The organism is Nonomuraea gerenzanensis (assembly GCF_020215645.1).
Taxonomy (GTDB): domain Bacteria; phylum Actinomycetota; class Actinomycetes; order Streptosporangiales; family Streptosporangiaceae; genus Nonomuraea; species Nonomuraea gerenzanensis.
Window position 1 is genome coordinate 10,075,933 of record NZ_CP084058.1, and the last position, 54,054, is coordinate 10,129,986.

The window sequence follows — 54,054 nt, forward strand, 5'->3', positions numbered from 1 at the left end:
GTGGACCAGGTCCGTACCGCCTGCTCCAGCACCGCCTCGCGGCCCTGGGCCGGCCTGCCCATCAGGATCGCCGCGGCGGCCTCCGTGGGCGGGGCCACCGACGGGCCGGGCGTGGACATGATCGAGGTCAGGGTCAGCACCCGCTCGGGGTGCCGGATGGCCAGCGTCTGGGCGATCATCCCGCCCATGGAGGCGCCCACGATGTGCGCCGCCGTCCAGCCGAGCACGTCCATGAGGGCCGCGGTGTCGTCGGCCAGGTCGTCCAGCAGGTACGGCGGTGCCGCGCCCGTCGCGGGCACGCCGTGGTCGTGGAAGTGGGTGGACAGGCCCGCGTCGCGGTTGTCGAACCGTACGACGTGGTGTCCCTGCTCGGCGAGGAGCTCGCAGAGCCCCTCGTCCCACTGGATGAGCTGGGCGCCGAGTCCCATGATGAGGAGCAGGGGACGGCCCGTGGGTGAGCCGAAGCTCTCGTAGGCGATTTCGATGCCGTTCGCGGCTGCGCGGGTGGTCACGCCGACCAGAATGACATTCTGGTCGGCTCCTCGTAAAGCGCCGGCGCTTGAGAAGCGCCGGGGTCAGCGCACGAGGAGGGCGCGCAGGCGCTCGCCGCCGAGCACCACGCCGCCGCCCGCCATCGACAGGACGCCCGCCGTCAGCGCGCCGCCGACCACGCCCGACTCCTTCGCCTCGCCCACGGGGGCGTCGAGGAGCTGGTCGTTCGCGGCGGCGGACTCCTCCTCAGACTGCGGCGGGGTCGCGGGGTTCGGGTCGCGCCGGGACCAGGCGCCGGTGGAGAACGGCACGGGGTGGTTCTTCTTGCCCACCCCGGCACCCCACTTGGTGATGACGTAGTCGACCTCGATGTGCCCCTGGCCGCCGACGCCGTCCACGCCCAGCGTGCTGGGGTTGAACTCGCCGCCGGTCAGCTCGGCGAACGTCTTGGCGTCGAGGTCCAGCATGATGCCGCGGTTGGAGGGCGCGCCCGGCCCGCGGTCACCCACGAAGAAGGGCATCTTCTTGCCCTTGTACACCACGTAACCCTCGGTCAGCAGCGGCCAGCTCGGGCTCGCCGCCAGCCCCTTCTGCATCGGCTTGCCGCTGGCCGGCAGGCCCGTGTCACCGGCGCGGCCGGAGGCGTCGTCCCAGAAGTACGAAGCCGTGGTCGAGCCCTTGAGCAAAATCTTCTGGCCGGTGTCGGTGTCGGAGTCGGCATGGGCGGCCGTGCCGGCGATGGTCAGCGCTCCGACGGTGGAGGCGGTGAGCACGGCGAGGGAACGCAGGCCAAAACGGGCAGACATGAAGCAGCAAAACCCTTCACTGGGGGACAGGGAGGTTGCACTCACGGAAAAAAGGGCGCGGCGGAGCAGAACTCCGCGATATCGCTACGCGAAGCGCAAGATACGAGTCTTCGGGGAAGGGGGCCGCTCAGCAGGCGGCCGGCAGGTAGCGGTCCGGGGGTACGACGCGCTGGTGCATGGGGTAGCTTGTCCTCTCCATCACGCCTACCGGGTTAGCTGACGGGTTCGGGCGTGGAGATGCCCTACCGGCACAGCGCCGGATTCACCCCAACAAAGGTGGTTCCCCGGTTCCCGAGGGTTCGGGATTCGGCGCCAACCGGTCGTCCCTCTGGGGTAAGGACTAGGTCACCGGCTGGTAATGGCGATTACCTTAGCCACGGAATCGGACATCTGCAAACGATTCGCCATGAATCACCATAAAGATCTACCTGCGTTCGGGAAGAAAAAAGGGGGCACGGCATGCCGTACCCCCGCCAGAATGTCAGCCTCAGCCGCCGCTCTTGCGCCTGAACGATCTTTTACTCGCAGCCGGACCGTGCGCCCCGTGGATCTTCGATGGGTCGCCGCCCCTGCCACCGGCGCCCGATCCCGCGTGCTGGTTGCGCTTGCGCTCCAGTGCCTCGCGGAACTTGCGCTTCAGCTCGTCCTCGGGAGTTTCGCTGACTTCCGGCTCCGGTGTATCCGCCATGAGGACCTCCATGGTGTTGGGGACAGTTCACAGCTTCGCACGGGACCGCTTATGACGCGAAACCGGGCCTGCGCGCAAGTGAAGGCCCGCAACCGGAAGCCCGGGCCGGGACCGGGCGGGCGACGTCGATCACGGTCCCCGTACACACCGGGTAAAGGGGATCCGCTCCGTTCGTGGTGTTGGGTTGGGACAGGTGCGGATATGGATCCCACGATGAGACTCCTCGGTCGTGACCTGGCGATGGATCTTGGGGCGGCGAGCACGCGGATCTACGTCAAACGCAAGGGAATCGTGCTCGACGAGCCCTCCGTCGTCATGTGCGACGACCGCACGGGCAAGATCGTCGGATACGGCGCGGAGGCCGCCGACGAGACCGGCGGGCGCACGCACTGGCCGGTCAGCGGCGGGCTGCCGGCCGACGCCGAGCTGGCCCGGCGCATGATCCGGCACTTCCTGCGCAAGGTGCACTGGCACCCGTACGCCAGGCCGCGCCTGGTCATGGCGCTGCCGCCCGACTCCACGGCGATCGACCGCGAGGCGCTGCAGGACATCGCGTACGAGGCGGACGCCAGGATCGTGCACCTGGTCCCGCACGCGCTGGCGGCCGCGCTCGGCGCGGGCATGTCGCGCGGCGGGCACACCGGCCACATGGTGATCGACATCGGCCGCGACGCCGCGCGGATCGCCGTGCTGTCGGGCGAGTCCGTGGTGGCGACCGGCTCGGTGCCGTACGGCGGGCAGGCCGTGAACCGGGCGATCGTGCGCTTCGTGGAGCGGGAGCACGGGCTGCAGCTCGACGACCGCGAGGCCGAGGCGGCCAAGCGGCACGCGCACGACGGCGAGGTCATGGTGCGGGCCCGCGACCCGGAAACGGGCCGCGAGCGGCAGCTCACGCTGCCCGTCCAGCACATCTTCGAGGCCACCGGGCAGCCGGTGGAGTCGATCGCGCGGGCGGCGATGGAGACCGTGGAGCGCTGCCCCGCCGAGCTGGCCGCCGATCTCGGGGAGTGCGGCGCGGTGCTGATCGGCGGCGGGGCGCTGCTGCGCGGGATCGGGCGGCGGCTGCGGGAGACGTTGTGCATGCCGGTGCGCAGGGCCGAGCGTCCGCTGGAGTGCGTGGCGCTGGGGCTTGGCCGGTGCGTGGACGAGCTGGGATTGATCGGCAGGCTCCGTGGCGGGCGGACGTGACCCGCGTACCCGGCTCGACGCCCTGGCCAGAAGGAGGCAGCGCATGACCGTCCGCGGCATCGACCACGTCGGGGTGACCGTGCCCGACCTCGACGCGGCCACGGAGTTCTTCGCCCGCGCGTTCGGGGCCGAGGTGCTCTACGACACCCTCCCCCGCGCCCACGGCCCCAAGGGCGGCTGGGCGACCGAGCGGCGGCTCGGGGTGCCGCAGGGCACGGCGGAGGTCGCGGTGCGCATGCTGCGCCTGCCCAACGGGCCGGGGATCGAGCTGTTCGAGTTCAGCGGGCCGCGGCAGGGCGGGGCCGCGTTGCCGTGCGATCTGGGGTGGCAGCACGTCGCCCTGTACGTGGACGACCTGGACGAGGCGCTGCGGATGGTCATGGAGGCCGGCGGGGTGTGGCTGTCGGAGCCGGTGCCGCTGCCGGGGCCCGAGGCGGGTGAGCGCAATCGGTTCGCCTACTGCCGGACGCCGTGGGGCGGGACGGTGGAGCTGCTGACGTATCCGGACGCGCAGCCGTACGAGAAGGAGACGGACCAGCGTCGCTGGCGTCCATGACGGCGCCGAGGCTGCCGTGAGAAGGCGAGACGGCCGTGGGATGGCTGTCTCTACCGGCACACGCGCAGGCCGGGGGCCTCTGCCCAGCCGGTCAGCGCGAGGACGCGGCGGACCGCGGGCGAGATCGGATCGAGGACCAGTTCGCGGTCCCCGGGTAATCGGGCCGCGACGACGACGATGAGGCGCATGCCCGCCACGTCGATGAAGGTCAGCCCCGACAGGTCGAGCCGGATGTCGTGGCTGCCCGCGAGCAGGGCCCAGCCGAGCGCGCCGGTGAGCAGGTGACGGTTGCCGCGGTCGATCTCGCCGCTGATCCGCAGGCCGAAGGGATGCGCAACGAGGGTGACGCGTGCTCGGTCATCGGGTTGGACGGTCATCCGGCTCCGTGGGGCAAACTGCCGTACATCTCGGCATCTGCCCTGAGGGGCCTGATGTATGCCGCAACCGGCCTCGCCGCGCCGTGCTTTTTGCGTGATTCACTCGTTAGCCGACGGTGATCTTCGATAGAGTCCCCGTGTGCGCGCCCGCCGTCACGCCCTGCCCGCGGTGCTTGTCTGTGTCGCGGCGGTCACGGCGTGCGCGGCCGCGTCCGAGCTGCCCACCTTCGAGGCGGCCACCAGGCGGCTGGACGCCGACGCCGGCGAGCTGATCAGGGCCACCGAGCTGCATCTTTCGGCGGTGCGGCGGGCCGACGACGCCACCTGCGTGCCGGGGCAGATGCGGCATTTCGTGCAGGCGGAGAGCGATCGAGCCGGTGCGACCGACGGGCTGGTCTCACGGTTGCGGGCGCTGGGCTACGACCAGGTGGTCGACGATCTCGACCTGCGCGACGACGACCAGGACGTGGCGGTGCTGCGCCATCCGCGCACCCGGCTGGAGTTCGAGCTGACCGTGCTGTCCGGCGAGCGGGGCGGAGTCCGGGTCGTGGGCAGGACGACCTGCTACGCGACCGAGTAGGCCGCCCGGGCTGACCCGGACGGCCTACGACGGACAGCCTGCAGTGGACGGCCCGCGACGGACGGCCCGCGATGGACGGCCTGCAGTGGACGGCCCGCGACGGACGGCCCGCGACGGACGGCCCGCGATGGACGGCTACGGCGTGGAGAGTGCCTCGGTCGGGGAGAGCCGTGAGGCGCGGATGGCCGGGTAGAGGCCGGCGATGGCGCCGATGAGCAGCGTCGCGGCCAGACCGCCGATCGTGGCCCAGGCCGGAACGACCGAGGGCCAGCCGCTGTAGAGCGCGTACCCCATCGTCACCCCCGTCCCCAGCAGCACCCCGCCGGTTCCCCCCAGCGCCGACAGCAGCAGCGACTCGGCCAGGAACTGCGTCCTGATCTGCCCCCGGGTGGCCCCCAGCGAGCGGCGCAGGCCGATCTCCGAGCGGCGCTCCAGGACCGAGATGACCATCGTGTTGGCCACGCCGACCCCGCCCACGAGCAGGGCCACCGCGCCCACGCCCAGCAGCAGGTTGGCGAACGCCTGGCTGGTGGCCTGCTTGGCGGCCAGCGCGTCGGACGGGCGGGAGATGTCCACCTCGTTCGGCGCCTGCGGGTTGGCCGTGCCCGCCAGCACCTGCCGCACCGACTCCAGCCTGGCCTCCTGCGAACGGGTGTAGAGGGTGGTCGGATGGCCGTCGAAGCCCAGCCGTTCCTCGGCCACCGGCCAGCCGATCAGCACCCCGCTGTCCAGATCCGTGGCCAGCGCCACGGGCTCCAGGATGCCGACGACCGTGAACCGGATGCCGCCGACGACGATCTGCGTGTCCGGGCCCGCCGCGCCGATGCCGAGCCGCTGCGCGGTGGCCGAGCCGATCACGGCGGCCGGATAACGCTCGGTGGCCGCGTTCAGCCAGGTGCCGCTGCGCAGGCTCGCGCCCACCGTGGCGGGCAGATCGAGCCGGGCCGCGTAGGCGTGCAACCCGCCCGTCTGCGCCTGCGGGATCTGCTCGGAGCGGTAGACCTTGGCCTCGGCGACCTTGCCGATCGACGAGACCGCCTCGACCGGGCCGATCCGCTCGATCATCGCCTCGGCGTCCTGCGGCATCCGGGCCGCCTCGCCGGTGAGGGTCGTACCGGAGGACAGCGTGAGCAGGTTCGTGCCCAGCGCCGACAGCTGGCGATCCAGCTCCGCCCCCGACGACGAGGAGAGCCCGACCACGCCGACCATGGCCGCGATGCCGATGGCGATGCCGAGCGCCGACAGGAACGCCCGCAGCGGGCGCGTGCGCAGACCGACCGCGCCCACCCGCATCACGTCGGCCGCCCGCATCCGGGCCGGCAACAGCCGAGGCCGCCCGCCGGGCCGCCCGCCGGGCCGCCCGCCGGGCCGCTCGATGACCGTCATCACGCCACCCCGGATTCCGCGTGCTCCGCGGGCCCTACCGGCTCTCGCGCCGAGTCGGAGATGATCTGGCCGTCACGCATCCGCACCTGCCGGGGCAGGCCGGCCGCGATCTCCCGGTCGTGCGTGATGATCACGATGGTGGTGCCGGCCGCGTTCAGCTCGTGCAGCAGCTCCATCACCCCGCTGCCCGAGACCGAGTCCAGGGCGCCGGTAGGCTCGTCGGCCAGCAGCAGCGGCGGGTCGCCCGCCACCGCCCTGGCGATGGCCACGCGCTGCCGCTCCCCGCCCGACAGCTCGTGCGGCTCATGATCCATGCGATGCTCCAAACCCACCCGCTTGAGCGCGGCGGCGGCCCGGCGGCGCCGCTCGGCCCTGCTCAGCCCGGTGTAGACCAGGCCGTCGGCCACGTTGTCCAGCGCCGGCACCTTGGCCGCCAGGTGGAAGGACTGGAAGACGAACCCGATCGTGGTCGCCCGCAGCGCCGAGAGCTGGTTGTCCGACAGCGTCGACACGTCGTACCCGTCGATCTCGATCGTCCCGGCCGACGGCCGGTCCAGCGTGCCGACCACGTTCAGCATGGTCGACTTGCCCGACCCCGACGGGCCCACGATCGCGACCAGCTCACCGTGGCCGACCCGCAGCGACACCCCCTTCAGCGCCGCCACCCCGCCCGGATACGTCCGCGACACCTCCGCCAGCGCGATCATGGGATAGCCGGTCATTTCGGCATCCCCACGGTCATGCCCTCACGCAGCCCGTCCCCGGACACCTCGACCCTGCCCCCGGCGAATAGCCCCGTCCTGACCGCGACGTACCGGGACATGCCGCCCTCGACGACCTCCAGGCCGAACCCGCCCTCCTGCAGCGCCACCAGCGCGGCCACCGGCACCGTCAGCACGTTCTTGCGCTGCGAGGCGGTGAACGTCACATCCACCGACGCCTTGTCCAGCCCCTTGGCCGACTTGGCGTCACCGATGGAGACCAGCGCCTCCACCCGCGTGTCCGGCTCCTCCTGGCCCTGCCCGGGCACGATGACCGTGGCCACCTCGGTCACCTTGCCGCCGACCTCCTCACCGTCCGGCAGCGTGACCTCGACCTTGGCGCCCTTCCTGGCCATCCGCTGGTCCTCGGCCTCCAGCTGCACGGTGATCACCTTCGCGGTGCCCGTGTACGTCAGCACCTTCACACCCGGCTGGGCCGGCTGGCCCTCCTCGGCCTCGACACTCTCCACCCGCACCGTGCCATCGGCGAAGACGACCTGCCCCAGCTTGACCACACCGGTCTCCTCCAGGCCACGGTCCTCCTGCCACTCCAGCACCGCCTCGTAGGTGTCGTAGGTGAACTCCTCATCCACCGTGAACCCGTCGTAGCCGAGCTTGTCCAGGTTGCGCTCCAGGTTCTCGACGTCCCTGCCCTCCACACCGATCCTCAGGTCACGGTAGGCGGGCACGTCGCCGTACATGAGCGTGACGGGGTCGTTGTCCAGCCGGTACAGCGACTTGCCGCGGGTGATGGTCGCGCCGCTGTCCGGCAGCCAGGTGATCGTGCCGGGCGCGCGGCTCACGGCCGTGGTCACCGGGCCGTAACCGAGTTCACCGTCGGCGTCCCTGGTGTCGTTCAGCGTCTGCCTGGTCACCGTGGCGGTGGCCGGGGGCAGCGCACTGGCCGACCGGGCAGGGCCGGCACCTTCGAGCACGCCCGTGCTGTTGAGCGCGACGAACCCGCCGCCCGCCGCCGCCACCGCGATCAGGAGCCCGGCCACCAGCTTGCCTCTGCCGCGGCGGCGGCGCTGCCGGGCAGGCGTGGCCGCCGGCTCCGCCTTGCCGTCGATGGTGGCCTCGCCCATCGTTGGGCCCATCAAGAACCTCCCAGCCCGGCCTCAGCGGACTCCTTCTGGCACTTCTCCTGCGCGGACTTGAAGTCGGGGTCCTCACCGACCTCGGGGGTGATGCGCATCATGCCGCCCTCGGGGTCGGGGTAGGCCTCCACGCCGTTGTCACGCATGCACTGGGCGAGCTTGCGCATGTTCTCGGCCATCTTGGGGTCGCCGCCGCCCTGGCGGGTGCCGCTCGGGGCGTACTGCTGGCACGCCTCCTGGGCGGCCTGGACCTTCTCCTGCGGAACGGTCTTGTCGAACTTCATCATCACCCTGCCGCTGGAGTCGGGGTCGGGCATGTCGATGCCGTTCTCGCGCATGCACTGGGCGAACTTGAGCGACTGCTCCTGCGGGTTCACGCTCGGCTTGGCGCTGGCGGCGGCCTGGTTGCCGGTGCCGCTCACCGAGGCCACGTCGGAGCCGCCGCCGTCGCCGGAGCCGCAGCCGGTCAGGAGCAGGCCGAGCGCGAACGGTGCCGTGACCAGCGCGCTGATGACTCGTCGTCGCATGAATGCTCTCCTCGTCGAAGGAACCTTCCAATGAAGGCCGTTCGATGGGAGATGCAATAGGGGGCGGTGTTTCCTCAGCGTTTCCACTTTCCGCGCCGTCGCGGGCTTATTCGGAGCAAATGCCCCCTCCGCCACACTCGGCTCTGTAAGCGGATGGAAAGGCCTGGGGTGCGCCATGCGGGTGCTGGTGGTGGAGGACGAGCCGATGCTCGCCGACGCGATTGCCGAGTGGCTGCGTGAGGAGACGCACGCGGTCGATCTGGCACACGACGGCGAGGCGGCGCTGGAGCGGATCGCGGTCAACGACTACGACGTGGTCGTGCTGGACCGGGACCTGCCGCGGGTGCACGGCGACGAGGTGTGCCGGGAGCTGGTGGCCTCCGAGTGCGAGGCGCGGGTGCTGATGCTCACCGCCGCCGCCCAGCTCGACGACCGGGTGACCGGCCTGTCCATGGGCGCCGACGACTACCTGACCAAGCCGTTCGCCTTCCCCGAGCTGGCCGCCAGGGTGCTGGCGCTGGGGCGGCGCTCGCGGCCCGCCGCGCCGCCCGTGCTGCGCCGGGCCGGGATCACGCTCGACCCCGCGCGGCGGGAGGTGTTCAGAAACGGGCGGTTCGTCCCGCTGTCGAAGAAGGAGTTCGCCGTCCTGGCCGAGCTGCTGCGGGCGGGCGGCAACGTCGTCTCCGCCGAGCAGCTCCTGGAGAAGGCGTGGGACGAGAACGCCGACCCGTTCACCGGCGCGGTCCGCCTCACCATTCTCAAGCTGCGCCGCAAGCTCGCCGACCCGCCGGTCGTGGAGACCGTGGCGGGAGTGGGGTACCGGATCGCATGAAGGCGGTCCCGCGAGCGCTGCGCGGCCTGCTGCGGCCCACGCTGCGGATGCGGCTCACGCTGGTGTACGGTGCCGTGTTCATGCTGGCCGGGCTGGTGCTGCTCGGGGTCACGTACGTGCTGTTCAACCAGCAGCTCGTCCAGACCTTCGACGACCGGTACGCCGCCCCCGCCGAGCCCGGCCGCCACAAGCAGTTCTTCATCAAGCAGGACGACGTCCTGCTCACCGGCGACGCCGCGATCGAGTGGCTGTGGCGGCAGCAGCAGGAGCTGCGCGACCTCGCCGTCACCTCGCTGCTCACCCAGGGCGCGATCGCGCTCGTCGTGGTCGGCGGCGCGGCCGTGGGGCTGGGCTGGTGGGTGGCCGGCCGGGTGCTGGCGCCGCTGCACCTGGTCACCGCCACCGCCCGCAAGATCGCCGCCGCGCCCATGGCCGAGCGCGGCCTGCACGAGCGCATCGCGCTGGACGGGCCGGACGACGAGGTCAAGGACCTGGCCGACACGTTCGACACCATGGTGGAGCGGCTCGACCACTCCTTCGACGGGCAGCGCCGGTTCGTCGCCAACGCCTCCCACGAGCTGCGCACCCCGCTGACGCTCAACCGGGCGCTGGTCGAGCTGGCCATGCACCGGCGTACGGCCTCCGACGACGTCAAGGAGCTGGGCGAGAGCCTGCTGGAGATCAACGCCCGCCACGAACGCCTCATCGGCGGCCTGCTCCTGCTCGCCAGGTCCGAGCAGGAGATCGCCGACCGCTCGCCCGTGGACCTGGCCGACATCGTCACCCACGTGGCCGCCCAGAGCGCCGACCAGGCCGCCGACGCCAAGGTCACCGTGTACGAGGCCGTCGCCCCCGCCCCGACCACCGGCGACGCGCTGCTGCTCGAACGGCTGGTGCACAACCTGGTGGAGAACGGCATCCGCTACAACCTCGACGACGGCACCGGCTGGGTGCGGATCGTCAGCCGTACCGTGTCGGGGGACAGGGTCGAGGTGGAGGTCGGCAACACCGGCCCGGCCGTGCCGCCGTACGACGTGCCGCTGCTGTTCAAGCCGTTCCACCGGCAGGCGGGCGAGCGCGCCGTGACCGGCACCAGCGCCGGGCTGGGATTGTCGATCGTGCGGTCGGTGGCGATCGCCCACGGCGGCGACGTGCGGGCGCGCCCCAGGGAGGGCGGCGGCCTCATCGTGGCCGTGGCGCTGCCGCGCGCTACCGGCCGCTCCTGGTGAGCAGCTCGCGCAGGTCCTCGTGCAGGCGCCCGGGGTCCACGGTGACGATCTCGTACGCCGCCACGCCCGCGACCGCGAACGGATCCTCGGCCGCCACCCGCTCCACCCGCTCCCTCGGCCCGGTCGCCAGGATGACGCCGCCCAGCTCGTCGGGGACGGTCTGACCCGACAGCAGGAACGTGCCGTCGGCGTGGTGCCGCTCCAGGTAGGCCACGTGCCCTGGCACGTGCGGGGTCACCTCGCCGGCGGGGGCGGTGTAGCGGACGAGGAGCACGTGGAGCATGGCGGCATTCTTCCTTATATAGAGGTACGTTCCCCGCCCGCCGGAGGATTTCCGGAAGTCACTTCTCCCATGGCGCACGCCGAACCGCTCCGGGAGGAGCCTCACGGTGCGGATCTGCGACTTCGACGACGGCTGGTGAGCGGACGGGCCGCGTACGGGCGCGACCTCGCGGGTACTCCTCCGATCACCTGACAGGAAGGACCCAGCATGGAACTCCCCCGCTTCCACCTCGCCGTCCCCGTGGACGACCTGGACGCCGCCCGCCACTTCTACGGCGAGCTGATCGGCTGCGCCCAGGGCCGCAGCTCCGACCGCTGGATCGACTGGAACCTGCACGGCCACCAGTTCGTCACCCACCTGGCCCCCGCGCGCACCGAGCGGGTGCACAACCCGGTGGACGGCCACGACGTGCCGGTCCCGCACTTCGGGCTGATCCTCACCGTCCCGGAGTTCCACAAGCTGGCCGACCGGTTCAGGGAGGCTGACACGGCGTTCGTCATCGAGCCGTACCTGCGTTTCGAGGGGCTGCCCGGCGAGCAGTGGACGATGTTCCTGCTGGATCCGGCGGGCAACGCGCTGGAGTTCAAGGCGTTCGCGGACGACTCGCAGGTGTTCGCCGTCTAGGGGTCCCGCGTCATTCGGAGAACGACTCCAAGGCGAGCAGTTCCGCCAGGCTGGTGGCCGGATGGCCGGTGAGCGAGGGAATGTCGTCGGTGACCCTTTCAAGCTCTCCTGCCGCGATCGCCAGGTACGTCGTCACCCACGCCTCCACCTGCCACCCGGGCGCGCCGTAGATCTCGCGGGACGCGTACGCCTCCGGCACCGTCTCGGCGTGGTAGGTGATCTCCCGCCCCGTCGCCGCGCCGATCACGGCGGCGACCTCGTCCAGCGTCAGCGCCTGCGGCCCGGTCAGCTCGTACGTGGCCCCCTCGTGCTCCTTGGGCCCCAGCAGCACGTTGGCCGCGGCCTCGGCGATGTCGTCCTGGGTCACGGCCGCCACCCGCCCCCGCCCGGCCGGCCCTCTGATCACGCCGTCGCTGCCCGCCATGCCGGGCAGGAAGTCGGCGTACAGGTTGTCGCGCAGGAAGGTGAAGGTGAGGCCGCTGTCGCGGATGTGCTGCTCGGTGGCCCAGTGGTCGCGTGCCAGCGTGAACGTCGCCTCGGGGGCCGCGCCGTAGAACGAGATGTACACCAGGTGGGAGACGCGGGCGTCGCGGGCGGCGTCCACGAACGTGCGGTGCTGGTCGAGGCGGTCGGCGCTCTCCGACGCGGACACGAACAACACGGTGGAGGCGCCGTCGAGCGCCTGCCGCATGGCCGCGCGATCACCGTACGCGGCGTCCACCGCCGTGGCCCGGTCGAGGCGCGGGGCGCGGTCGGCGGCGTGCCGGGAGACGAGCCGCTGCTCGGCACCGGCGGCGGCGAGCAGTGTGGCGACCCGGCCGCCCAGGCGCCCCGTGGCCCCGGTGGTGACGATGAACGACATACCGGCACCCTAGCCGGAGCACCACGCGAAGCCCCCGAATGCCACGCAGAGCGTCCCTACGGCCCGAAGGCCGCGCGAGTCCAGCGGTACTGGGCGTCCAGCAGCTCGCCCAGCAGGTCGTACAACGTGCCCTCCGGATACTCGCCCACCCGCTCCGGCTGGGTGTGCGCGCCCGCCGGCCCGCGCTCGGCCAGCAGGATCACCCGGGCGTCGGCCCGGTCCACCCCCAGCCCGACCAGCGCCTCGCGCGCACCCGCGCACGCCTCCGCGTCGCCGTCGCGGTAGTAGCCCTCCACGAGGTTCTGCCACAGGGCGCGGGCGGGCGGGCTGTGCTCGGGGCTGAAGGCCCGCCCGGGGAAGACGACCACCATGGCGTCCACCCGCATCACGGCCGCGCTGCGCCGGTGGCCGTCGTCGAACGCCCCCTCCGGAGGCACGGGCTGGGCCCGGAAGGACTCGGTGAGCAGCCGGAGCACCGAGCCGAGGTCGTACTCCGCCGTCCGCGGGTCCATCTCGTACTCGATGAACCCGGCCAGGGGGAACGGCGGGTCGGGCAGGGTGTTGTACCCGAGGAAGAGCCTGGCCCCCCGGAGCGTCTCGCCGGGGTCGAGCGGTGCCGTCAGCGCTCCGTGCGCCACCCGGCCCAGCGCGCCACACCCGTGATCGGGCAGGCCTTCAGCCGACCGAAACATACTCATGAGCAAATTGTGGCAGCCGCATTACTCTTCGTATAGATCCGAACAGGCACTCTTTGGCTGCTCACGGGGGCGGCGCAGGCGGGTCACGAGCCCGCGATCACCGCCACCGCCTCCACCTCCACGAGCTGGTCGGTGTACCCCAGCACGGTGACGCCGAGCAGCGTGCTCGGGACGTCGTGCTCCCCCATGTACTCCCGGTACACCTCCCACGCCTGCACCAGGTCGGCCTGCCGGGTGGCGGCCACGTACACGGTGGTCTTGACGACGTCGGTCAGCGACGCCCCCGCGCTGTCGAGCGCCGTGACGAGGTTGCGCATCACCTGGTGGGCCTGCCCGGCGTAGTCGCCGGCGGCCACCGTCTTGCCGTCGGCGTCGAGGGGGCAGGCGCCCGCCACCCAGATCGAGCGCACGGGGGCGTCCACGGTGGCGGCGTAGGCGTACTCGACCTGCGCGAGCTGGTCGTTGCGGATGAGTCGAACTCCTGATGTCATGGCTGTTCTTCCTATCATTCGGCAAGCTGGGAATCTTCCGGATTTTTCGCCTCTGCCACCGGCGCCGATACCATCCTTCGTGCACCGTCAGCTCAAGGGAGAGTCGCCGTGCGTGTCCATCTGGCCGTCTTAGCCGCCGCCACGCTGCTCCCCTGGGCTGCCTTACCCGCCACGGCGGCTGCCGCCGCCACGGTGGTCTACGAGTGCACCACCGCCGCCACGAACGAGCGGCAGGAGATCAGCCTCGACGTGGAGCTGACCGTGCCCGCCCAGGCCACCGTGAACCAGCAGCTGACGATCGGCTGGAGCGGCGTGTTCGTCACGGGCAAGGAGCTGGTGGCCCCCGCCACGGGCATGGAGGGCGAGCTCAACATGTACGTGTACGCCGGCATCAGCGGCATCGAGAGCTTCACCTCGGCCACCGGCGTCGCCGAGCTCGGCACGGTCATCCCCGGCGAGCCCGTCGCGATCCCCGCCACGGCGTCGATGACGACCACCCCGCGCAACTCCGGCACCGGCACGGTGCACGCGGGCGCGATCAACTTCGGCGTGACCCCGCAGGACGTGCTCGTCGAGTGCGAGGTGAAGGACAAGGGCGCGCTGACGGAGTACCCGATCACCGTCACCGGCGGCGCGAACGACCCCACCCCCGACCCCACGGACACCGGCACCCCTGCGGCCGACGACGACGGCACGGGCCAGGACCCGGACGGCGCCGGCGGCGAGCCGGACACCACCACCACGACCACCCCCACCGACACCCCGTCCGGCGGCGTGGACACCGGCGCCGGCGGGATGGCGGGCCCCGACGGACGGGCGCTGATGCTGGCCGGGCTCGTCATCATGCTGGCGGCGCTGACCGGCCTGCGCCTCCGCAGACCGCGCAGCCGCGCGTAGGACCGACCGCCCTGCCTCTCCTGGAGGTTCGGTCGAACCATTCCGCCTCCCCACCCACCAAGACCATCGTGTACGTCGCCGAGACCGGCGACGACGACGCGGCCGGAACGATGAAAGCCCCGTTCGCCACGATCGAACGTGCCCGCGACGCCCTCTCCGGCCGGACGGGCGCCAGCAACCCCGGCCTCGTCTACATCCGGGAAGGCGTGTACCAGACGTCCAAGACGATCGAGATCACCGGCGAGGCCCAGTCGCACGTCACCTACACCGCCTACCCGGGCGAACAGGTCGAGCCGGCCGGCGTCACCATCCTGGCACCGGACCGCTTCCGCAGGCTGAGCGACGTCCCGGCGGGCGAGGCCAAGTGGTCGTCGAAGTCCCGCGTCCCGGCCGCCGCCGCGCCCCACGTCTTCGTCTCGACTTGGGCGCGGAGGGCATCCCCGCCGGAACGCTCGACAAGAACGGCCTCAACTGGAAGCCGCAGCCCTACGCCCCCGCGCTGATCACCGCCACGTCGCCTTCGACTCCGGCGACCGGAGAGTTCGACGCGCGGGCCACGCCGCCGAACGGGGCGGAGGGCTTCGGGCGCGCGTGGGTGCAGGAGTGGAACAGGAGCTTCACGCGGGAGGGCATCGGCCCTCGGAAGTGAGACGCGATCGGCAGGGTGCGGCTTCATCGGGCGAGCCGCACTCTCCTCACGAACGACGACGGGCACCCTCGCCGAGGATGCCCGTTTCGTGAAGTGCGCCGCCAGGGACTCGAACCCCGGACCCGCTGATTAAGAGTCAGCTGCTCTGACCAACTGAGCTAGCGGCGCGCCGACAGAGAGGAATATACCGGTGATCCGCATCCTGGTCGAATCGGTATCCGCGGCACATCACCGGCTAGAATAAAGTTCGGCTCAGGCTTACAGGCTCAACGGCCCCGGCAGACAGGATCATGCATGTTCGACTCGCCCGCCGACGTGACGGAGCGGCTCGCCGCCGTGGACTACCTCTCCGACGACGCCATCTCCACCTCGGTGTTCCTGGCCGCGGCGCTGGGCAAGCCGCTGCTGGTCGAAGGACCGGCGGGAGTCGGGAAGACGCAGCTCGCCAAGGCGGTGGCGCTGACGACCGGCGCCGAGCTGGTCAGGCTGCAGTGTTACGAGGGGCTCGACGAGGCCAGGGCCCTGTACGAGTGGAACTACAAGAAGCAGCTGCTGCGGATCCAGGCCACCAGTGCCGACGACGACATCTTCAGCGAGGAGTTCCTGCTGGAGCGGCCGCTGCTCAAGGCCATCAGGTCCGACCGGCCGACCGTGCTGCTGATCGACGAGACCGACAAGGCCGACGTCGAGGTGGAGGGGCTGCTGCTGGAGCTGCTGTCCGACTTTCAGGTGACGATCCCCGAGCTGGGCACGATCGCGGCCACGCGCAGGCCGTACGTGGTGCTGACCTCCAACGCGACCCGCGAGCTGTCGGAGGCGCTCAAGCGGCGCTGCCTCTACCTGCACATCGAGTACCCCACCCCGGAGCGCGAGCGGGACATCGTGCTGGCGCAGGTGCCCGGCATCCGGGCCGAGCTGGCCGAGCAGCTCGCCAGGACGGTGGCGACGATGCGGGCGCTGGAGCTGAAGAAGGCGCCGTCCGTGGCCGAGACCGTCGACTGGGCCAACACGCTGCTGGCGCTGGGGCGCGACGAGCTGGACGAGGCGACCGTGGCCGGGACGCTCGGGGTGGTGCTCAAGCACGCCTCCGATCACGAGCGGGCGGTCAAGGAGCTGGGGCTGCCCGATGCCTGAGCAGGCGCTCCCCGCGCCGGTCGCCCCCGGGTCCGGGCCAGCGTCGTCCGCGCCGGTCGCCGCAGAGCCGGGGCCGGCGTCCCTCGTCGATCGGCATGTCGGGTTCGTGCACGCGTTGCGGGCGGCCGGGGTGCCGGTGTCGGTGGCCGAGGGGCTGGACGCGGCCAACGCGATGCGGGTGATCGAGCTGGTCGACCGGGAGTCGCTGCGGGCCGCGTACGCGGCGACGCTGGTGAAGAAGCCGGCCTACCGGCCGGGCTTCGACGTGCTGTTCGACCTGTGGTTCCCGGCCTCGACCACCGGCCTGTCCGCCGTACGCACTCATAGCGACATAAATCCGGAAACGGCGGACATCAAGGAGCTGCGCGCCCACCTCGCCGGCCTGCTGACGAACTCGACCGACCAGGAGCTGCGCGAGTTCGCCCAGGCCATGGTGGAGCGGTTCGGCAGGCAGGAGGCGTCGGGTCCCGGGCGGCAGAACTGGTTCTCCTACAGCGTCATGCGCGCCCTGTCCCCCGAGACGCTGATGGCCGGCATCCTGCGCAACGTCCTGCAGGGCCGCGAGCGCGGCGGGCTGGCGGAGAAGACCGTGCGCCAGCAGGTCACCACGGGGCTCAGGCGCTTCGAGGAGGCCGTGGCCACCGACGTGCGCCGGCGCATCGCCGAGGAGGCGGGCATCGAGCGGATCGCCCGCTCGGCCGTGCGCCCGCCGCTCGACCAGGTCGACTTCCTGCGCATCACCAAGGCCGACCTGGCCAGGCTGCGCAGGGAGGTGCACCCGCTGGCCAGGCGGCTGGCCGCGCGCCTGACGATCAAGCATCGCAAGGGCAGGCGCGGCCGGCTCGACTTCCGCCGGACGGTGCGGGCCTCGCTGCAGAGCGGCGGCGTGCCGCTGACCACCCACTTCAAGCCGCCCCGCCCGCACAAGCCCGAGCTGGTCATCCTCTGTGACACCAGCGACTCGGTGTCCTCGTTCGCGCACTTCACGCTCCTGCTGACGTACGCGTTGCGCGAGCAGTTCACGAAGGTGCGGGCGTTCGGGTTCGTGGACACGGTGGACGAGATCACCCGGTTCTTCCTGCCCGGCTCCGACGTGGTCGAGGCCATGACCAGGCTGGCGAACGAGGCCGACATGGTGCGCTTCGGTCGGACGAACTACGGGCACAGCCTGGAACGCTTCGCCGAGCGGTACGCCGACGCGCTCGGCCCGAAGACGTCCCTGCTGATCCTGGGCGACGCCCGGTCCAACTACCAGCCGCCCGCCCTGGACGTGCTCAAGTCGCTGGTGTCGCGGACCCGCTCCGCCTACTGGCTCAACCCCGAGCCGAGGCAGCAGTGGGACACCGGTGACTCGGTCGCCGGCGAGTACGGCACGGTCGTCCCCATGTGGGAGTGCCGCAACGTCGCCCAGCTCACCGCGTTCATCGAGACGCTGGCCTGACCTCCTAGATCCGCTGCAGCTCACGGGCGGCGGTGCGGGCCAGCAGCTCGATCTGCGAGTCGTTGAGCACGCCGGTGTCGGCCGCCTTCATCAGGCGGGCCGCCGTGCGCGGCCTGAGCAGGGTGAGCCCCTCGGCGGACACCACGCCGTTCCTGGGCAGGATGCCGCAGTGCACCGCGATCATGGGGTTGATCGTGACCGGGACGCCGGTCTCGCGGGCGAGCAGCTCGGCGAACGCCTCGGCCTTGTCGACCAGGGCCTTGGCGGTCTTGCTGCCGTACTTCTCGCCGAAGAACAGCCGGCCCACGTAGCAGGCGATCTCGATGTCGGGCGCCCAGGACTCGTTGTCGACGATCCACACGCCGCCCGGGCCGATCACGAGATGGTCGATGGAGGCCTGGCCGCGGATGGCCCGGCCGTCCAGGACGTGGTAGCCGTGGCGCCGCAGCGAGCGGCGCAGGATCCGGCCGGTGATGGCCTCGCCCCGCCGGGCGCCGCGCCACACGGCCGTGCGGTAGAAGGAGTACCAGTCGAGCAACCAGTCTCCGCCGTAGACGAGCCCCGCGAGCAGCAGGCCGGTCAGCGCGGACGCGCCCGAGAGGTCGAACCTCAGGCCGAGCGCCACGCCGATGATGAATCCCACTCCGGCCTTGACGTAACGGTACTTACGCCGGTTCGGCGCGTCCTCGCGCCAGAACTTCTCGTACCACCACTGCGGGGAAGACCCTGTGTACTTCTCGTTGGGCTGCACGTAGATAGAGCCACCGGGCACGGCAAACTCCCCGAATGAGTAGATGTTGTGCAGGATCTGCCACGCCGAAGATCCCTCGCCGGTCAAGAGATACCCGCTCCCCAACCAAGGCGAGCCTAAGGTGACGGAATTAGTACCCGCAAGACCATCAACCGACCAGTCGGTATGCTAAGGCGGTGACCAAGGGGGACGATGTGAAAGACGAACCGGTCAGGCAGCGCCTGCTTGCCGAGGCGACCCGGCTGTTCGCCGAGCGGGGCTTCGAGAGCACCTCCGTCCAGGAGATCGTAGTGGCGGCGGGTGTCACCAAGGGCGCCATGTACCACTACTTCGACTCCAAGGACGACCTCCTCCACGAGATCTACGCCCGGGTGCTGCGCATGCAGATGGACCGGCTGACGCAGATCGCCGACGGCCCGGGCACCGTGAAGCAGCGGCTGCACAGGGCCGCGGCCGACGTCGTGGAGACGACGGCCGCCAACCTCGACGACTCGAAGATCTTCTTCAGGTCGATCCACCTGCTCGCGCCCGAGACGCAGAAGACCGTGCGGGCCGAGCGCCGCCGCTACCACGAGCGTTTCCGCGGCCTCGTGGCGGAGGGGCAGCGCACCGGCGTCTTCAGCGCCCGCGTCCCGGCGGAGCTGGTCGTGGACTTCTTCTTCGGCTCGGTGCACCACCTGGGCTCCTGGTTCCACGCGGCGGGGCCGCTGACCGGCGCCCAGGTGGGCAAGCACTTCGCCGACCTGCTGCTGACCTCGCTGGAGGCCCCGCTGTCAGGCGGGCCCGGGGACGTCGACGAGTGAGGCCAGCGCCTCACGGTGATCGCCCGGCGTGCCCAGCGCGATCTCCGTCGCCTTGGCGCGCTTGAGATACAGGTGCACCGGATGCTCCCAGGTCATCCCGATCCCGCCGTGCAACTGCACGGCCTCCTCGGCCGCGTGCACGGCCACCCCCGCGTTCCACGCCTGGGCCACGGCCACGGAGACCGAGGACGAGTCGGCGACCGCGTTCCTGGCGGCGGCCCTGGCCCGCACCACGTCCAGCCAGAGATCGGCCAGCCGGTGCTTGATCGACTGGAAGGAGCCGATCGGCCGGGCGAACTGGTGCCGCTCCTTGACGTAGGCCAGCGTCGTCTCCAGGCACCACTCGGCCACCCCGAGCTGCTCGGAGGCCAGCAGCCCCGCCCCGAACCTGAGCACCGCGGCCAGGTCGCACGCCCCCACGCGCCGCCCCTGCGCGTTCGCGAACGTCACCGTGGCCACCGGCCTGGTCAGGTCCATCGACGGCGCCACCTCGACGGAGGCGCCCTCGACCGCGTACAGGTCGCCGTCCACCGGCACCAGCAGCACGTCCGCCACCTCCGCCCCGGCCACGCCGGTGACGGTCCCGGACAGCCGCCCGCCACCGTCCACGCGCACCGACGAGCCGCGCGCGGGCGCGTACGGGGAGGCGGCGAACGACACCGCCAGCGCCGCCGTCCGCCGCCCCTCGGCCAGCTCGCCGAGCAGGGCGTCACGGGTCGGCAGCAGCGCCTGCGTGGCCAGCACCGCGCTGGTGAGGAACGGCACCGGCGCCACCGCGCGGCCCAGCTCCTCAAGCACCACGGCCACCTCGCTGGCCGACGCGCCCGCGCCGCCCAGCTCCTCGGGGATCAGCAGCCCGGCCACGCCGATCTCGCCGGCCAGCGTCTTCCACAGGTCCAGGTCGTAGGGCTCGGACTCGATGCGCTTGAGCACCGCCGCGGGCTGGCAGCGGTCGGCGAGCAGCCCCCGTACGGAGGACCTGAGCTCCTCCTCGACCTCGGAGTACAGCAGGGTCATCGCGGCAGGTCCTTCCAGGGCACGTCCTTGTCGACACGGGGTTCGGAGGGCAGGCCGAGCACCCGCTCGGAGATGATGTTGCGCAGGATCTCGGAGGTGCCGCCCTCGATCGAGTTGCCCTTGGCCCGCAGGTAGCGGTAGCCGGGGCCGCGGCCGTAGAAGTCGACGTCCTCCGAACGGCGGAAGGTCCAGTCGTCGTAGCTCAGGTCGCGCCGCAGCTCCACGTCCAGCCCGGTCAGCGCCTGGTTGAGCCGGGCGAACGAGAGCTTCATGCCCGACCCCTCGGGCCCCGGCTGCCCGGCGGCGAGCTGCTCACGCAGCCGCGCCCCCGACAGACGGGTCACCTCGGCCTCCACCCACAACGACAGCAGCCGCTGGTGCAGGTCGTGGGTACGCAGCTCGGGCTGCTCCCGCCAGGCCGACAGCACGGTGGCCAGCACCCCGCCGCCGCGCCGCGTGGGCGCTCCGCCGATGGCGACCCGCTCGTTCATCAGCGTGGTCTGCGCCACCCGCCACCCGTCACCGACCTCACCCAGCCGCAGGTCGTCGGAGAGCCGCACGCCGGTCAGGAACACCTCGTTGAACTCGGCCTCACCGGTGATCTGCCGCAACGGCCGCACCTCGACGCCGGGCGCCTGCATGTCGCAGACGAAGTACGTCAGGCCGCGGTGCTTGGGCACGTCCGGGTCGGTACGGGTGACGAGGATCGCCCACCGCGAGTGGTGCGCGCCGGACGTCCACACCTTCTGGCCGTCCACGACCCACTCGTCACCGTCCCTGACGGCCCGCGTCGCCAGCGTCGCCAGGTCGGAGCCGGCGCCGGGCTCGCTGAAGAGCTGGCACCAGATCTCCTCGCCCGTCCACAGCGGACGCAGGAACCGGCGCTTCTGCTCCTCGGTCCCGAACGCCAGAATCGTCGGCGCCGCCATGCCCAGGCCGATGCCCTGCTTACCGCCGGTGATCTGCGGCGTGTCGGCCAGCTCCCGCTCGACGACCTGCTGCAGCTCCCGGGGAGCCCCCAGCCCGCCGAGCCCCACGGGGAACCACACCCACGCCAGGCCCGCGTCGAACCTGGCCCGCAGGAACTCCAGCCGGTCCCCGCTGGGGTCGTGCTCGCCGAGGAACGCGGCCACGCGTTCCTTGATCTCAGCTTCGTTCACATCCACCTCTTCAGCTCGCGATAGGCCAGCGATCGCTTGTGCACCTCGTCCGGGCCGTCGGCCAGGCGCAGGGAGCGGGCTCCGGCCCAGAGGCCGGCCAGGGGGAAGTCCTGGGAGACGCCGCCCGCGCCGTGCACCTGCACGGCCTTGTCGAGGATCCACTCCACGGTGATGGGAGTGGAGATCTTGATGGCCTGGATCTCCGTGTGGGCGCCCTGGTTGCCCACGGTGTCCATGAGCCAGGCCGTCTTCAGGACGAGCAGGCGGGCCTGCTCGATCTTGATCCGGGATTCGGCGATCCAGTCCTGGACGACGCCCTGCTGCGCGACGGGCTTGCCGAACGTCGTCCTGGCCAGGGCCCGCTTGCACATCATCTCGACCGCGCGCTCGGCCATGCCGATCAGGCGCATGCAGTGGTGGATGCGGCCGGGGCCGAGCCTGGCCTGGGCGATGGCGAAGCCGCCGCCGTCCTCGCCGATGAGGTTGGCCGCCGGGACGCGGACGTCCTCGAAGAGGATCTCGGCATGGCCCCCGTGGTCGGCGTCGGTGTAGCCGAAGACATGCATGCCGCGCTTGATGTGCAGGCCGGGGGTGTCGCGGGGGACGAGGATCATGCTCTGCTGGCGGTGCTTGGGCGCGTCCGGGTTCGTCTTCCCCATGACGATGAAGATCTTGCAGTTGGGGTTCATCGCGCCGGAGATGAACCACTTGCGGCCGTTGATGACGTACTCGTCGCCGTCGCGGGTGATGGAGGTGGCGATGTTGGTGGCGTCGGAGGAGGCCACGTCGGGCTCGGTCATCGCGAACGCCGAGCGGATCTCACCGTCGAGCAGCGGCTGGAGCCACTCCTTGCGCTGCCACTCGTTGCCGAACATGGACAGCACTTCCATGTTGCCCGTGTCGGGTGCCGCGCAGTTGGTGGCGACGGGGGCGATGGACGGACTCCGGCCCATGATCTCGGCCAGGGGCGCGTACTGGAGGTTCGTCAGGCCGGCGCCGTGCTCGCCCGGCAGGAACAGGTTCCACAGGCCGCGTTTCCTGGCCTCGTCCTTGAGGTCGGCGAGCAGGGGTGGCGGGCTCCAGCCGCTGGTGGCCGCCTGCTCCTCGAAGGCCGGCTCGGCCGGATAGACGCATTCGTCCATGAAGTTGAGCAGGCGCTCGCGCAGGTCCTCGGTGACTTGGTCGAAGGCGAAGTCCATGGGCGTGAGCCTACCGACCGGCCGGTATGCGTGTCGACAGGTGGTTCCCCGTAAAAAGGTGCAGGTGGCCATAAAAGTGGCATGAGTGGTCTCATAGGGTTTCGGCATGACCGCGAAGCTGCCTGCGCCTGTGGTGCTCGAGAACGACGTCGTCCGTCTTGAGCCGCTCACCATGGATCACGTTCCGGACCTGTTCGCCGCCGGTGGCGGCGACGAGGAGCTGTGGCGCTGGCTGCCGATCGACGCCCCGCGCACCGAGGAGGAGCTGGGCAAGGTCGCCAGGAAGCTGATCGACGACGACGTGCACGTGCCGCACGCCGTGGTGCTCAAGGAGAGCGGCCGCGCCGTCGGCTGGACGACCTACGCCGACGTGCCCGGCTTCGAGGCCAGCGTCGAGATCGGCTGGACCTGGTACGGCAGGGCCGTCTGGCGCACGGCCGTGAACACGAGCTGCAAGCTGCTGCTGATCGACCACGCCTTCGCCCTCGGCTACAACCGCGTCCTGCTCAAGACCGACAACCTCAACCTCCGCTCGCAGAACGCCATCAGACGCATCGGCGGCGTGCACGAGGGCACCCTGCGCCGTCACCGTAAGCGCTCGGACGGCACCTGGCGCGACACCGTGTGTTTCGGCATCCTCGAAGAGGAATGGCCGCAGCACCGCGACCGGCTGGCGGCCCGGCTGCGCCATTCCTGACCTGCCTGCACCTCTGACCTTTTCCAGCCCGCTCGAACCTTTTGCAGAAGGGCGGCGTCTCATCCCGCATGACCGATCGGCTGGGGGGCTACTGGCTCGGCGCCCGGCTCGACGGCGGCGGGCGGGTCGTCGTGCGCGAGGCGTACGACGAGGCGGGTGGCCGGCACGCGCTGGGGGTGCCGTGCCTGCCTGACGCGGAGGCACGGGCCCGGCTGGCCGCCTCGGCGGAGGCGGCCGGGCGCGTCCACTCGCTGTCGGTGGCCAAGGTGACCGCTGTCTGTCTGGACGGGGAGGCGCCCTACCTGGTCAGCGAGTACATCGAGGGGCCTACGCTGCGTCAGGTGGTGGAGCGGCACGGGCCGTACAGCGGTGACGACCTCTACCGGCTGGCCGCCGCCACGGCCACCGCGCTGGCGGCGGTGCACGAGGCGGGCGCGACGCACGGGGCGCTGACGCCGGACAAGGTCGTGCTGGGGGGCGAGGGGCCTCGGCTGGTCGGTCTGGGGCTGGCGGGGGACGGTGGCGGGCCGGCCGCGGATGTTCTGGCGTGGGGGCGGCTGCTGGTGTACGCCGCCTACGGGCCGGACGCCCGACCGGACGCCCCACCGGACGACGGCCGGTCGAACGGGACGCGAGCGGGCAGCGGGCAGTCGAAGGGGACGCGGGCGGAAGCGGCGCGGGCGGAAGGCGGGCGATTAGACGGCGGTGAGCGCTTCGACCGGCCGTTGCGCGGGCTCGTGGCCGCCGCGCTGCGCCGCGACCCCGACCGCCGCCCGAGCGCCCGCCAGCTCCTGATGTCCCTCCTCGACGCCCCCCAGTCACAGCAGGGCCGCCTGCTACCCCCCGGCCCCATCGACGACCCACCGCTCGGAGCCCGCGCCGAGGCCGTCCACGCCGCGCTCAGCCCGGCGGAGCAGGACCTGGTGCCGGAGGTGTTCCTGCGGCTGGTGGGTGTCGACTCCGAGGGCGCCGACACGGTGGTGAGCGTGAGCCGGGACGAGCTGGTCGCCGGGCGCGGGGCCGACGAGGTGGCGGCGATCGAGGGGGTGCTGGCGGCGTACGGGACGGCGGGGCTGGTCACGGAGCCGCCGGCGATCGCGCACGCCGCGCTGTTACGGGCCTGGCCGCGGCTGCGGGAGTGGCTGGACGGGGAGCGGGCCGGGCTGGCGGTGCACAGGGAGCTGGCGGAGGCGGCGCGGCGGTGGGAGGCGGGCGGGCGCCGCGAGGCGCTGCTCTTCCGGGGGGAGCCGCTGGACAGGGCGCTGGCGTGGGCCGCCGGCGGGCGGCGGCGGGTGACGTTGAGCGCGGGCGAGCAGACCTTCCTGGACGCCGGCCTGGCCTCGGTGCGGCGACGTGCCCGCAGGAGGCGTACGGCCACGGCGGGGCTGTTGTCGGTGGCCATGGTGGCCGTGCTGCTGGCGCTGTGGCAGCGCGGCGTGGCCGACGGGCGGCTGGACGAGACGATGGCCAGGGTGGCGGCGTCGCGGGCGGAGTCGGTGCGGGTGAGCGACCCCGTGACCGCGCGCAAGCTGGGCCTGGCCGCCTGGCTGCTGGCGCCGATCCCGGAGAGCAGGCGGGCGCTGACGGTCAGCGATCCGGCGGTGGAGGTGTTCACGGACCCGTACGCGGGGCCGCGCGCCCTGCACGCCATCACCGGCGACGGCGCCACGCTCGCCGCCCTGGACGAGACCACGCTACGGCTGTACGACCTGGCCTCGGGCCGGCTGCTGGCCGCCACGGCGGGCCCGGCGCAGAGCGTCAGGGCGCTGGCCTGGTCGCCGGACGGCCGGACGCTGGCGCTGGTCGGGGTGGACCGCTCGTACCTGTACGACCTGCGTACCGGGATCCTGGGCCGTCCCTTCGGCCGCGGGCTGGGGGCGCCGGGCGAGCAGTCGGCCTGGTTCAGCCCGGGCGGCGGGCTGCTGTTCGCGGCGGCCAGGCAGTCGGGCGAGCGCTGGGCGTGGGACCTGCGGGCCGGGCGGGCGGCCTACGTCGGCGAGTACGCGGTGATCGGCCCCGGTGACCGGGTGGCCCTGGTGTTCGACGGCAAGCGCTCGCAGATCAGGCGGGCCGGCCGGACGTTCCCCGCGCCGTGGCTGGACCGGATGCCGTGGGAGTACACGACGTTCGCCCCCGACGGCGTGCGGGTGGCGATCGCCGAGGAGACCGGCATCCAGATCTACGGCCTGGACGGCGTGCCCACCCACAACAGCCGGTACCGCCCCTCCCCCGGCCACCTGCGCTTCAGCTGGGACGGGCGGCTGCTGGTCAGCACCGACAGCGACCGCGTGCGGGTCTGGCGGCTCGACCACGGCACGCGGATCGCCGACCGGCAGGTGCCCGCCTCCGCCGACCGGCCCGCTCAGGCGGCGATCTCCGCGGACGGGCGGTGGCTGCGCGTGCTGGCGGGGCGTGGCACGGTCCTGACCATCGACCTGGCGGCGCCGTCGGCGCCCGCGCGGCCGGAGGTGTGGGTGTGCGAGCGTTACGGCCCGCTCTCGCCCGAGGAGTGGGGGCGGCACCTGCCCGAGGTGCCCTACCGGCGCACCTGCTGAAATACGCCTGAGAGTGCCGCGTGCGGAAGCGCCGCTGGGACGAGACGGCCTCGTGACGGAGGCATGATTGTGTACTCACCCGTATGCGAGGCTGGTTTCGGAGGAGTGTCATGAAGACAGGCGCCACCCTGCGCGCGGTCATGACCGCGCTCGGCGGGCCGGTGACCGGGCTCATCACGGCCCCCGACGGGCTGGACGTCGAGCTGCGCGCCGTCGTCATCGCCGAGCCGGGCGACCCGGTCGGACCGGGAGACCTGGTGCTGGTGGCGGGCGCGCGCGGCGAGGTCGCCGTGCCGGTGATCGAGGCCGCGGCCGGGTGCGGCGCGGCGGCGGTCGCGGTGAAGGGCGAACCGGTGGAGGCGATGCGGCAGGCCGGGATCGCCGTGCTCGGCATCGACCCCGACGCCCGCTGGGACCAGGTGGAGACGCTCGCCCGCGCCGTCATCGAGGGCGGCGGCGACGGCCCGGGCGGCCACCAGGACCTGTTCTCGCTGGCGCAGACCGTCGCCACGCTGACCGGCGGCGCCGTCACGATCGAGGACACCGCGCACCGCGTGCTGGCCTACTCCGAGTCCGACGACGAGGTGGACGAGCTGCGCCGCCAGTCCATCCTGGGCCGCAACTGCCCGGAGCCCTACCTCGCCCACCTGCGCGAGTGGGGCGTCTACCAGCGGTTGTGGGCGGGCGAGGAGGTCGTGGACATCGCCGAGCGGCCTGATTTGGGCGTGCGCCGCAGGCTCGTCATCGGCGTGCACGCGGGCAACCGGCCGCTGGGCAGCATCTGGGTGCAGGAGGGGCGGGCGCCGCTGACCGGGCACAGCGCCGAGACGCTGCGCGGCGCGGGCCGGCTGGCCGCGCTGCACCTGGCCCGCCTGTACGGCGGCACCGCGACGGCCCGCGCCGGCGAGGACCTCGCGGTCGGACTGCTGACCGGCGGCTTCGACTCCGAGGGGCTGGCCAGGCACCTGGGCATCGACCCCGCGGCCCCGACCGCGGTGATCGCCGTGGACCTGCGCGAGCGGCCCGACCGCTCCTGGCTGGAGCTGCGCAGGACCCAGGCCACCGAGATCATCTCGGTGCACGCCGCCGCCTACCGGCGCGACGCCATGGTGATCCCGGCGTGCGGCTTCATCTACATCCTGCTGCCCGACCCGGCCCGCGCCACGCTGCCCGCCTGGGCCACCGACGTGGTGGCGGCGCTGCGGCGGCACCTGGGCACGCCCGTGCAGGCGGCGGTCTGCGGCGTGGCCGCGCACGTGAGTGAGGTGCCGAGGGCGAAGAAGGAGGGCGGCAAGATCCTGGAGATCATCGCCTCGGCGCCGGAGCGGCTGGTGGCCACGCTGGCGGAGGTGCGCTCCTCGATCGTGCTGCGCGACATGCTGAACGTGCTGCGCGACAGCGGGCTGCACGACCCGTCGCTCGACGCGCTGGAGCCCGAGCTGGCGCACACCCTGCTGGCCTACCTGGACGCGTTCGGCGACGTGGCGACCGCGGCCGAGGCCCTGCACGTGCATCCGAACACCGTGCGGCACCGGCTGCGGCGGGCCGGCGCGACCACCGGGATCGACCTGTCCGACCCGGAGCAGCGCCTGGTCGCCATGATCCAGCTTCGTCTGGGCTCCTGAAGGCTTCCCTACTTCTCGGCCGACTTCATCAGTTTCGCGTAGGCGAACTGCAGCCAGTCCGAGACCGCCACCGCGGTCATCGTCGCCCCCACGAGCCTGGTCACCCGCGGGGCCAGCACGAGCCCGGCCGCGTACGCCGTGGCCACCCACTGGGCCAGGCAGAACGGGCAGGCGAGCAGCTCACCGATGGCCCCGCGCGGCTTCTCCTGCACCTCAGAGGGGCCGCCCTGACCCTCGTACTGCGTGAACGGCGCCCGCAGCGGGCTGGTCACGGGGTCCTTGGCCAGGCGGCGCGAGACCTTGTGCGTGCAGGCCGCCATCAGCGCCAGGTCCATCAGGCTGACGTGCTCGGGGGCCTTGCGCCCCGCCAGCATCGCCACGGCGGCGGCGACCCCGACCGTTCCGCCGTACGCGCTGAGGAGGCCGACGTACCCTCCCAGCGGCCGGTCGTGACCGTTCTCGTAGGCCCGTTCCGTCTTTTCCAGAATGTCGGTCATAGCTCCCCGCGCTACCCAGGAAGCCCTGACCTCCAACGTCTAGTTGACGATCGTTTGGGTAGCCCGTCCACATGAGTAGCCACGGTCACGCGGTCACCGACGCCATCCTCGACACGCTCAAGCGCGCCAGTTCGGGGCTGAAGGACGCCGGGGTCAAATTCGCGCTGGCCGGCGGGTGTGCGGCTTACGCGCGTGGCGCGGCCCCCTCGCTGCATGACGTGGATTTCGTCCTCACCGAGCACGACGTCCCGGCCGCGCTGGAGGCGCTGCGCGGGCTGGGCTTCCAGACGGCCAAACCGCCGGAGGACTGGCTGGTCAAGGCGTACGACGACGGGCGGCTGGTGGATCTGATCTTCCGGGTGTCCGACTTGGAGATCACCGACGCGCTGCTCGACCGGGCCGAGCCGTTGAAGGCGTCGGCGGTGATCGTCCCCGTGCTGGAGGCCACCGACCTGGTCATCTCCTGGTTGCTGCCGCTGTCGGAGCACGCCTGCGACTACGGGGCGCTGCTGGCCCAGGTGCGGGCGCTGCGCGAGCAGGTGGACTGGCCGCGGGTGGCCGCCGTGACGGCCGACTCGCCGTACGCGACCACGTTCATCACGCTGCTGGAGCGGCTGGGCGTGCTGAACGAGCCGGTGGTGCCGTCGGGCGACCCCAAGTGGCCGTGACAGCCAAGTGGCCGTGACAGCCAAGTGGCCGTGACGGCCCCGAGCAGGCCGCCGCCAGGCGTTGTCAGCCGCGGCGGGTGGCCGCCGTGACCCGCTTGAGGATGCGGTCCCACTCGGTGCCGAACGGGTTGTCCTGCACCATGTACGTCCACGTCGCCGTGGGCCGCTTCAGGTCCGGCTCCGGCGCCTCGAACGACTCCAGCGAGCGCTTCTCCACCTCGGCCAGCAGCGCTTTGTACTCCGCCACGGCCTCGCGCTGGAACTCGTCGACCGGGCTCATCCGGCCCAGTGCCCGCAGGTGGATGCCCTCGCGCAGGTCCGTCAGGAACGCCAGGTGCTCGGTCCAGCAGCGGTCGATGGCGTGCAGCACGATCTGGCGGGCCGTCTCGTCGCGGGTGTCGTCGGGCATCGAGGCCCAGCGCTCGGGGTCGGCCTCGGCCAGCGCCTTGGCGGCGGCGTCGCCGTGCAGCACCTTGTCGCGCCACTCCAGGATGAGCTCGCGCTGGTGCTCCAGCAGCCGGGTGTAACGCCACGTGTTGCGGTGGATCTCCAGGTTGACGCCCTCGGCGACGCGCTGTGCGTGCCCCACGAGGTACGCGCCGCGCCGGTGGCGGACGACCCCGTCGGCGTCGGCGGCGGGCGGGCGCTCGTCGGGGACGAACTGAGTGATCAGGTCGTCCTTCATGCTGACGAAGAAGACCGAGCCGCCGGGGTCGCCCTGGCGGCCGGCGCGACCGCGCAGCTGGTCGTCCAGGCGGCTGCTGGCGTGGCGGCCCGAGCCGATCACGTAGAGGCCGCCCAGCTCCGCGACGCCCTCGCCCAGGCGGATGTCGGTGCCGCGACCGGCCATCTGGGTGGACACGGTCAGGGCGCCCCGCTCGCCCGCCCTGGCGATGATCGCGGCCTCTTCGGCGTCGTTCTTGGCGTTGAGCACGACCGGCTCCAGGCCGCGCCGCTGCAGCAGCTTGGCGAGGTTCTCCGACTCGGCCACGTCGAGGGTGCCGATGAGGATGGGCCGGCCGGTCTCGTGCACGGCCTGGATCTCCTCCACCAGCGCCGCGTCCTTGTCGGGCACGGTCGGGTAGATGCGGTCGGGCTCGTCCACGCGCACGCACGGCCGGTTCGGCGGGATGACCGCCACCTTGAGCCCGTAGAACTCGCCGAGCTGCTCGCTGACGGCGACGGCCGTGCCGGTCATGCCGCAGATCTGCGGGTAGCGGCGGATCAGGCCCTGCACGGTGATCGAGTCGAGGATCTCGCCCTTCTCGCTCGGCGGCAGCGCCTCCTTGGCCTCCACGGCCGCCTGCAGGCCGTTGGGCCAGCGCTGCAGCAGCGCCACCCGGCCGCGCGAGGGGTTGATGAGCTGCACCTTGCCGTCGCGCACGATGTAGTCGACGTCGCGGGCCAGCAGCGCGTGGGCGTGCAGGGCGAGGTTGAGCTCGATGAGCGTGCCGGGCTCGTGCTCGTCGTAGAGGTCGACGCCGAGCAGGTTCTCGACGCTGTCGGCGCCCTTCGCGGTGAGGTAGACGTTGCGGGCCTGCTCGTCGATCTCGTAGTGGTAGCCGCGGACGAGCTGGCGCACCAGCGCCGCCATCTCCGGCACCGCGTTGCCTGGGTCGGCCGCCCCGGCCATCACCAGCGGCACGCGGGCCTCGTCGACGAGCACGGAGTCGGCCTCGTCGATCAGGGCCACCTCGGGCGCGGGCACGATGATCTCGCTCGCGTCCGTGCGCAGGCGGTCGCGCAGCACGTCGAAGCCGATCTCGCTGACCGGCCCGTACGTCACGTCACTGGCGTAGGCCGCGCGCCGCTCCTCCGGCGTGGAGTTCTGGTCGATCCAGCCCACGCTGACGCCGAGCGCCTCGTAGAAGGGGCCCATCCACTCGGCGTCGCGCCTGGCCAGGTAGTCGTTGACGGAGATCACGTGCACGCGCTTGCCCTGCAACGCGTAGCCGGCCGCCGCCATGGCCCCGGACAGGGTCTTGCCCTCACCGGTGGCCATCTCGGCGACCTTGCCGTCGAGCAGGGCGAGCGTGCCCAGCAGCTGCACGTCGTACGGGCGCAGGCCCAGGGTGCGGTCAGCGGCCTCGCGCGCGACGGCACAGAACTCGGCCAGATCGCTCATGTCGGGCCTGGGCAGCTCGTCGAGCTTGCCGACTCTCTCCGCCCGGCCGTCGGCCGACTTGACGATCTTCTGGTAGGGCGTCAGAGGGACGCCTCCCGGACGATCCAGGAGGTTCCTCAGTATTCCCTTAATCGAGGCCACAGTTCCTCCAACGCACGCTTCGCCGACACCGTTCCCTTCATTCGTCGGGGCCCGTCGCTTGGCCTTGGGGCCGGGGAGCGGAGCGACGATCCGGCAAGCGCCGCCGTACCGGACCTTAACTCATCCGGCGCCCTGGGCCGTCACATCACGCGCTTTCCGCTCGTGCGGCGAGCACCGTGACGGCGGCCAGCAGCAACACGCAGCCGCACCAGGCCGCCGGGGTGAGCCGCTCGCCGAACAGCAGCACGCCCAGCAGCGCCGCGCCGACCGCCTCGCCGAGCGAGATGATCGACACGGTGGTGGCGCTCAGCGCGGTCAGCGCGCGGAAGAACAGGCCGTACGCGAGCGCGGTCGGCACCGCGCCCAGGTAGACCAGCAGCGCCACGGACGTCCAGCTCACCTCGGGCACCACCCCTTCCGCCAGCGCGAACGGCGCCAGGCACACCGCGCCGACCACGAACCCGCCGACCGCCACGGCCCGCGAGTCGTCGTCCCTGCCGTGCCGGGACAGCAGCGTGACGCCCGCGTAGCCGGCGGCCGAGACCAGCGCGAAGGCGATGCCGAGCGGCGCCCCGGCCTGGAGCGCGGCCTCGCCGGTGAGCAGGAGCAGCCCGCCCAGCGCGACGGCCAGGGCGCACAGCGCGACCCGGCCGAGGCGCTCGCGCAGCAGGAAGCGGCTGCCCAGGGCGGTGAAGACCGGGGTGGCGCCCATCGTGACGACGGTCGCCAGGGCGACGCCCGAATGCGCGATCGCGGCGAAGTACGCGGTCTGGTAGACGGCCATCCCGGCGCCGACCAGCAGCGTCCGGCCGTTCCAGGTGAGCGGGGCGCTTCTGGTCAGGACGAGGAGGAAGACGGCGCCGAGCAGGTAGCGCCACAGGGAGACACCGACGGGGCCGAGGCCGCCGGTGTCGAACAGGAGGGAGCCGGCTGCGCCGCCGGTGCCCCAGGCGGTCGCGGCCACGGACACGTACAGGGCGCCCCGCCGGGCGGAGACATGGGTCATGACAGGGGTTCTCCGGAAGGAGTGGTCGGAATGGGCCCGGTGTGCGGGCAGCAACCACCCCCGGATCTGTCAGACCCGGAAAGCTGAGGAAGGGCCGCCCGCTAGCGGGCGGGGGGCGGGGAGCAGATCAGACGTCTCGGCACGGATGACAGCTTAGGGCTTGCGGGCGACTCCGCCCAGCAGCAGCTCCTCCCAGGGCGTGAGCGGGCCGGGCACGCGCTCGTCCGGATGCCACTCGGGGAAGTGCACCACGCCCGGCTCGACCAGCTCCAGGCCGTCGAAGAAGCGCTCGATGGACGGGCGGTCGCGGAAGTGGCCGGTGCCCATCGTGGCCTGCAGCATCACCTCCAGCGCCTTGGCCTTGGGGTTGTCGGAGGCCAGGAAGTTGGAGACGGCCAGGTGGCTGCCACGCGGCAGCGCGTCCGCGTAGGACCTGATCAGCGCGTGCGGGTCCTCCCGGTCGGAGAACAGGTGCAGCAGGCCGATGGCCAGGACCGCCGTGGGCTGCGACAGGTCGATCAGCCGGCGCACGGCCGGGTGGCCGAGCACCGCGGCCACGTCGCGGGCGTCGGCGGTGATGGCCTCGGCACAGGCGTTGCCGCCGAGTATCGCGCGGGCGTGCGGCTCGACCATGGGGTCGATGTCCACGTACACCACCCTGGATCTGGGGTCGGCGAACTGCGCGACCTCATGGGTGTTCTCCACCGTGGGCAGCCCGGCGCCGAGGTCGATGATCTGCCTGATCCCCGCCTCGCGGACCAGGTAGTCGACGACCCGCCCGATGAAGGCGCGGTTGCACCAGACGAGGTCCACCACCTCGGGCACCGCGTCCCTGAGCTTGCGTGCCACCGTGCGGTCGGCGGCGAAGTTCTCCACGCCGCCGAGCAGCGCGTCGTGCACCCGCGCCACGCTCGGCTGCTCCGGGTCCACGCCGGGAGGCGCCCATTCAACGCTCATCCGACCTCCTCGCGCGGATCGTATCCGCACCTGGGGCCCCGGCGCCCGACTGGCGGTGAGTTGTCAGGAGAGTCAGACCCCCAGTCGGACCGTCAAGCGGGACCCGCGAACGTTTATGCGCAAACCCATGGGTAGGTGATGGCTTGCCCGAGAAAGACGGAAGATGAGAGGAAGAGAGCACCGATGGAGCTCTGGAACTATCGACCTGACGTCTACGACCGCGGGCAGGCGCTGGATCTGGTCGGGTACCACGTCCAGGCCACCGACGGGAAGATCGGGTCCGTCGACGAGGCGACGTACGAGGTCGGCGAAAGCTACATCATCGTCGACACCGGTCCGTGGATCTTCGGCAAGAAGGTCCTGCTCCCGGCCCAGGTGATCACGAACATCGATCCCCAGGAACGCAACGTGTTCGTGGCCCGCACCAAGGCCGAGATCAAGGACGCGCCCGAGTTCGACGAGGGCACGTTCAAGGAGCCCGAGTACCGGACGCGGCTGGGGGACTACTACGGCCGCTTCCCTGGGTGACTTGATGCCGCAAGCGGGGGGCCGCGCCGCGAAGGCGCGGCCCTCTGGCGTACCTGACAGAAGATGGCAGGTACGGGTGGCAGGCTGGTCCGCATGACGACGCAAGCAAGCCTCATGGCCTTCACCATCGACTGCGACGACCCCAAGGCGCTGGCCGCGTTCTACCACGAGGTCACCGGAATGGAGATCACCTACTCGGAGGACGAGTACGCCGCCATCACCGACGGGACCGTCAACATCTACTTCGGGCGGGTGCCCGACCGTAAGCCGGTCCAGTGGCCGAGCCCCGACAAGCAGTTCCACCTCGACCTCCAGGTGCCGGACGTGGAGCAGGCGGCCGGAGAGTACGTCGCGCTGGGGGCGACCAGGCCCGAGTTCCAGCCGGGCGTCACCGAGGAGGGCACGCGGTGGATCGTGCTGCAGGACCCGCAGGGGCACCTCTTCTGCGTGTGCCGCAAGTCGTGACGGCGGCCGGCCGGGGCGCGGGGGCCGCGGGGGCCGATGGTGCCTGAGGGCCACCGCCGGCTCAAGGATGCGCCACATGTTCGTGCAGGTCGGGAGCAACTTAAGGTGATTTTTCAGCCTAAAGGATGATTCTGGTGCTTCTGCGGCCTCTTAAGCTGGAGCAATGCTCCTGAAAGGATCCCTGCTCCTGCGCGGGCCGCGATGACCTGGGTCGGCATGCTGATCGCCCTGGCCGGAGCGCTGGGATACGCGCTCGGCGCGGCGATGCAGCAGTTCGAGGTCGTGGCCGAGGGTGCCTCGCTCAGCCTGGTGCGCCGCCCTCGATGGTGGGTGGGCGGCATCATCTCGTTCTCCGGCGCCTGCCTGCACGCCGTGGCGCTGAGCTTCGCCCCGCTGGTGGCCGTGCAGCCGATCAGCGTCGCCACGCTGGTGTTCGCCGTGCCGCTGGCCGCGTTCATGTACGGGCGCAGGCCGTACCGGGCCGAGATCCTCGGCTCGATCGCGGTGGCGGTGGGCCTGCTCTGGCTCATGCTGCTGGTGCCCGCGCACAACGTGACACCCGTGCTGAGCGACGGCGCCGCGCTGGCCTTCATCGCCGTGATCGCGGCGGTCGCGCTGGTCACGCAGCTCGTCGCGAGCCGGGTGCACGGGCCGGCCAAGGCCATGCTGCTGGCCGTGGGGGCCGGAGCCGTGACGGCCAGCGTGTCCACCTTCGTGCGGGTGGTCGGCGGGGGCATGCAGGGTGACTGGGGGCGGCTGATCCACTGGTTCAGCCTGGCCGTGCCCGTGCTGCTGATCTGCGCGGTGGTGCTGCTGCAGCGCTCGTACGCCGTGGGCTACTTCGGCATCGCCTACGCCGGCGTGCAGGTCGTCGACCCCATCACCTCGGTGCTGGCCGGGGCGATCCTGCTCGGGGAGCCGCTGCCCACATCCCCCTCGACGGCCGTGCCCGCCGTGCTGGCCGCCGCGCTCACCATCGGCGGCACGATCACGCTCGGGCGGCTGGCTCCCGACCATCACGCCAAGCCCTCCGCCGCGACGCCCCCGCCGCTGGAGCGGCCCGCGCCGGCCGTCTCCGCCGTCCAGACGTCGGTCACCGTGCAGTCTCAGCCGGTGGACGCCAGCTCAGCACCTCGTCCATCGACCGCAACATCAGATCTGGGCTGAGCCGGGCCGCGGCCGACACCCCGAGATCGCGCATCGCCACCGCCAGCGGGTTGCGCAGCCTGCTCATGCGGCACAGGGCCCAGGAGCGCTGGACGACCTTCGCCGTCCGCTCCGTGCGGGCGGCGCTGTAGGCGGCCAGCGCGCCTTCGGGCGCAGCGCCATCGCGGGCGCCGCCCGCGTGGTGTGCCAGCACCACCCCGTCCTCGATCGCCTGGCAGGCACCCTGCCCCAGGTTCGGCGTCATCGCGTGCGCGGCGTCCCCCACCAGCGCGACCCTGCCCCGGTGGAAGGCGGGCAGCGGCTCGGCGTGGAAGTAGACGTCGTTGCGGATGATCCGGGCGGGATCGGCCGCCCGCAGCAGGGCCGGGATCGGGTCGTGCCAGTCGCCGAACCTGCGCAGCAGCTCCGCGCGCTCGTCGGCGTGGACGGTGCCGGCGGGCAGCACGTCGGTGGCGTAGACGTAGACGACGTCCCCGGCCAGCAGGTGGATGCCGAACACCGCACCCCTGCCCCAGCTCTCGCAGCGCGGAATCGCCAGCCCGCCGCGCGGGATGAGCCCGCGCCAGGCCGTCACCCCCGAGTACACCGGCCCCGGATGCCCGGGGAAGAGGGCACGCCGGAGGGCGGAGTTGATGCCGTCGGCGCCCACGACGAGGTCGGCCTCCAGGTCGCCCGCGTCGGTGCGGACGAGGCCCCGGTCGGCGTCCACCTCGTGCACGGCCGTCCCGAGGCGCAGGTGCTCGCGGCCGAGCGCCTCCGTGAGCACCTCCAGCAGCGTGGCCCGCAACATGATCACCACCGAGTCGCCGTACTTGGCGTCCGCGACGGCCTCCGTGGTGTGCGTCAGCCAGCGGCCGTCCGCCCGGCGCAGCCCGAGCCGGCCCTCCGCGGTGGCCAGCCGCCTGACCTGGTCGCCGACGCCGAGCACGTCGAGCGCCTTGAGCGCGTTGGCCGCGATCGCCAGCCCCGAGCCGACGGGCTCGATCACGGGGACCCGCTCCAGCACGGTGACGTCCCACCCCTTGCGCCGCAGCGCCGCCCCCGCGGCCAGCCCGCCGACGCCCGCGCCGATCACCACAGCCCTGGCCATGACAGCCTCCCCTTCACTACGTCTGTAGTGTCAGCCTACTACGCCTGTAGTCCGGCCTCACTACCGCTGTAGTATCGGGTTTCGTGAAGCGCTCCGACCTCGTCGCCGACACGGCCATCACCCTGCTCGCCGAGCGGGGCATGCGCGGCCTGACCCACCGGGCCGTGGACGAGGCCGCCGGCCTGCCGCCCGGCTCCACGTCCAACCTCGCCCGCACCCGCGCGGCCCTGCTGGAGCTGACGCTGTCACGGCTCACGGAGCTGGAGATGCGGGCGCTCAGCGGGGCCTACGGCAGCGACTCCTACGAACTGGCCCACCTGCCGGAGCGCATGGCCGAGGGGCTGCACGTCCAGCTTCTGGACCGGCGCCGCACGCTGGCCCGCTACGAGCTGGCCCTGGAGGCGACCAGGCGGCCGGAGCTGCGCAGGATCTACGACGAGGCCGGGCGGCGCTTCCGCGACCCGGCCGTCGCCATGCTGGCGGCCATGGGCTCGCCCGACCCGGTGACGCACGCGCGCAACCTGGTGGCGTTCGGGGAGGGGCTGATGTTCGACGCCATCGCCGGCGCGGGCAGCGTCCCCACGCTGGAGGAGCTCGCGGACGCCGTGCGCGACCTGCTGGCGGGCATGCTGCGGGCCGGTGATCAGCGGACTCTCGGCAGCACCTCGCGCTCGTAGAAGTCGAAGAACGCGTCCTGCTCCGGCCCGATCTGGTTGACGTAGACCTCGTCGAACCCGGCGTCCACGTACTGCTTGATGGCCTGGGCGTGCACCTCGGGGTCGGGGCCCACCGGGCTGCCCGCGACGGCCTCGTCCTCGGAGACCATCTCCGCGAGCTGCTCGAAGTGCCGGGGCAGCGGCAGGAGCTGCGCCGCCTCGCCCTTGATGCCCTGCGTGGGCCACAGGCGGTGCACGGTCTTGCGCGCCGCCGCCTCGTCGGCGGCGTAGCAGGCCTTCAGGCCGCCGAGCGCGGGCTTGCCGGTGCCGCCCGCCTCGCGGAAGGCGCGTACGGCGTCGGCGTCCGGCGCGACGGAGACGTAGCCGTCACCCAGCCGCCCGGCCAACGCGATGGACTTCTCGCCCAGCCCCGACACCACGATGGGCGCCGGCTCCTCGGGCAGCGTGTAGAGCCTGGCCGTGTCCACGCGGTAGTGGCGGCCCCGGTGCGTGACCAGCTTGCCGGTGAACAGCTCCCGCATCAGCTCGATGGCCTCCTCCAGCATCTCCAGCCGCTCGCTGAGCGGCGGCCAGCGGGACTCGACCACGTGCTCGTTGAGCGCCTCGCCGGTGCCCACGCCGAGCCGGAACCGGCCGCCGGTGAGAGCGGCCGTGGTGGCGGCGGCCTGGGCGATCACGACCGGGTGCGTACGGACCAGGGGGCAGGTCACGGCGGTGGTGATGGGCAGGGACGTGGCCTCGGCCAGCGCGCCGATCACCGACCAGACGAACGGGGCCTGCCCCTGCGCGTCCAGCCACGGGTGGAAATGGTCGGAGATCCACAGGGCCTCGAACCCGGCGCGTTCTGCGGCCTTGGCCTGGCGCACCAGCTCCTGGGGGCCGTGCTCCTCGCACGACAGGAAATAACCGAAGGTCGTCATGGATTTTCCCCTGCCCGGAAGGCGTAGGTTATGCGGCGCTTTCTGAGGGCAGATGCCAGCCCATGGCTACTTTGCTCTGGATCATCGCAGTAATTCTCGTCATCGCCGGGATCTATGTGATTCTGGCCCGGCGCGACCTACTCTGGGGGATCGTCCTGATCGTCCTCGGTTTCCTGGTCGGGCCTGGTGGGGTCAGTATCTTCAATGTGTAGGGGCGCGGCTCGACCGGTCGACCGCCCCTACCCGACCGCTGGGCCGATCCCCGAGAACGGTCCAGCGGTTTCTACGTTTTGCTAAATATCGACGCTGCCGCTTCACCATTCCCGCACGGCCGGGCATGAGAAGCGGGTGAGCAGATTTTCGCCGTTCAGCCGTTATGAGTCCGGCGCTGCCTCGGCGAGGGTCAGGGACCTGCTCGTACGGCTGCGCATGCGCATGCGCGACGAGGCCATCCTCGACGAGGCGGTCGCCCGGCTCGCCACCGGGCAGGACATCCGGCCGGGCGAGGCGGCCGAGCAGCTCGCGAGGATGGCCCAGCACAGCGGCCTGGAGCTGGTCGAGGTGGCCAAGGGCATCGAGCGCCCGCCCGACGAGCCGCGCCCCGCGCCCGACGTGCCCGGCTGGGTCACCGGCATGCTGGAGGCCGTCCACGCCTCCGCCCTCTATCTCACTCCCGTCCACGACGCCACGGGCCGCGTCGTGGACTTCCTGATCCTCGCCGCCAACCGGCACGCCAGGACGGTGGCCGGGCGGACCGCCGCCGACCTGGCCGGGCACCGGCTCATGGCGGTGCTCCCCGGCGTGGCAGGCTCGGGCCTGCTGGACGACTACATCACCGTCTTCGAGGCCGGCGAGCCCATGCACCGCGACGGGGTCGAGTACGTCGAGGTGCTGGACTACCTGCTCTGGCCCGCCACGCTGAGCGTGCGGGCCTCCCGGGTGGACGACGGGCTGCTGGTGAGCTGGCGCCAGCTGGACGACGAGGAGCTGCTCGTCTCCGGCTGGGAGCGCGCCCAGCGCCTGGCCGAGCTGGGCTGGGGCGAGTGGAACCTGGCCACGCAGCGCACGCTGTGGACGCCCCAGATGTATGAGATGTTCGGCCGCGACCGCGCCGACGGCCCGATGGCGCTGGAGGACCTGCTCACCGTGGTCGTGCCGGAGGACCTGCCGGTCGTCGAGGAGCAGGTGCGCTCGCTGCTGGAGTACCGCGAGGCGGTCGAGACGGAGTTCAGGATCCAGCACCGGCACGGGGTGCGGCACCTGTGCGTGTTCGGCGAGCCGATACTCGACAGCGACGGCGTGCCGGTCAAGGTGCGCTGCCTGGCCCAGGACGTGACGCGCAGCCGGCGCAGGGAGCGGGCCCTGGCCGTGGCGCACGAGCAGGCGCACCGGCAGCGCCAGCGGGCCGAGGAGGAGCACCGGGTCACCGTCCAGCTCCAGGACACGATCGTGCCGATCCGCCGCGGGCTCATCCATCTGCCGGGGCTGACCGTCGGCGTGCGCTACCTGCCCGGCGAGGAGCTCGTCCGGCTCGGCGGCGACTGGTTCAAGGCCCGCCTGCTTCCGGACGGCAGGGTGCTGATCGCCATCGGCGACGCGATGGGGCACGGGCTGACCGCCGCCAGCATCATGCTGCAGATGCGCTCGGGGCTGGCGGGCCTGGCCTACACGCAGGCGCCCGCCGGCCAGCTCGCCACCTGGCTGAACGACCTCATCGTGCACTCCAACGAGGACGTCACCGTGACGGGCACCGCCGTCATCGGCCACTTCGACCCGCAGGACTGCACCTTCCGCTGGACGAGCGCCGGTCACCCGTCGCCCGTGCTGATCAGGAACGGCCGGCCTGAGCCGATCGACGGCGTCCAGGGGATGATGCTGGGCGCGTTCGACGTGACCGAGTATCAGATGACGACGACGCAGCTCCAGCAGGGCGACGTCCTGCTGCTCTACACCGACGGGATCGTCGAGCGGCGCGGGCAGGACCTGGAGACGGGCATCCAGTCCCTGCTCCAGGCCGCGCACCTGTGCGCCGACGACGATCCCGAGCGGATGATCGACTGCCTGCTCAACCGGCTGGGCGGTGACCTGGCCGAGGACGACGTGTGCGTCCTGGCCGTACGGGTGCTCTAGCCCCGCCCGTCAGCCCTCGTGGCTCTGCATGTCGTCCTCGCAGTCGAGGCAGTACACGCAGTACGCCCTGCCGAGCACCGGCAGCGCCACGTTGCGCACCCGGATGCCACCCGGGGTCATGCCCTTCTCGCTGCCCTTGTGCGCGTGCCCGTGCAGGATCAGGTCGGCGCCCGCCGTGTCCACCGCCTCCGCCAGCAGGTAGCTGCCGAGGAAGGGGTAGATCTCGTGCGGCTCGCCCTCCAGCGTCTCCTTGATCGGGGAGTAGTGCGACAGCACCACGCGGTGGTCGGCGACGATCTCCTTCAGCGCCACCTTCCACGCCTCGGCGATGTGGCGGGTGTGGGAGACGAAGTTCTTGATCTCGCGCTCGCCGAACTCGCTGGCGCACTTGCCCGCGAACCCGCCGCCGAACCCCTTCCCGCCGACCACGCCCAGCTTCTTGTCGCCGCACTGCACCACGACGCCGTCGTCGTCGAGCACGATGACGCCGGCGTCACGCAGCTCGCTCGCGATCTCGTACTGCAGGTCGGAGTGGTAGTCGTGGTTGCCGAGCACCGCGACGACGGGGATCGGCAGGCCGCGCAGCTCGTCGGCCACCACCTTGCCCTCCTCCAGCGTGCCGTGCCGGGTGAGGTCCCCGGCCAGCATGAACACGTCCGCGCGGTCCTCGATGCCGTCGAGCTTCTTCCTGTACTGGCCTCTGACGTCCTCACCGAGGTGGATGTCCCCCACGGCGGCTATACGCAGGTCAGTCAAGATGCTCATCCTCCCCCGGCGCGCTGGCCTCAACGACGTTGATCTCGTTGTGCACATGGAGCTCGGGCGCGACCTCGTGCGCCACCTGGCCGAGCCGCTCACGCTGCTCGGCCCCGCTCACCTGCCCGCGCAGGAAAAGCTGGTCGCCTCTGATATCTACGCGAATGCCGAGCTCGTGGGTGCGTCCGTCCTCGGCCAGCGCCTGCTGGACACGGGCCGCGACGTACTGCGGAGCTTCCATCGCTCGCCTCCTTCTTCTGTCGGCGCATGCCCGGGCGCGAACAGCTCAAACGGCACGAATCAGCTCAATGACCGCCCGTTCGACCGGGCCCGCCGTCGCGAGCTGGCCGAAATCCGCGTCCGCCCCCAGTTCGGTCAGCGCCCCTGCGATCGTCCTGTCCTGGTCGTAGGCCTCCACCACGCGCGGGTCCACGTACGACGCCCGCGCCACCGTCGGGGTGTTGCCCAGGTACTCGGAGACCTCCCGCATCACCCGGGTGACGGCGCGCTGCTTGCTGCTGGGGGCCTCGCGCGCCGGCCTGGACACCGCCAGCCCCACCGCCGCCAGGACGGTGGCGTGCCAGGTGCGGAAGTCCTTGGCCGTGACCTCGTAGCCGATGGTCTCGCGCAGGTACTCGTTGATGTCCTCGCTCCTGATGTCGCTCCAGCCGCCCTGGTGCCGGTAGCGCAGCAGCTCGCCGTCCGCGCCCAGGGCCTTGAGCGAGCGCAGCACCTTGCACGCGGCCGGATCGGCCACCTCGACCTCCCGCGCCACGTCGCCCTTGGCCGGGTAGGAACAGGTCACCACACCGCCCGAGCAGGTGACGTGCTCCATCCTCAGCGTGGCCAGACCGTAGGTGTCGTAGCTCTCGCCGCCGATGCGGAAGAAGCCGATGTCGAGCAGCCGGGCGGCGGCGGCCAGCACCCGCTGCCTGGTCAGCCCGCGCCCCTGGAGCTGGTCGTCCACGGTCTTCCTGAACGCCGGCAGCCGCTCGGCCACCTCCAGCACCCGGTCGAACTTGGCCCGGTCCTGCTGCTCCCGCCACTCGTCGTGGTAGCGGTACTGCCGCCGGCCCGCGGAGTCCGTGCCGACGGCCTGGAGATGCCCCCTGGGCGACATGCAGATCCACACGTCCCGCCAGGCAGGTGGGATGGCCAGCGCCTTGATCCGGGCGAGCGTGGCCGGGTCGCGCACCGGGCGGCCGTCGGGGCCCTCGTAGCTGAACCCGCGCCCGCGCCGCCGCCGCACGATGCCCGGCTCGCTCTGGTCACTGGGATGCAGCTCGTCGCCGCGTTGATCTCGCTCGGGCACGCTGGCGGGCTACCCCGCACGTTAGGCGGCAAACGGTACGGGCAGGTGAGCCGCATGTCTGACAACGAAGAATGGCACGAGGAACGGGACCGAAAAGGCCATGCCATGGTGCCCGCCACCCCGCGCGACATCATGCATGTCAGGGTGGGCTCCTTCATCCTGGTGTTCCTGTTCGCGTTCGCGGTGCTGGGCCTGCTCACCGGCGCGTCGGTCATGACGGGCATCGCCGTCGTGCTGGCCGTCATCGTGGCCGTGGACATCGCGCTGGCCGTACGACGCCAGAAGCACCGGCGTGGCGCGGACAGAGAGGCGGGCTGATCACGACATGGCACCACTTCGTGGACGCGTGGTAGTGGTGACGGGCGCGAGCGGCGGGGTCGGGCGCGCGGTGGTGCGCGAGCTCGGCGCCCAGGGTGCCAAGGTGGCGCTCATCGCCCGCGGCACGGCCGGCCTGGGCGCGGCGGCCGTGGACGTCGGGGTGGAGGGCGGCACCGGGCAGGTGTACGAGGCCGACGTGGCCGACTACGAGCAGGTGCGGGCCGCGGCGGAGCGCATCGAGAAGGAGATGGGACCGATCTCCGTCTGGATCAACACCGCCTTCTCCTCCGTCTTCGCCAAGTTCACCGACATCTCCCCCGACGAGTACGAGCGCACGACCGCCGTGACCTACCTGGGCTACGTCTGGGGCACCAAGGTCGCCCTCGACCTGATGCGCCCGCGCAACGCAGGCGCGATCGTCCAGACCGGCTCCGCCCTGTCGCACCGCGGCATCCCCCTGCAGTCGGCGTACTGCGGGGCCAAACACGCCATCAAGGGCTTCACCGAGTCGGTACGCACGGAGCTCATGGCGGATCGCAGCAACGTCCGCGTCACGCTCGTGCAGCTCCCGGCCGTCAACACCCCGCAGTTCGACTGGGTCCTGTCCAAGCTGCGCCGCCATCCGCAGCCCGTGCCGCCGATCTACCAGCCCGAGGTGGCGGCGCGGGCCATCGTGTACGCGGCCATGCACCCCGAGCGCAAGGAGTACTGGGTCGGCACCAGCACCGTCGCCACCCTGCTCGCCCAGCGGATCGCCCCCGCGCTGGTGGACCGGTACCTGGCCAGGACGGGCACCCAGTCGCAGGTCACCGACGAGAAGGCGCCCACCGGGGTGGCCAACCTGTGGGAGCCCGCCGACGAGAGCACCGACTACGGGGCCCATGGATCGTTCGACGATCGTTCGCACGCGCGCAGCCCGCAGGTCTGGCTCTCCCAGCGCCGGCGGCCGATCCTGCTCGGCCTCGCGGGCGGTGCCGCCGCCGCGGCCGTCGCCGCCCTCCGGCGGGCCCGCCGCGCCTGATCCGCCCGCGCGTCCCCTGCGCGCGGTCCACGCCGGCACAGCGTCAGGCGGCCACGGCGGGGTAGGCGGGCTCAAACCATCTCCAGGGAGCTCATGATGCCTGACCGCGATCTTCAGTACCTGGCCGAGCTGGCGGCGCAACTGCGGGTGGACTCCGTACGGGCGGCGGCGGAGGCCGGGTCCGGACACCCGACCTCCTCCATGTCCGCGGCCGACCTGATGGCCGTGCTGTTCGCCTGCCACCTGCGCTACGACTTCGACAACCCGGACAACCCGGCCAACGACCATCTGATCTTCTCCAAGGGGCACGCCTCTCCCCTGCTCTACTCCCTCTACAAGGCGGCCGGTGTGATCAGCGACGAGGAGTTGCTGTCGTTCCGGCGCAGGGGCAGCCGGTTGGAGGGGCATCCCACGCCCCGGCTGCCCTGGGTGGACGTGGCCACCGGCTCGCTCGGGCAGGGGCTGCCCGTCGGGGTGGGGGTGGCGATGGCCGGGCGGCTGGAGCGGTTGCCGTACCGGGTGTGGGTGTTGTGCGGCGACAGCGAGCTGGCCGAGGGCTCCATCTGGGAGGCGGCCGAGCACGCCGGCAGCGAGGGGCTGGCCAACCTGACCGCCATCGTGGACGTGAACCGGCTCGGCCAGCGCGGCCCCACCAGGCACGGCTGGGACACCGGCGCGTACGCGCGCAGGTTCGGCGCATTCGGCTGGCACACGATCGAGATCGACGGGCACGACCCCGGCCAGATCGACTACGCACTCGGCGACGCCTGCAACACGCGGCGCCGCCCGACCGTGATCCTGGCCAAGACCCGCAAGGGCGAAGGGGTGCTGGAGGTCGAGAACCGCGAGGGCGCCCACGGCAAGGCGCTGAAGGATCCGGGCAAGGCCGTGGACGAGCTGGGCGGGCCCAGGGGCGTGCGGGTCGAGGTGCACAAACCGGAGGCGGGCGCGGTGCCGTTCCGGTTCGGGAGCAACGGGGTGAAGCTGCCTTCCTACCCGGTGGGCGAGCGGGTGGCGACGCGGACGGCGTACGGGGCGGCGCTGGCGGCGCTCGGCTCGGCGCGCGGCGACGTGGTGGCGCTGGACGGCGAGGTGGCGGACTCGACGAAGACGGAGACGTTCGGCAAGGAGCACCCCGACCGGTTCTTCGAGATGTACATCGCCGAGCAGCAGCTCGTCGCGGCGGCCGTCGGCATGCAGGTGCGCGGGTGGAAGCCGTTCGCCGCCACGTTCGCGGCGTTCCTGACCAGGGCGCACGACTTCATCAGGATGGCCGGCGTGAGCCGGGCGGACATCCGGCTGGTCGGCTCGCACGCCGGGGTGGCGATCGGCGAGGACGGGCCCTCGCAGATGGGTCTGGAGGATCTGGCGATGATGCGGACGGTGCACGGCAGCACCGTGCTCTACCCGTGCGACGCCAACCAGACGGCGGCCCTGATCGCCGAGATGGCGGACCTGGAGGGTGTGTCCTACCTGCGGACCACGCGGGGTGACACGCCGGTGATCTACCAGCCGGGCGAGCGGTTCACGGTGGGCGGCTCGCGGGTGCTGCGGCACACGCCCGGCGACCGGGCCACGATCGTGGCCGCGGGCGTCACCGTGCACGAGGCGCTGGCGGCGGCCGACGACCTGCAGCAGGACGGCATCCCCGTCGGGGTCATCGACCTGTACTCCATCAAGCCCGTGGACACGGCGGCGCTGGCCGAGGCGGCGACCACCACCGGGAACCTGATCACGGTGGAGGACCACCGGGTCGAGGGCGGGCTGGGCGACGCGGTGACGGACGCGGTGAGCGAGCTGGGGCCGCGGGTGGTGAAGCTGGCGGTGACCGAGCTGCCCGGGTCCGCGACGCCGCAGGAGCAGCTCGCCGACGCCCGCATCGACCGCCACGCGATCGCCGAGGCGGTCAAGCGGCTGTTGTGAGCACCTGCTCGGGACATGAAGGAGGGCCGGCGATCCGGGGGGATCGGCGGCCCTCTGCTCGTGGCGGCGCCCCGCGTCAGCGGGACTTGGCCTTGGTGGACTTCTTGGTGGACGTGGACTTCGTCTTGGACGTCGACTTCGGCCCCGACTTCGTCTTCGAAGTCGTCGACTTCGGCCCGGAGTTCACCTTGGCCGTCGTCCTGGAGCCGGTCCTCGACGAGGTGGCCGCCCTCGTGCTCGACTTCGTCCCGGACTTCGTCGTCCCGGACTTCGTGGAACTGGACTTCGTCGAGCCGGACTTCGTCGTGCCGGACTTCGTCGTGCCGGACTTCGTCGTGCCGGACTTCGTCGTGCTGGACTTGGTCGTGCTCGACTTGGCGCCGTTGGACTTGGCGCCGTTGGACTTCGCACTCGGGCGGGACTTCGCCGTGGCCGTCTTGTTGGCCTTCTGGATGGCGGTGACCAGCTCCTGCTTGGTCATCTTGGACCGGCCCGTGACACCGAGCTTGGCGGCCACCTGCTGCAGGTGGTCCTTGCTCGCGTTGGCGTCCACGCCTCCGGCCGTCCGGCCGGAGCGGTCGGTGGCGCCCTTGTCGGAAGGGCCCTTGCCGTCCTTCGCCTCCCAGTGGTCGCCGACCTTCTCGAAGGAGTGCTTGAGCGCGGCGAACGCGGTCATGTGGGCGCGCCGTCCCTCGCCGTACTCCTTGACGGCCGAGTCGTGCGCCTTGATCCACGTGTTCTGCGCCTTTTTCGGAGAACGCTTGATGGTCGACGGCAGCTCTTCAACGGCTGGCATGTCGATTCACCTCCTACAGCGGTGGTTCGTCGTAGTGGCGACGCTCCTCGTAGACCGTGGTCCTGCGCGTCTCCGGCTCCTCGTAGATCTCGTGCCGGTGCACCGGCTCGTCGATCGGGCCGACCGCACGGCGGGTGACGGTGATCCTGTATATGCCGAACAGGAGCCCGACCAGGCCACCGAGCATGAGGATGACGCCCACTACGTTGATGTCGAGGCCGGCGAGGTCGAACTCGACGGCCCAGGTGAGGATCGCACCGAGCATGATGAGGATGATGCTTCCGGCGATGGTCATCAGATTTACCTCCTTGACACGAAGGAACCTCTATCCACATGTCGAAAAACAAACCAGTCGTGATGATCGGGCTGATGGGCTCGGGCAAGTCGACCTCCGGCCGATTGATCGCCGAGGCGCTCGGGCTGCCGTTAAGCGACAGCGACCAGTACCTCCAGGAGAGGCACGGCGCCACCTCCGCGCCGATCGCCGCCCGCGAGGGCAAGGAGGCGCTGCACCGGTACGAGGCCGAGCACGTGCTGGAGGAGCTGGCGGGTGAGCCGAAGGTGATCGCCGCGGCGGCCAGCACGCTGGAGAACGCCGAGGTGCGCGCGGCGCTACGCGAGGCGTTCGTGGTCTGGGTGGACGCCGACGACGCGGTGCTGGCCGAGCGCATGCGCACCAGCAAGCACCGCCCCGACTACGACCCGGGTGAGATGCGGGCGCGTCGCGAGCGGTACTTCCGTGAGGTCGCGGACCTGGTGTGCGATGTCGGCGTGCTCTCTCCCGAGCAGGTAAGGGACGAGGTGCTGGGCAAAATGAGTTTGCCCGCCGTTGATCGCGACTGATAGCCAATGAGGATGTTCGCCGAGAAACCCACTTTGAAGGGCGAGCGCGTGACGCTGTGCCCGGTCGGTACCGAGCACGTCGAGGGCCTGCTCGAGCTGGTGTCTGACCCGGACGTGCGCCGCCTGACGGGCTCGCACGCCGGGTTCGAGAAGGAGCAGCTGCGCATGTGGTACGCCACGCGCGGCGACCAGCCCGACCGGCTCGACCTGGCGATCATGGCGGACGGCGCGTACGTGGGCGAGGTCGTGCTCAACGAGCTCGACGCCCCCAACCTGGCGTGCAACCTGCGCATCGGGCTGATCGGCCCCCGCGTGTTCGGCAAGGGGTACGGCACGGAGGCCATCGAGCTGGTCCTCGCGCACGCCTTCACCACCACGCCGCTGCACCGGATCAGGCTGGGCGTCTACGCCTTCAACGAGCGGGCGCGGCACGTCTACAAGAAGCTCGGCTTCGTCGAGGAGGGCGTCGAGCGCGACGCCCTGCTGTGGGACGGGGAGTGGCACGACGCCGTGCTGATGGCCATCCTGCGTCCGCAGTGGGAGGCCGGATCGCGAAGCCTGGCATAATGATCATGACGCATGGGTCCCCCGAGGCGCGCGGGGGACCTATGACGTCCCTCCCGGTCAGGTGGCTCCGGACAACCAATGGGCGGTGTCGTGCATCTAAGCTCCAGTGACGATGCGCTTGGTGCCCGGTGACCCCGAGAGGCTTGGCGGCTGTTGGCTGGCCGCCAGGCTGGGCGCGGGTGGGCGCGGAGTCGTCTACGACGCCTACGACGACGAGGGGCGCAGGTTCGCGGTCACGGTGCCGCGAGGCGAGGTGGGGCGCCGGTACGAGCGGGTGACGTGCCGCCGGCTGGCGGAGGTGGTCGCCGTCGGGTCCGACGACGGCGTGCCGTACGTGGTCAGCGAGTACGTCGACGGCCCCGACCTGCGGCAGGCCGTCGCGCTGCACGGGCCGTACACAGGTGACGAGCTGGTCGCGCTGGCCGGGGCGCTGGCGGAGGCGCTGCGCGCGCTGCACGAGGCCGGGCTGACCCATCGCGGGCTGAACCCGGAGAGCGTGCTGCTGGCCGGCGACGGGCCCAAGGTGATCGAGCTGGGGCTGCCGGTGGCCGGGCCGGTGGGCGCGTACACGTACCAGGCGCCCGAGGTGCTCACCGGTCAGGCGGCCGAGGCGCCGGCGGACGTGTTCGCGTGGGGCGCCGTGGTGCTGTTCGCGGCGAGCGGGGACGACCCGTTCTGCGGGGAGAGCCTCGGCGGGATCATGCACCGGCTGCTGACCGTCGACCCGGACCTGAGCTGCCTGCCCGACTCCCTGTGCGAGCTGGTCGGGCGGGCGCTGGCCAAGGACCCCGCCGCCCGTCCCACGGCGGCCGAGCTGGTGGTGGACAGCGAGGCGGAGGTGCGCCCGCCGGAGGCATACGTCCGGCAGCGGTCGCTGGGCGAGCTGGCCGAGGAGGTGTACGCGGAGCTCACGCCCGCCCAGCAGCAGGAGGTGCCCGGGCTGCTGCTGCGCCTGCTCGACGGCGACACGCCGCACGACGAGGGCGACGTGCTGCGGCCGCTCATGGAGGCCGGGCTGCTGGTACGCCGCAGCGTCCGCGTGCCGGCCGTCGAGACGTCCGTCGGCAAGCTGGTGGCCGTCAGCGACGACCGGGTGGCGCCGGCCAGCGCCGCGCTCTACCGGGCCTGGCCGCGGCTGCGCGGCTGGGTGGCCGACGAGCGCGAGGGCATGGTGGTGCACCGCCACATCAGGCAGGCCGCCAGACAGTGGTCGCAGCACCGGCGCGGGCGCGGTCACCTGCTGCGCGGCCATGAGCTCGACACGGCGCTCGGCTGGGCCGCCACCAAGCGCCGCCATGTACGGCTGAACCAGCTCGAACGCGACTTCATCCACGACAGCGTGGCCCTGTCCAAGCAGCGCAGGAAGCTGCTCATGCCTTCGCTGGCGTCGGTGGCGGCCGTGCTGGCGGTGGCGGTCACGATGACGGTCGTGTCCGTTCACGGGCAGAACGACCTGCGCGAGCGCCTCATCCAGGCCGACGCCCGCGCGGTGGCCGCCAGGGCGGAGACCCTGCGCACTTCCGACCCGCGCACGGCGATGCGCCTGAGCGTGGCCGCGTGGCGGCTGGCGCCGGTGTTCGAGGCGCGGGCGGCGCTGCAGGCCTCGCTGGTGCAGCCGGAGCTGGGCGTGTTCACCGACCCGGACGCCGAGGTCCGGGCCCGCTACCTGCTGCGCGGCGACACCCTGGTCCGATGGGACACCGGGTCTCTCACCGTCTGGGACGTGCCGTCGAGGCGGCGGGTGGCGTCGTACGCGCTGCCTGCCGACACCGCGGCCCTCAGCGACGACGGCCGGTACGCGGAGTCGCTCGACGGCGGCCCTCTCGACGTGACCACCGGCCGCGCGCCCGCCGGCACCGTCTACGCGATCAGCCGGGGGAACCGGACGCGGGTCTACCGGGGGACGCGCGTGCTGCTCGACGTGACCGACGCGAAGGTGGCCGTCTCCCCTGACGGCACCCGGGCGGCCGTCTCGCGGCTGACCGGGCGGGTCGAGCTGTGGAACCTGGTCCCGCGCCGCGCCTCCCGCACCGGGGCCGTCGAGGTGGACCCCCTCACGGGCGCGGACGCCGCCGCTCCCGCCCTCGCCTTCAGCCCCGACGGGCGGACGCTGGCGGTGGCGGGGCGGGATGGGGTCACGTTGGTGGGGTCGAAGGAGGTGGGGTCGCGTGCGGGGGCGGTCGAGATGTTCGGGGCCGCTGTGGAGCCTGGGCCCGACACGCCTGCCGATCTGGGGCGGGTCACGCAGGCCGGGCCGAATGTCGGTGCGGTGCCGAGCCCGGGGGTGCTCGCGCTCCCGGTCCCGTCTCCCTCGCCGACCCAGCCTTCGCCGGGTTCCGCCGCCTCCCAGGCTCCGGTGACAGGCGGATCCCCGCCTTCCGCGGGCACCACGCAGGCTCCGGCAGCGGACGCCTCTCGCAGTCCGGCAGCGGTCACGTCGCAAGCACCGGTGGCGAGCGCCTCCCGCGTTCCGACAGCGGGCGCGTCACAGAGCACCGCGCCGCAGCCGCACGGGACCGGTCAGGCGGCCCGGCCGGGTGGCGACGCGGAGACGGCATCCCCCACCGGGCGCCGGCCCAGCACCGAGCAGGCCGACGGCCAAGGCGATGGGCAAGGCGACCGGCGAGGCGATGGGCAAGGCGACAGCCGTGGAGACAGCCGTGGCGACGGGCAAGGTGACGGCCGAGGTGGCAAGGAGCCCGGCGAGGACGGGGCGTGGGGCGTCGAGGTCGTGGACGGGCTGGAGACGCCCCCGGGCGCGTCGGCGGGCCCGCTGGTCTTCAGCCCCGACGGCAACCTCCTGGCCCTCCCCGGCGACGGCGAGGTCCGCGTCTGGAACGTCGCCGAACGCCGCCTGGCCGGCTCCTACCCGCTCAAGGACCCCGGCCACGACCTGACCTTCTCCTCGGACGGCCGCCAGCTCCGCTACCTCAGCGGCATCGGCTCGGTCGTCTCCCTCGACGTGTCCGGCCTGCCCGCGCCGTCCGACGACGGCCACATCGCCGCGTTCTCGGGCAACGGCCGGGTCGCGGCCAAGGAGGTCGGGAACGCCATCGAGCTGACCGACACCGAGCAGCGCAGGAAGCTGGGCCGCATCGCGGCGGCCGGTGACCTGGCGTTCGACGCGGGCGGGCGGCTGCTGGCGGTGGCGGGCGACCCGGTGACCGTGTGGGAGGTGTCGGGCGGCAGGCAGGTGGCCACCATCGAGGCGGGCGGCGACGTACCGGCCGTGGCGCTCTCCCCCGACGGCGGCACCCTGGCCACCGCGCGCGGCAGGACGCTGGAGACCTGGGACGTGCGCACCGCGCGGCGCATCAAGGCCTACGAAGGCGCGGGCGACCTGGCGCTGGCCTTCAGCCCCGACGGCACCACGCTGGCCGCCGGCCCGAACCTGCTCGACCTGCCCACCGGCCGCATCACCCCGCTCGACCTCACCGACGCGGCCGCCCCGACCGCGCTGGCCTTCTCCTCCGACGGCCGCCGGCTGGCGATCGCCCTGGAGGGCGGCAGGGTGCTGCTGTGGGACGTACGCGAGCGCCGCTCCGTCGGCACCATCGAGACCGGCTCGGCCCCGGTGGACGAGCTGCGCTTCTCCCCCGGTGGCGACCTGCTGGCCGTGGACGCCGGCCGTACCTCGTTGTGGGACACCACCGCGCTGCGCGAGGTCGGCCAGGTCGGGCCGTGGGCCGCGGGGCTGGCCTTCAGTCAGGACGGCAAGCGGCTGCGCGGGGTGGCGCTCGACGGAACCGTACGGGAGGTCGCGGTCGATCCCGGGCTGACGGCGCGCGAGGTGTGCGCCAGGGCGGGCGGCGCGCTGACCAGGGCGGAGTGGGCCCGCCTGATCCCGGAGAGCGACTATCAGGACAGCTGCTGACGGTACGGCGCCGGCGAGCCGCCTCCCGTCCGGTCAGCTGACGACCTTGAGCACCTTGCCCTGGGGGCTGGCCACCAGGTAGCCGCCGCGGCTGTACTCGTCGGAGGCGTAGACCAGCAGCACCTGCCGGGTCGAGGTGAAAGAGTAGTCGGGCTCCACGATCATGTGGTGGGACATCGGCGGCTTGGCGCCGAGGTCGCTCTTCGCCTTCTTGAGCAGGCTCGGCAGGGCACTCCAGTCGAACTTGGCCAGGTCCACCAGCGGCGTGTCGAACGTGCTGCCCCGCCTGGGGCCGGTCACGTCGCCGTCGCGGTAGTCGTAGCTGTCGTAGACCTGCGGGTCGTCCTTGCGGGGGATGTCCACGGAGGCGTGGGTCGGGTGGATCGTCATCCTGACGATCCTGGTACCGCCGATGACCGGCTTCAGCTTGGCGATCATGCCGCGCATGCCCGCGGGGGTCAGCAGGTTCTTCTCCGCGGGCTCCTCGGTGGGCTCCTCGGTGGGCTCCGCCGAAGGGTCCTCGGCGACGTCCGCGGTGGTGGTGGGATCGTTCCTGAGGGTCAGGCGGGTGGCCTGGGGGTCGCCGTCGCCGGTGCCGCCGCCGGGGGTGAGCATGGGGGCGAACTGCCACACCAGCACGGCCACCACCGCGATCACCGCCACCGACACGGACACCGCCATCGCCGCTCCCCGCCTGTTGCGCCGGCTGCGGCGGGTGTGCGCGGTGTCGGCGCCCGGGACCGGCCCCGAGCCCCATGGGGGCGGCTGCTGCGCCGACTTCGGGTAACCGGGCGGCATGGTGTGCCCGGAGCCTGGCCCGAACGGCCCGGATCCGCCAGGCCCAGCGCCCGGCTGCCCTGGCGCGGCACCCATGTGCCCAGGTGCGGCTGACCCGGCGCTCATGTGGCCGGGCGCGGCGGGCCCAGCGCCCGACTGCCCAGGCCCGGCACCCAGTTGCCCAGGCGCCTGGGCCCCCGCGCTCATCTGGCCGGGCGCGGGCGCCATGGGCTGCGGGATCGGCGCGCCGGCGGCGTACTGGCCGGGCTGCGGCATCGCGGGCCCGGATGGTGCCGCGCTGAACGGCTGCGGTGGCAGGCCGGACGGTGGCAGGCCGGACGGTGGCAGGCCGGACGGTGGCAGGCCGGACGGCTGGGGTGCCGGGCCGGGTGGTGGCGGTGGGGTGGTGCCGGTTTCGGCCGCGGCCAGCATCCGGTCCAGGGTTTCGGGATCGGGCCGCCCCGCCGGGTCGCGTACGAGCAGGGCGCTCAGCACGGGACCGAGCGCCCCGGCCCGCTCAGCAGGCGGCACCTCCTGGTTCAGCACGGCGGCCAGCGTCGCCAGGGTCGTGCTGCGGCGCAGCGGATGCCGCCCCTCCACCGCGACGTACAACATCATGCCCAGCGACCAGAAGTCGGAGGCCGGATCGCCCTCGACGCCGTTGATCCGCTCGGGCGCCATGTACTCGGGCGAGCCGATGAACGACCCGGTGGCCGTGAGGCTGGTGGACTCGCGCATCGCCGCGATGCCGAAGTCGGTCAGCACCGACCGGCCGTCCTCGCGCAGCAGGACGTTGGCGGGCTTGACGTCGCGGTGCTGGATGCCGACGGCGTGGGCGGCCCGCAGCCCCGACAGGACCTCGCGGCCGAGCCGCGCGGCCTCCCTGACCGGTAGCGGGCCGTGCTGGAGGTGGTCCTGGAGGGAGCCGCCGGTGACCAGCTCCATGACGATCCAGGGGTAGCCCTGCTCGCCCGGGTCCACGATGTGGTGGATGGTGGCCACGTGGGGATGGTTCAGCCGGGCGAGGGCGCGGGCCTCGCGCAGCACCCTGGAGCGCAGCTCGCGGGCGAGGGTGGGGTCGTGCTCCTCCATGGAGGGGTCGGGCGGGCGCACCTCCTTGAGCGCGACCTCGCGGTGCAGGGCCACGTCCCAGGCCCGCCAGACCAGGCCCATGCCCCCGCCACCGAGCCGCTCCACGAGCTCGAAGCGGCCGTCGATCACCCTCTTGTGCATGCAGAGCAGCGTAGGGCCGCCCCACCCGGCCCCGCCACCGGCGCAGCGCCACCAGCACCGACGACGCCTTCCGTCGACCGCGCGCCTCCGACCGACCCCGCGCCCTCCAGCCGAACGGGCCTCTCCGGGCTCGGCGTGCCTACGCGCCCGGCTTGTCCTCCAGGCGCGGGAACAGAATCGCCCCCTTGGTGATCGTCGCACCGGCCGGCAGCCTGCCCCACTCGCCCGCGTCCTGAAGGCGCTGGTCCGCGAGGGCCCCCAGAGAGGGCTGCGCACCGAGCGACTCCCAGAGCCGCTGCGAGCTGGCGGGCATGATCGGGTTCAGCAGCACCGCGACCGCCCGCAGGGACTCGGCGGCGGTGTAGAGGATCGTCGCCAGCCGGGCGCGCCCCTGCGGCGAGTCGTCCTTGGCCACCTTCCACGGCTCCTGCTCGGAGATGTAGCCGTTGACCTGCTTGATGAAGTCGAAGATCGCCTGGATGCCGGTCTGGAACTCCACGTCGTCGCCGATCTTCCTGTCGGCTTCCGCGACGGTCCTGGCCAGGCTGTCGCGGATCGCCCGCTCGGCGTCACCGTCGGCGCTCGACTCGGGCAGGACGCCGTCGAAGTACCTGCCGACCATGGCGGCCACGCGGGAGGCCAGGTTGCCGTAGTCGTTGGCCAGCTCGGAGGTGTAGCGGGCGGCGAGGTCCTCCCAGGAGAAGGAGCCGTCCTGACCGTAGGCGATCGCGCGCAGCAGGTACCAGCGGAAGGCGTCCACGCCGAAGTGGGAGGTGATGTCGCGGGGGCTGATGCCGGTGAGGTTCGACTTCGACATCTTCTCGCCGCCGACGAGCAGCCAGCCGTTGGCCACGACGC

Annotated in this window: 55 protein-coding genes, 1 tRNA gene, 1 pseudogene and 1 riboswitch (2 of these 58 cut by a window edge); of the genes and pseudogenes, 27 read left to right on the forward strand and 30 right to left on the reverse strand. The window is 72.0% G+C overall.

Annotated features, from left to right (window positions below; translation table 11 throughout):
• The 3 genes from LCN96_RS46840 to LCN96_RS46850 form a co-directional block, all read right to left on the reverse strand.
• On the reverse strand, positions 1-512 hold the 5' portion of the coding sequence (locus LCN96_RS46840) for an alpha/beta fold hydrolase (RefSeq protein ID WP_225268860.1). It extends 334 nt beyond the left edge of the window; 512 of the gene's 846 nt are visible here — the first part of the coding sequence; the start codon lies at positions 510-512; its stop codon lies off the left edge, out of view.
• A 63-nt stretch (positions 513-575) separates the two neighbouring features.
• On the reverse strand, positions 576-1,298 hold the full coding sequence (locus tag LCN96_RS57265; RefSeq protein WP_311132099.1) for a hypothetical protein: 723 nt from the start codon (positions 1,296-1,298) through the stop codon (positions 576-578).
• Positions 1,299-1,484: 186 nt separating this feature from the next.
• Positions 1,485-1,620: riboswitch (cyclic di-AMP (ydaO/yuaA leader) on the reverse strand.
• Positions 1,621-1,785: 165 nt separating this feature from the next.
• Positions 1,786-1,986, reverse strand: coding sequence for a DUF5302 domain-containing protein (locus tag LCN96_RS46850; RefSeq protein ID WP_185101482.1), 201 nt, complete (start codon positions 1,984-1,986; stop codon positions 1,786-1,788).
• A gap of 213 nt (positions 1,987-2,199) precedes the next feature.
• Here LCN96_RS46850 and LCN96_RS46855 point away from each other — a divergent pair, with 213 nt between their 5' ends.
• Positions 2,200-3,174, forward strand: a complete 975-nt coding sequence (locus LCN96_RS46855) for a rod shape-determining protein (protein ID WP_225268861.1) — start codon at positions 2,200-2,202, stop codon at positions 3,172-3,174.
• Positions 3,175-3,217: 43 nt separating this feature from the next.
• Positions 3,218-3,730 (forward strand): VOC family protein, encoded by a 513-nt coding sequence (locus tag LCN96_RS46860; RefSeq protein ID WP_225268862.1) that lies wholly within the window; start codon positions 3,218-3,220, stop codon positions 3,728-3,730.
• A gap of 50 nt (positions 3,731-3,780) precedes the next feature.
• Here the strand turns inward: LCN96_RS46860 and LCN96_RS46865 are convergent, their stop codons facing one another.
• Positions 3,781-4,107, reverse strand: a complete 327-nt coding sequence (locus LCN96_RS46865) for an STAS domain-containing protein (RefSeq protein WP_225268863.1) — start codon at positions 4,105-4,107, stop codon at positions 3,781-3,783.
• Positions 4,108-4,246: 139 nt separating this feature from the next.
• Here LCN96_RS46865 and LCN96_RS46870 point away from each other — a divergent pair, with 139 nt between their 5' ends.
• Positions 4,247-4,687 carry a hypothetical protein gene (locus tag LCN96_RS46870; RefSeq protein ID WP_225268864.1) on the forward strand — a complete coding sequence of 147 codons (441 nt, stop codon included), beginning with the start codon at positions 4,247-4,249 and terminating at the stop codon, positions 4,685-4,687.
• A 135-nt stretch (positions 4,688-4,822) separates the two neighbouring features.
• On the opposite strand, the gene LCN96_RS46875 is transcribed toward LCN96_RS46870, so the two are convergent.
• The 4 genes from LCN96_RS46875 to LCN96_RS46890 form a co-directional block, all read right to left on the reverse strand.
• Entirely contained in the window at positions 4,823-5,998 is a 1,176-nt protein-coding gene (locus LCN96_RS46875; protein ID WP_225276211.1) for an ABC transporter permease, read from the reverse strand.
• Between the two features lie 74 nt (positions 5,999-6,072).
• Positions 6,073-6,795, reverse strand: a complete 723-nt coding sequence (locus LCN96_RS46880; RefSeq protein WP_225268865.1) for an ABC transporter ATP-binding protein — start codon at positions 6,793-6,795, stop codon at positions 6,073-6,075.
• A complete protein-coding gene (locus LCN96_RS46885; protein ID WP_225268866.1) occupies positions 6,792-7,931 on the reverse strand; it encodes a peptidoglycan-binding protein in 1,140 nt (379 codons plus the stop codon). Before LCN96_RS46885 ends, LCN96_RS46880 begins: the two co-directional genes overlap by 4 nt.
• Positions 7,931-8,458, reverse strand: coding sequence for a hypothetical protein (locus LCN96_RS46890; RefSeq protein WP_225268867.1), 528 nt, complete (start codon positions 8,456-8,458; stop codon positions 7,931-7,933). The genes LCN96_RS46885 and LCN96_RS46890 overlap by 1 nt, the downstream gene beginning before the upstream one ends.
• A gap of 175 nt (positions 8,459-8,633) precedes the next feature.
• Between LCN96_RS46890 and LCN96_RS46895 the strand changes: the two genes are divergently transcribed.
• Together LCN96_RS46895 and LCN96_RS46900 are read left to right on the forward strand one after the other, a co-directional pair.
• The gene (locus LCN96_RS46895) at positions 8,634-9,290 is read left to right on the forward strand and encodes a response regulator transcription factor (protein ID WP_225268868.1); all 657 of its coding nucleotides are present in this window, start codon (positions 8,634-8,636) and stop codon (positions 9,288-9,290) included.
• Positions 9,287-10,519 (forward strand): sensor histidine kinase, encoded by a 1,233-nt coding sequence (locus tag LCN96_RS46900; protein ID WP_225268869.1) that lies wholly within the window; start codon positions 9,287-9,289, stop codon positions 10,517-10,519. The genes LCN96_RS46895 and LCN96_RS46900 overlap by 4 nt, the downstream gene beginning before the upstream one ends.
• On the opposite strand, the gene LCN96_RS46905 is transcribed toward LCN96_RS46900, so the two are convergent.
• The gene (locus LCN96_RS46905) at positions 10,500-10,802 is read right to left on the reverse strand and encodes a YciI family protein (protein WP_225268870.1); all 303 of its coding nucleotides are present in this window, start codon (positions 10,800-10,802) and stop codon (positions 10,500-10,502) included. The genes LCN96_RS46900 and LCN96_RS46905 overlap by 20 nt on opposite strands.
• A gap of 207 nt (positions 10,803-11,009) precedes the next feature.
• On the opposite strand from LCN96_RS46905, the gene LCN96_RS46910 reads away from it, so the two are divergent.
• Positions 11,010-11,426: a VOC family protein gene (locus LCN96_RS46910; protein WP_225268871.1), complete on the forward strand. Its 417-nt coding sequence runs from the start codon at positions 11,010-11,012 to the stop codon at positions 11,424-11,426.
• 10 nt (positions 11,427-11,436) lie between these two features.
• Here the strand turns inward: LCN96_RS46910 and LCN96_RS46915 are convergent, their stop codons facing one another.
• The 3 genes from LCN96_RS46915 to LCN96_RS46925 all read right to left on the reverse strand — a co-directional run bounded on the left by LCN96_RS46915 (position 11,437) and on the right by LCN96_RS46925 (position 13,477).
• Positions 11,437-12,288, reverse strand: coding sequence for an SDR family oxidoreductase (locus tag LCN96_RS46915; RefSeq protein ID WP_225268872.1), 852 nt, complete (start codon positions 12,286-12,288; stop codon positions 11,437-11,439).
• Between the two features lie 56 nt (positions 12,289-12,344).
• On the reverse strand, positions 12,345-12,986 hold the full coding sequence (locus LCN96_RS46920; RefSeq protein WP_225268873.1) for a hypothetical protein: 642 nt from the start codon (positions 12,984-12,986) through the stop codon (positions 12,345-12,347).
• An 83-nt stretch (positions 12,987-13,069) separates the two neighbouring features.
• Complete coding sequence (locus LCN96_RS46925) at positions 13,070-13,477, reverse strand: RidA family protein (protein ID WP_225268874.1); 408 nt, start codon at positions 13,475-13,477, stop codon at positions 13,070-13,072.
• A 108-nt stretch (positions 13,478-13,585) separates the two neighbouring features.
• Here LCN96_RS46925 and LCN96_RS46930 point away from each other — a divergent pair, with 108 nt between their 5' ends.
• Positions 13,586-14,374 (forward strand): hypothetical protein, encoded by a 789-nt coding sequence (locus LCN96_RS46930; RefSeq protein WP_225268875.1) that lies wholly within the window; start codon positions 13,586-13,588, stop codon positions 14,372-14,374.
• A gap of 68 nt (positions 14,375-14,442) precedes the next feature.
• The gene (locus tag LCN96_RS46935; RefSeq protein ID WP_225268876.1) at positions 14,443-14,877 is read left to right on the forward strand and encodes a hypothetical protein; all 435 of its coding nucleotides are present in this window, start codon (positions 14,443-14,445) and stop codon (positions 14,875-14,877) included.
• Between the two features lie 240 nt (positions 14,878-15,117).
• Here LCN96_RS46935 and LCN96_RS46940 read toward each other — a convergent pair.
• Positions 15,118-15,191, reverse strand: a tRNA-Lys gene (locus LCN96_RS46940).
• Positions 15,192-15,317: 126 nt separating this feature from the next.
• Between LCN96_RS46940 and LCN96_RS46945 the strand changes: the two genes are divergently transcribed.
• On the forward strand, positions 15,318-16,157 hold the full coding sequence (locus LCN96_RS46945) for an AAA family ATPase (RefSeq protein WP_225268877.1): 840 nt from the start codon (positions 15,318-15,320) through the stop codon (positions 16,155-16,157).
• Positions 16,150-17,598, forward strand: coding sequence for a vWA domain-containing protein (locus LCN96_RS46950; RefSeq protein WP_225268878.1), 1,449 nt, complete (start codon positions 16,150-16,152; stop codon positions 17,596-17,598). The genes LCN96_RS46945 and LCN96_RS46950 overlap by 8 nt, the downstream gene beginning before the upstream one ends.
• 4 nt (positions 17,599-17,602) lie before the next feature.
• Here LCN96_RS46950 and LCN96_RS46955 read toward each other — a convergent pair whose 3' ends face one another.
• Positions 17,603-18,370, reverse strand: a complete 768-nt coding sequence (locus LCN96_RS46955; RefSeq protein WP_225268879.1) for a nuclease-related domain-containing protein — start codon at positions 18,368-18,370, stop codon at positions 17,603-17,605.
• Between the two features lie 173 nt (positions 18,371-18,543).
• Between LCN96_RS46955 and LCN96_RS46960 the strand changes: the two genes are divergently transcribed.
• On the forward strand, positions 18,544-19,152 hold the full coding sequence (locus LCN96_RS46960) for a TetR/AcrR family transcriptional regulator (protein WP_225268880.1): 609 nt from the start codon (positions 18,544-18,546) through the stop codon (positions 19,150-19,152).
• On the opposite strand, the gene LCN96_RS46965 is transcribed toward LCN96_RS46960, so the two are convergent.
• The 3 genes from LCN96_RS46965 to LCN96_RS46975 are packed head-to-tail and all read right to left on the reverse strand — an operon-like array spanning position 19,123 to position 22,528.
• Positions 19,123-20,169: an acyl-CoA dehydrogenase family protein gene (locus tag LCN96_RS46965; protein WP_225268881.1), complete on the reverse strand. Its 1,047-nt coding sequence runs from the start codon at positions 20,167-20,169 to the stop codon at positions 19,123-19,125. The two genes, LCN96_RS46960 and LCN96_RS46965, sit on opposite strands and share 30 nt — an antisense overlap.
• Positions 20,166-21,329 carry an acyl-CoA dehydrogenase family protein gene (locus LCN96_RS46970; protein ID WP_225268882.1) on the reverse strand — a complete coding sequence of 388 codons (1,164 nt, stop codon included), beginning with the start codon at positions 21,327-21,329 and terminating at the stop codon, positions 20,166-20,168. Before LCN96_RS46970 ends, LCN96_RS46965 begins: the two co-directional genes overlap by 4 nt.
• Positions 21,326-22,528, reverse strand: coding sequence for an acyl-CoA dehydrogenase family protein (locus tag LCN96_RS46975; protein ID WP_225268883.1), 1,203 nt, complete (start codon positions 22,526-22,528; stop codon positions 21,326-21,328). Before LCN96_RS46975 ends, LCN96_RS46970 begins: the two co-directional genes overlap by 4 nt.
• Before the next feature lie 106 nt (positions 22,529-22,634).
• Between LCN96_RS46975 and LCN96_RS46980 the strand changes: the two genes are divergently transcribed.
• The 3 genes from LCN96_RS46980 to LCN96_RS46990 all read left to right on the forward strand — a co-directional run bounded on the left by LCN96_RS46980 (position 22,635) and on the right by LCN96_RS46990 (position 27,405).
• The gene (locus tag LCN96_RS46980; protein WP_225268884.1) at positions 22,635-23,225 is read left to right on the forward strand and encodes a GNAT family N-acetyltransferase; all 591 of its coding nucleotides are present in this window, start codon (positions 22,635-22,637) and stop codon (positions 23,223-23,225) included.
• Positions 23,226-23,293: 68 nt separating this feature from the next.
• Positions 23,294-25,780 carry an nSTAND1 domain-containing NTPase gene (locus LCN96_RS46985; protein WP_225268885.1) on the forward strand — a complete coding sequence of 829 codons (2,487 nt, stop codon included), beginning with the start codon at positions 23,294-23,296 and terminating at the stop codon, positions 25,778-25,780.
• 110 nt (positions 25,781-25,890) lie between these two features.
• The gene (locus LCN96_RS46990; RefSeq protein WP_225268886.1) at positions 25,891-27,405 is read left to right on the forward strand and encodes a PucR family transcriptional regulator; all 1,515 of its coding nucleotides are present in this window, start codon (positions 25,891-25,893) and stop codon (positions 27,403-27,405) included.
• 8 nt (positions 27,406-27,413) lie between these two features.
• Here LCN96_RS46990 and LCN96_RS46995 read toward each other — a convergent pair whose 3' ends face one another.
• On the reverse strand, positions 27,414-27,902 hold the full coding sequence (locus LCN96_RS46995; RefSeq protein WP_225268887.1) for a DUF1360 domain-containing protein: 489 nt from the start codon (positions 27,900-27,902) through the stop codon (positions 27,414-27,416).
• Positions 27,903-27,973: 71 nt separating this feature from the next.
• Here LCN96_RS46995 and LCN96_RS47000 point away from each other — a divergent pair, with 71 nt between their 5' ends.
• Positions 27,974-28,570 carry a nucleotidyltransferase gene (locus LCN96_RS47000; RefSeq protein ID WP_225268888.1) on the forward strand — a complete coding sequence of 199 codons (597 nt, stop codon included), beginning with the start codon at positions 27,974-27,976 and terminating at the stop codon, positions 28,568-28,570.
• A gap of 64 nt (positions 28,571-28,634) precedes the next feature.
• Here the strand turns inward: LCN96_RS47000 and secA2 are convergent, their stop codons facing one another.
• From secA2 to LCN96_RS47015, 3 genes are all read right to left on the reverse strand, one after another.
• Positions 28,635-30,836: an accessory Sec system translocase SecA2 gene (gene secA2 / locus LCN96_RS47005; RefSeq protein ID WP_225268889.1), complete on the reverse strand. Its 2,202-nt coding sequence runs from the start codon at positions 30,834-30,836 to the stop codon at positions 28,635-28,637.
• A gap of 145 nt (positions 30,837-30,981) precedes the next feature.
• Positions 30,982-31,842 carry an EamA family transporter gene (locus LCN96_RS47010; protein ID WP_225268890.1) on the reverse strand — a complete coding sequence of 287 codons (861 nt, stop codon included), beginning with the start codon at positions 31,840-31,842 and terminating at the stop codon, positions 30,982-30,984.
• 153 nt (positions 31,843-31,995) lie between these two features.
• Positions 31,996-32,799, reverse strand: coding sequence for an SAM-dependent methyltransferase (locus LCN96_RS47015; RefSeq protein ID WP_225268891.1), 804 nt, complete (start codon positions 32,797-32,799; stop codon positions 31,996-31,998).
• 183 nt (positions 32,800-32,982) lie between these two features.
• Here LCN96_RS47015 and LCN96_RS47020 point away from each other — a divergent pair, with 183 nt between their 5' ends.
• From LCN96_RS47020 to LCN96_RS47030, 3 genes are all read left to right on the forward strand, one after another.
• The gene (locus LCN96_RS47020) at positions 32,983-33,327 is read left to right on the forward strand and encodes a PRC-barrel domain-containing protein (RefSeq protein WP_225268892.1); all 345 of its coding nucleotides are present in this window, start codon (positions 32,983-32,985) and stop codon (positions 33,325-33,327) included.
• Between the two features lie 93 nt (positions 33,328-33,420).
• Positions 33,421-33,792 carry a VOC family protein gene (locus tag LCN96_RS47025; protein WP_225268893.1) on the forward strand — a complete coding sequence of 124 codons (372 nt, stop codon included), beginning with the start codon at positions 33,421-33,423 and terminating at the stop codon, positions 33,790-33,792.
• A 201-nt stretch (positions 33,793-33,993) separates the two neighbouring features.
• Positions 33,994-34,959 carry a DMT family transporter gene (locus tag LCN96_RS47030; protein ID WP_225268894.1) on the forward strand — a complete coding sequence of 322 codons (966 nt, stop codon included), beginning with the start codon at positions 33,994-33,996 and terminating at the stop codon, positions 34,957-34,959.
• Here the strand turns inward: LCN96_RS47030 and LCN96_RS47035 are convergent.
• The gene (locus LCN96_RS47035) at positions 34,886-36,049 is read right to left on the reverse strand and encodes an FAD-dependent monooxygenase (RefSeq protein ID WP_225268895.1); all 1,164 of its coding nucleotides are present in this window, start codon (positions 36,047-36,049) and stop codon (positions 34,886-34,888) included. The two genes, LCN96_RS47030 and LCN96_RS47035, sit on opposite strands and share 74 nt — an antisense overlap.
• An 83-nt stretch (positions 36,050-36,132) precedes the next feature.
• Here LCN96_RS47035 and LCN96_RS47040 point away from each other — a divergent pair, with 83 nt between their 5' ends.
• On the forward strand, positions 36,133-36,726 hold the full coding sequence (locus tag LCN96_RS47040) for a TetR/AcrR family transcriptional regulator (protein WP_225268896.1): 594 nt from the start codon (positions 36,133-36,135) through the stop codon (positions 36,724-36,726).
• On the opposite strand, the gene LCN96_RS47045 is transcribed toward LCN96_RS47040, so the two are convergent.
• A complete protein-coding gene (locus LCN96_RS47045) occupies positions 36,693-37,646 on the reverse strand; it encodes a TIGR03557 family F420-dependent LLM class oxidoreductase (protein ID WP_225268897.1) in 954 nt (317 codons plus the stop codon). The genes LCN96_RS47040 and LCN96_RS47045 overlap by 34 nt on opposite strands.
• A 62-nt stretch (positions 37,647-37,708) precedes the next feature.
• Between LCN96_RS47045 and LCN96_RS47050 the strand changes: the two genes are divergently transcribed.
• Both LCN96_RS47050 and LCN96_RS47055 read left to right on the forward strand, forming a co-directional pair.
• Positions 37,709-37,858: a GPGG-motif small membrane protein gene (locus LCN96_RS47050; RefSeq protein ID WP_020543887.1), complete on the forward strand. Its 150-nt coding sequence runs from the start codon at positions 37,709-37,711 to the stop codon at positions 37,856-37,858.
• Positions 37,859-37,994: 136 nt separating this feature from the next.
• Positions 37,995-39,776, forward strand: coding sequence for a PP2C family protein-serine/threonine phosphatase (locus tag LCN96_RS47055; protein WP_225268898.1), 1,782 nt, complete (start codon positions 37,995-37,997; stop codon positions 39,774-39,776).
• A gap of 9 nt (positions 39,777-39,785) precedes the next feature.
• On the opposite strand, the gene LCN96_RS47060 is transcribed toward LCN96_RS47055, so the two are convergent.
• Genes LCN96_RS47060 through LCN96_RS47070 form a run of 3 tightly spaced genes read right to left on the reverse strand, consistent with a single transcriptional unit; the run spans position 39,786 to position 41,844 of the window.
• Positions 39,786-40,532 carry a metallophosphoesterase family protein gene (locus tag LCN96_RS47060; protein WP_225268899.1) on the reverse strand — a complete coding sequence of 249 codons (747 nt, stop codon included), beginning with the start codon at positions 40,530-40,532 and terminating at the stop codon, positions 39,786-39,788.
• Positions 40,525-40,773, reverse strand: coding sequence for a BON domain-containing protein (locus LCN96_RS47065; RefSeq protein WP_225268900.1), 249 nt, complete (start codon positions 40,771-40,773; stop codon positions 40,525-40,527). Before LCN96_RS47065 ends, LCN96_RS47060 begins: the two co-directional genes overlap by 8 nt.
• Positions 40,774-40,818: 45 nt before the next feature.
• Positions 40,819-41,844 (reverse strand): DNA topoisomerase IB, encoded by a 1,026-nt coding sequence (locus LCN96_RS47070; RefSeq protein WP_225268901.1) that lies wholly within the window; start codon positions 41,842-41,844, stop codon positions 40,819-40,821.
• Between the two features lie 54 nt (positions 41,845-41,898).
• Between LCN96_RS47070 and LCN96_RS47075 the strand changes: the two genes are divergently transcribed.
• The 3 genes from LCN96_RS47075 (at position 41,899) to LCN96_RS47085 (ending at position 45,106) form a co-directional block, all read left to right on the forward strand.
• Positions 41,899-42,162 (forward strand): hypothetical protein, encoded by a 264-nt coding sequence (locus tag LCN96_RS47075; RefSeq protein ID WP_225268902.1) that lies wholly within the window; start codon positions 41,899-41,901, stop codon positions 42,160-42,162.
• Positions 42,163-42,169: 7 nt separating this feature from the next.
• Positions 42,170-43,183, forward strand: a complete 1,014-nt coding sequence (locus LCN96_RS47080; protein WP_225268903.1) for an SDR family oxidoreductase — start codon at positions 42,170-42,172, stop codon at positions 43,181-43,183.
• 93 nt (positions 43,184-43,276) lie between these two features.
• Positions 43,277-45,106 carry a transketolase gene (locus LCN96_RS47085; protein ID WP_225268904.1) on the forward strand — a complete coding sequence of 610 codons (1,830 nt, stop codon included), beginning with the start codon at positions 43,277-43,279 and terminating at the stop codon, positions 45,104-45,106.
• Positions 45,107-45,521: 415 nt separating this feature from the next.
• Here the strand turns inward: LCN96_RS47085 and LCN96_RS47090 are convergent.
• Positions 45,522-45,902: pseudogene (locus tag LCN96_RS47090) on the reverse strand (ChaB family protein); the annotation flags it as partial.
• Between the two features lie 13 nt (positions 45,903-45,915).
• On the reverse strand, positions 45,916-46,197 hold the full coding sequence (locus LCN96_RS47095) for a hypothetical protein (protein WP_080045654.1): 282 nt from the start codon (positions 46,195-46,197) through the stop codon (positions 45,916-45,918).
• 38 nt (positions 46,198-46,235) lie between these two features.
• Between LCN96_RS47095 and LCN96_RS47100 the strand changes: the two genes are divergently transcribed.
• From LCN96_RS47100 to LCN96_RS47110, 3 genes are all read left to right on the forward strand, one after another.
• Complete coding sequence (locus tag LCN96_RS47100; protein WP_225268905.1) at positions 46,236-46,745, forward strand: shikimate kinase; 510 nt, start codon at positions 46,236-46,238, stop codon at positions 46,743-46,745.
• Positions 46,746-46,757: 12 nt separating this feature from the next.
• Entirely contained in the window at positions 46,758-47,312 is a 555-nt protein-coding gene (locus tag LCN96_RS47105) for a GNAT family N-acetyltransferase (protein WP_225268906.1), read from the forward strand.
• A gap of 121 nt (positions 47,313-47,433) precedes the next feature.
• Positions 47,434-51,186: a protein kinase domain-containing protein gene (locus LCN96_RS47110; RefSeq protein WP_225268907.1), complete on the forward strand. Its 3,753-nt coding sequence runs from the start codon at positions 47,434-47,436 to the stop codon at positions 51,184-51,186.
• 33 nt (positions 51,187-51,219) lie between these two features.
• Here the strand turns inward: LCN96_RS47110 and LCN96_RS47115 are convergent, their stop codons facing one another.
• Positions 51,220-53,196, reverse strand: coding sequence for a serine/threonine-protein kinase (locus LCN96_RS47115; RefSeq protein ID WP_225268908.1), 1,977 nt, complete (start codon positions 53,194-53,196; stop codon positions 51,220-51,222).
• A gap of 139 nt (positions 53,197-53,335) precedes the next feature.
• Positions 53,336-54,054 carry the final stretch of a methionine--tRNA ligase gene (metG, locus tag LCN96_RS47120; RefSeq protein ID WP_225268909.1) on the reverse strand. The gene runs 898 nt beyond the window's last position, so the window shows 719 of its 1,617 coding nt (coding positions 899-1,617); its start codon lies off the right edge, out of view; its stop codon occupies positions 53,336-53,338.

Excerpts from the sequence above, each read along its gene's own strand:
- LCN96_RS57265 (WP_311132099.1), bottom strand. The coding sequence starts at position 1,298 with ATGTCTGCCCGTTTTGGCCTGCGTTCCCTCGCCGTGCTCACCGCCTCC.
- LCN96_RS46850 (WP_185101482.1), bottom strand. The coding sequence starts at position 1,986 with ATGGCGGATACACCGGAGCCGGAAGTCAGCGAAACTCCCGAGGACGAG.
- LCN96_RS46855 (WP_225268861.1), top strand. The coding sequence starts at position 2,200 with ATGAGACTCCTCGGTCGTGACCTGGCGATGGATCTTGGGGCGGCGAGC.
- LCN96_RS46860 (WP_225268862.1), top strand. The coding sequence starts at position 3,218 with ATGACCGTCCGCGGCATCGACCACGTCGGGGTGACCGTGCCCGACCTC.
- LCN96_RS46865 (WP_225268863.1), bottom strand. The coding sequence starts at position 4,107 with ATGACCGTCCAACCCGATGACCGAGCACGCGTCACCCTCGTTGCGCAT.
- LCN96_RS46875 (WP_225276211.1), bottom strand. The coding sequence starts at position 5,998 with ATGCGGGCGGCCGACGTGATGCGGGTGGGCGCGGTCGGTCTGCGCACG.
- LCN96_RS46880 (WP_225268865.1), bottom strand. The coding sequence starts at position 6,795 with ATGACCGGCTATCCCATGATCGCGCTGGCGGAGGTGTCGCGGACGTAT.
- LCN96_RS46885 (WP_225268866.1), bottom strand. The coding sequence starts at position 7,931 with ATGGGCCCAACGATGGGCGAGGCCACCATCGACGGCAAGGCGGAGCCG.
- LCN96_RS46890 (WP_225268867.1), bottom strand. The coding sequence starts at position 8,458 with ATGCGACGACGAGTCATCAGCGCGCTGGTCACGGCACCGTTCGCGCTC.
- LCN96_RS46895 (WP_225268868.1), top strand. The coding sequence starts at position 8,634 with ATGCGGGTGCTGGTGGTGGAGGACGAGCCGATGCTCGCCGACGCGATT.
- LCN96_RS46900 (WP_225268869.1), top strand. The coding sequence starts at position 9,287 with ATGAAGGCGGTCCCGCGAGCGCTGCGCGGCCTGCTGCGGCCCACGCTG.
- LCN96_RS46905 (WP_225268870.1), bottom strand. The coding sequence starts at position 10,802 with ATGCTCCACGTGCTCCTCGTCCGCTACACCGCCCCCGCCGGCGAGGTG.
- LCN96_RS46910 (WP_225268871.1), top strand. The coding sequence starts at position 11,010 with ATGGAACTCCCCCGCTTCCACCTCGCCGTCCCCGTGGACGACCTGGAC.
- LCN96_RS46915 (WP_225268872.1), bottom strand. The coding sequence starts at position 12,288 with ATGTCGTTCATCGTCACCACCGGGGCCACGGGGCGCCTGGGCGGCCGG.
- LCN96_RS46920 (WP_225268873.1), bottom strand. The coding sequence starts at position 12,986 with ATGAGTATGTTTCGGTCGGCTGAAGGCCTGCCCGATCACGGGTGTGGC.
- LCN96_RS46925 (WP_225268874.1), bottom strand. The coding sequence starts at position 13,477 with ATGACATCAGGAGTTCGACTCATCCGCAACGACCAGCTCGCGCAGGTC.
- LCN96_RS46945 (WP_225268877.1), top strand. The coding sequence starts at position 15,318 with ATGTTCGACTCGCCCGCCGACGTGACGGAGCGGCTCGCCGCCGTGGAC.
- LCN96_RS46950 (WP_225268878.1), top strand. The coding sequence starts at position 16,150 with ATGCCTGAGCAGGCGCTCCCCGCGCCGGTCGCCCCCGGGTCCGGGCCA.
- LCN96_RS46965 (WP_225268881.1), bottom strand. The coding sequence starts at position 20,169 with ATGACCCTGCTGTACTCCGAGGTCGAGGAGGAGCTCAGGTCCTCCGTA.
- LCN96_RS46975 (WP_225268883.1), bottom strand. The coding sequence starts at position 22,528 with ATGGACTTCGCCTTCGACCAAGTCACCGAGGACCTGCGCGAGCGCCTG.
- LCN96_RS46980 (WP_225268884.1), top strand. The coding sequence starts at position 22,635 with ATGACCGCGAAGCTGCCTGCGCCTGTGGTGCTCGAGAACGACGTCGTC.
- LCN96_RS46985 (WP_225268885.1), top strand. The coding sequence starts at position 23,294 with ATGACCGATCGGCTGGGGGGCTACTGGCTCGGCGCCCGGCTCGACGGC.
- LCN96_RS46990 (WP_225268886.1), top strand. The coding sequence starts at position 25,891 with ATGAAGACAGGCGCCACCCTGCGCGCGGTCATGACCGCGCTCGGCGGG.
- LCN96_RS46995 (WP_225268887.1), bottom strand. The coding sequence starts at position 27,902 with ATGACCGACATTCTGGAAAAGACGGAACGGGCCTACGAGAACGGTCAC.
- LCN96_RS47000 (WP_225268888.1), top strand. The coding sequence starts at position 27,974 with ATGAGTAGCCACGGTCACGCGGTCACCGACGCCATCCTCGACACGCTC.
- LCN96_RS47010 (WP_225268890.1), bottom strand. The coding sequence starts at position 31,842 with ATGACCCATGTCTCCGCCCGGCGGGGCGCCCTGTACGTGTCCGTGGCC.
- LCN96_RS47015 (WP_225268891.1), bottom strand. The coding sequence starts at position 32,799 with ATGAGCGTTGAATGGGCGCCTCCCGGCGTGGACCCGGAGCAGCCGAGC.
- LCN96_RS47020 (WP_225268892.1), top strand. The coding sequence starts at position 32,983 with ATGGAGCTCTGGAACTATCGACCTGACGTCTACGACCGCGGGCAGGCG.
- LCN96_RS47025 (WP_225268893.1), top strand. The coding sequence starts at position 33,421 with ATGACGACGCAAGCAAGCCTCATGGCCTTCACCATCGACTGCGACGAC.
- LCN96_RS47030 (WP_225268894.1), top strand. The coding sequence starts at position 33,994 with ATGACCTGGGTCGGCATGCTGATCGCCCTGGCCGGAGCGCTGGGATAC.
- LCN96_RS47035 (WP_225268895.1), bottom strand. The coding sequence starts at position 36,049 with ATGGCCAGGGCTGTGGTGATCGGCGCGGGCGTCGGCGGGCTGGCCGCG.
- LCN96_RS47045 (WP_225268897.1), bottom strand. The coding sequence starts at position 37,646 with ATGACGACCTTCGGTTATTTCCTGTCGTGCGAGGAGCACGGCCCCCAG.
- LCN96_RS47050 (WP_020543887.1), top strand. The coding sequence starts at position 37,709 with ATGGCTACTTTGCTCTGGATCATCGCAGTAATTCTCGTCATCGCCGGG.
- LCN96_RS47065 (WP_225268900.1), bottom strand. The coding sequence starts at position 40,773 with ATGGAAGCTCCGCAGTACGTCGCGGCCCGTGTCCAGCAGGCGCTGGCC.
- LCN96_RS47075 (WP_225268902.1), top strand. The coding sequence starts at position 41,899 with ATGTCTGACAACGAAGAATGGCACGAGGAACGGGACCGAAAAGGCCAT.
- LCN96_RS47080 (WP_225268903.1), top strand. The coding sequence starts at position 42,170 with ATGGCACCACTTCGTGGACGCGTGGTAGTGGTGACGGGCGCGAGCGGC.
- LCN96_RS47085 (WP_225268904.1), top strand. The coding sequence starts at position 43,277 with ATGATGCCTGACCGCGATCTTCAGTACCTGGCCGAGCTGGCGGCGCAA.
- LCN96_RS47095 (WP_080045654.1), bottom strand. The coding sequence starts at position 46,197 with ATGACCATCGCCGGAAGCATCATCCTCATCATGCTCGGTGCGATCCTC.
- LCN96_RS47100 (WP_225268905.1), top strand. The coding sequence starts at position 46,236 with ATGTCGAAAAACAAACCAGTCGTGATGATCGGGCTGATGGGCTCGGGC.
- LCN96_RS47105 (WP_225268906.1), top strand. The coding sequence starts at position 46,758 with ATGTTCGCCGAGAAACCCACTTTGAAGGGCGAGCGCGTGACGCTGTGC.
- LCN96_RS47115 (WP_225268908.1), bottom strand. The coding sequence starts at position 53,196 with ATGCACAAGAGGGTGATCGACGGCCGCTTCGAGCTCGTGGAGCGGCTC.